At 63.2% G+C, this 54,987-nt stretch carries 55 protein-coding genes, 2 tRNA genes and 2 pseudogenes (1 of these 59 only partly in view); 35 read left to right on the top strand and 24 right to left on the bottom strand.

From position 1 onward, the window contains the following. Nucleotides 1-679, bottom strand: partial view of a zinc-binding dehydrogenase gene (locus tag HZR14_RS08995; RefSeq protein WP_181692533.1) — the 5' portion only. It extends 377 nt beyond the left edge of the window; only the first 679 of its 1,056 coding nucleotides appear in the window; it begins with the start codon at nt 677-679; its stop codon lies beyond the left edge, outside the window. Between the two features lie 222 nt (nt 680-901). Here HZR14_RS08995 and HZR14_RS08990 point away from each other — a divergent pair, with 222 nt between their 5' ends. Further along, complete coding sequence (locus HZR14_RS08990; protein ID WP_181692532.1) at nt 902-1,486, top strand: MogA/MoaB family molybdenum cofactor biosynthesis protein; 585 nt, start codon at nt 902-904, stop codon at nt 1,484-1,486. A 95-nt stretch (nt 1,487-1,581) separates the two neighbouring features. Here HZR14_RS08990 and HZR14_RS08985 read toward each other — a convergent pair whose 3' ends face one another. Beyond that, nucleotides 1,582-1,896 (bottom strand): cupin domain-containing protein, encoded by a 315-nt coding sequence (locus HZR14_RS08985; RefSeq protein ID WP_181692531.1) that lies wholly within the window; start codon nt 1,894-1,896, stop codon nt 1,582-1,584. A gap of 94 nt (nt 1,897-1,990) precedes the next feature. On the opposite strand from HZR14_RS08985, the gene HZR14_RS08980 reads away from it, so the two are divergent. Beyond that, on the top strand, nt 1,991-2,185 hold the full coding sequence (locus HZR14_RS08980) for a cold-shock protein (protein WP_015408520.1): 195 nt from the start codon (nt 1,991-1,993) through the stop codon (nt 2,183-2,185). Between the two features lie 89 nt (nt 2,186-2,274). On the opposite strand, the gene HZR14_RS08975 is transcribed toward HZR14_RS08980, so the two are convergent. Next, nucleotides 2,275-2,979 carry a carbonic anhydrase gene (locus HZR14_RS08975; protein ID WP_181692530.1) on the bottom strand — a complete coding sequence of 235 codons (705 nt, stop codon included), beginning with the start codon at nt 2,977-2,979 and terminating at the stop codon, nt 2,275-2,277. A gap of 124 nt (nt 2,980-3,103) precedes the next feature. Then, the gene (locus HZR14_RS08970; RefSeq protein ID WP_181692529.1) at nt 3,104-3,304 is read right to left on the bottom strand and encodes a hypothetical protein; all 201 of its coding nucleotides are present in this window, start codon (nt 3,302-3,304) and stop codon (nt 3,104-3,106) included. A gap of 120 nt (nt 3,305-3,424) precedes the next feature. Here HZR14_RS08970 and HZR14_RS08965 point away from each other — a divergent pair, with 120 nt between their 5' ends. After that, nucleotides 3,425-4,105, top strand: coding sequence for an HAD hydrolase family protein (locus HZR14_RS08965; protein WP_181692528.1), 681 nt, complete (start codon nt 3,425-3,427; stop codon nt 4,103-4,105). A 179-nt stretch (nt 4,106-4,284) separates the two neighbouring features. After that, nucleotides 4,285-5,910 carry a GTPBP1 family GTP-binding protein gene (locus HZR14_RS08960; RefSeq protein WP_181692527.1) on the top strand — a complete coding sequence of 542 codons (1,626 nt, stop codon included), beginning with the start codon at nt 4,285-4,287 and terminating at the stop codon, nt 5,908-5,910. 135 nt (nt 5,911-6,045) lie between these two features. On the opposite strand, the gene HZR14_RS08955 is transcribed toward HZR14_RS08960, so the two are convergent. After that, the gene (locus HZR14_RS08955; RefSeq protein ID WP_181692526.1) at nt 6,046-6,645 is read right to left on the bottom strand and encodes an NUDIX hydrolase; all 600 of its coding nucleotides are present in this window, start codon (nt 6,643-6,645) and stop codon (nt 6,046-6,048) included. A gap of 50 nt (nt 6,646-6,695) precedes the next feature. Then, a complete protein-coding gene (locus tag HZR14_RS08950) occupies nt 6,696-7,109 on the bottom strand; it encodes an Lrp/AsnC family transcriptional regulator (protein ID WP_181692525.1) in 414 nt (137 codons plus the stop codon). Nucleotides 7,110-7,211: 102 nt separating this feature from the next. Between HZR14_RS08950 and carA the strand changes: the two genes are divergently transcribed. Beyond that, nucleotides 7,212-8,273: a glutamine-hydrolyzing carbamoyl-phosphate synthase small subunit gene (gene carA, locus HZR14_RS08945; RefSeq protein ID WP_181692524.1), complete on the top strand. Its 1,062-nt coding sequence runs from the start codon at nt 7,212-7,214 to the stop codon at nt 8,271-8,273. Between the two features lie 277 nt (nt 8,274-8,550). Beyond that, entirely contained in the window at nt 8,551-8,997 is a 447-nt protein-coding gene (locus HZR14_RS08940; RefSeq protein ID WP_181692523.1) for a ferritin-like domain-containing protein, read from the top strand. A gap of 188 nt (nt 8,998-9,185) precedes the next feature. Here the strand turns inward: HZR14_RS08940 and HZR14_RS08935 are convergent. The 4 genes from HZR14_RS08935 to HZR14_RS08920 all read right to left on the bottom strand — a co-directional run bounded on the left by HZR14_RS08935 (nt 9,186) and on the right by HZR14_RS08920 (nt 13,938). Continuing rightward, nucleotides 9,186-9,256: transfer RNA gene (locus tag HZR14_RS08935), tRNA-Gly, on the bottom strand. A 250-nt stretch (nt 9,257-9,506) separates the two neighbouring features. Further along, a complete protein-coding gene (locus tag HZR14_RS08930; protein ID WP_181692522.1) occupies nt 9,507-10,139 on the bottom strand; it encodes a class I SAM-dependent methyltransferase in 633 nt (210 codons plus the stop codon). A gap of 109 nt (nt 10,140-10,248) precedes the next feature. Then, nucleotides 10,249-12,258 (bottom strand): type II secretion system F family protein, encoded by a 2,010-nt coding sequence (locus HZR14_RS08925; RefSeq protein ID WP_181692521.1) that lies wholly within the window; start codon nt 12,256-12,258, stop codon nt 10,249-10,251. Beyond that, entirely contained in the window at nt 12,259-13,938 is a 1,680-nt protein-coding gene (locus HZR14_RS08920) for a type II/IV secretion system ATPase subunit (protein WP_181692520.1), read from the bottom strand. It lies immediately after the preceding gene. Between the two features lie 211 nt (nt 13,939-14,149). Between HZR14_RS08920 and HZR14_RS08915 the strand changes: the two genes are divergently transcribed. Continuing rightward, nucleotides 14,150-14,596, top strand: coding sequence for a DUF5793 family protein (locus HZR14_RS08915; RefSeq protein ID WP_181692519.1), 447 nt, complete (start codon nt 14,150-14,152; stop codon nt 14,594-14,596). 62 nt (nt 14,597-14,658) lie between these two features. Here the strand turns inward: HZR14_RS08915 and HZR14_RS08910 are convergent, their stop codons facing one another. The 3 genes from HZR14_RS08910 to cyaB all read right to left on the bottom strand — a co-directional run bounded on the left by HZR14_RS08910 (nt 14,659) and on the right by cyaB (nt 17,028). Beyond that, nucleotides 14,659-15,111, bottom strand: a complete 453-nt coding sequence (locus HZR14_RS08910) for a DUF5804 family protein (RefSeq protein ID WP_181692518.1) — start codon at nt 15,109-15,111, stop codon at nt 14,659-14,661. A 102-nt stretch (nt 15,112-15,213) separates the two neighbouring features. Next, nucleotides 15,214-16,419 carry a methionine adenosyltransferase gene (locus tag HZR14_RS08905; RefSeq protein ID WP_181692517.1) on the bottom strand — a complete coding sequence of 402 codons (1,206 nt, stop codon included), beginning with the start codon at nt 16,417-16,419 and terminating at the stop codon, nt 15,214-15,216. A gap of 75 nt (nt 16,420-16,494) precedes the next feature. Continuing rightward, a complete protein-coding gene (cyaB, locus tag HZR14_RS08900) occupies nt 16,495-17,028 on the bottom strand; it encodes a class IV adenylate cyclase (protein WP_181692516.1) in 534 nt (177 codons plus the stop codon). A 138-nt stretch (nt 17,029-17,166) separates the two neighbouring features. Between cyaB and HZR14_RS08895 the strand changes: the two genes are divergently transcribed. The 6 genes from HZR14_RS08895 (at nt 17,167) to HZR14_RS08870 (ending at nt 21,943) form a co-directional block, all read left to right on the top strand. Further along, nucleotides 17,167-18,144 carry an FKBP-type peptidyl-prolyl cis-trans isomerase gene (locus HZR14_RS08895; protein WP_181692515.1) on the top strand — a complete coding sequence of 326 codons (978 nt, stop codon included), beginning with the start codon at nt 17,167-17,169 and terminating at the stop codon, nt 18,142-18,144. A 92-nt stretch (nt 18,145-18,236) separates the two neighbouring features. Further along, the gene (locus HZR14_RS08890) at nt 18,237-18,749 is read left to right on the top strand and encodes a gamma carbonic anhydrase family protein (RefSeq protein ID WP_181692514.1); all 513 of its coding nucleotides are present in this window, start codon (nt 18,237-18,239) and stop codon (nt 18,747-18,749) included. Between the two features lie 148 nt (nt 18,750-18,897). Next, entirely contained in the window at nt 18,898-19,887 is a 990-nt protein-coding gene (locus HZR14_RS08885) for a PLP-dependent cysteine synthase family protein (protein WP_181692513.1), read from the top strand. A gap of 238 nt (nt 19,888-20,125) precedes the next feature. Continuing rightward, nucleotides 20,126-21,298: a chemotaxis protein CheC gene (locus HZR14_RS08880; RefSeq protein WP_181692512.1), complete on the top strand. Its 1,173-nt coding sequence runs from the start codon at nt 20,126-20,128 to the stop codon at nt 21,296-21,298. A gap of 54 nt (nt 21,299-21,352) precedes the next feature. Beyond that, nucleotides 21,353-21,562, top strand: a complete 210-nt coding sequence (locus tag HZR14_RS08875) for a DUF8149 family protein (protein ID WP_181692511.1) — start codon at nt 21,353-21,355, stop codon at nt 21,560-21,562. A gap of 120 nt (nt 21,563-21,682) precedes the next feature. Continuing rightward, nucleotides 21,683-21,943 carry a winged helix-turn-helix transcriptional regulator gene (locus HZR14_RS08870; protein ID WP_181692510.1) on the top strand — a complete coding sequence of 87 codons (261 nt, stop codon included), beginning with the start codon at nt 21,683-21,685 and terminating at the stop codon, nt 21,941-21,943. 100 nt (nt 21,944-22,043) lie between these two features. On the opposite strand, the gene HZR14_RS08865 is transcribed toward HZR14_RS08870, so the two are convergent. The 3 genes from HZR14_RS08865 to HZR14_RS08855 form a co-directional block, all read right to left on the bottom strand. Next, a tRNA-Arg gene (locus HZR14_RS08865) sits at nt 22,044-22,117 on the bottom strand. 47 nt (nt 22,118-22,164) lie between these two features. Beyond that, nucleotides 22,165-22,548: a twin-arginine translocase TatA/TatE family subunit gene (tatA, locus tag HZR14_RS08860; protein WP_181692509.1), complete on the bottom strand. Its 384-nt coding sequence runs from the start codon at nt 22,546-22,548 to the stop codon at nt 22,165-22,167. Between the two features lie 256 nt (nt 22,549-22,804). Then, nucleotides 22,805-23,098, bottom strand: coding sequence for a twin-arginine translocase TatA/TatE family subunit (locus HZR14_RS08855; protein WP_181692508.1), 294 nt, complete (start codon nt 23,096-23,098; stop codon nt 22,805-22,807). Nucleotides 23,099-23,337: 239 nt separating this feature from the next. Here HZR14_RS08855 and HZR14_RS08850 point away from each other — a divergent pair, with 239 nt between their 5' ends. Together HZR14_RS08850 and HZR14_RS08845 are read left to right on the top strand one after the other, a co-directional pair. Beyond that, nucleotides 23,338-23,817, top strand: coding sequence for a redoxin domain-containing protein (locus HZR14_RS08850; protein ID WP_181692507.1), 480 nt, complete (start codon nt 23,338-23,340; stop codon nt 23,815-23,817). A gap of 41 nt (nt 23,818-23,858) precedes the next feature. Further along, nucleotides 23,859-24,674 carry an HD domain-containing protein gene (locus tag HZR14_RS08845; RefSeq protein WP_181692506.1) on the top strand — a complete coding sequence of 272 codons (816 nt, stop codon included), beginning with the start codon at nt 23,859-23,861 and terminating at the stop codon, nt 24,672-24,674. A gap of 22 nt (nt 24,675-24,696) precedes the next feature. Here HZR14_RS08845 and HZR14_RS08840 read toward each other — a convergent pair whose 3' ends face one another. From HZR14_RS08840 to HZR14_RS08830, 3 genes are all read right to left on the bottom strand, one after another. Then, nucleotides 24,697-25,284 carry a DUF7504 family protein gene (locus HZR14_RS08840; protein WP_181692505.1) on the bottom strand — a complete coding sequence of 196 codons (588 nt, stop codon included), beginning with the start codon at nt 25,282-25,284 and terminating at the stop codon, nt 24,697-24,699. Continuing rightward, nucleotides 25,281-25,898 (bottom strand): response regulator transcription factor, encoded by a 618-nt coding sequence (locus tag HZR14_RS08835; protein WP_181692504.1) that lies wholly within the window; start codon nt 25,896-25,898, stop codon nt 25,281-25,283. Before HZR14_RS08835 ends, HZR14_RS08840 begins: the two co-directional genes overlap by 4 nt. Nucleotides 25,899-25,972: 74 nt before the next feature. Beyond that, nucleotides 25,973-26,209, bottom strand: a complete 237-nt coding sequence (locus tag HZR14_RS08830; protein ID WP_181692503.1) for a DUF5816 domain-containing protein — start codon at nt 26,207-26,209, stop codon at nt 25,973-25,975. Nucleotides 26,210-26,329: 120 nt separating this feature from the next. Between HZR14_RS08830 and HZR14_RS08825 the strand changes: the two genes are divergently transcribed. The 3 genes from HZR14_RS08825 (at nt 26,330) to HZR14_RS08815 (ending at nt 29,077) form a co-directional block, all read left to right on the top strand. Beyond that, nucleotides 26,330-27,694, top strand: coding sequence for a bifunctional metallophosphatase/5'-nucleotidase (locus HZR14_RS08825; RefSeq protein ID WP_181692595.1), 1,365 nt, complete (start codon nt 26,330-26,332; stop codon nt 27,692-27,694). A gap of 77 nt (nt 27,695-27,771) precedes the next feature. Next, entirely contained in the window at nt 27,772-28,173 is a 402-nt protein-coding gene (locus tag HZR14_RS08820; RefSeq protein WP_181692502.1) for a universal stress protein, read from the top strand. A 730-nt stretch (nt 28,174-28,903) separates the two neighbouring features. Further along, entirely contained in the window at nt 28,904-29,077 is a 174-nt protein-coding gene (locus HZR14_RS08815) for a hypothetical protein (protein WP_181692501.1), read from the top strand. Here the strand turns inward: HZR14_RS08815 and HZR14_RS08810 are convergent. After that, complete coding sequence (locus HZR14_RS08810) at nt 29,046-30,056, bottom strand: deoxyhypusine synthase (RefSeq protein WP_181692500.1); 1,011 nt, start codon at nt 30,054-30,056, stop codon at nt 29,046-29,048. The genes HZR14_RS08815 and HZR14_RS08810 overlap by 32 nt on opposite strands. Before the next feature lie 688 nt (nt 30,057-30,744). Here HZR14_RS08810 and HZR14_RS14400 point away from each other — a divergent pair. The 6 genes from HZR14_RS14400 to HZR14_RS08780 all read left to right on the top strand — a co-directional run bounded on the left by HZR14_RS14400 (nt 30,745) and on the right by HZR14_RS08780 (nt 37,429). Further along, nucleotides 30,745-32,199 carry a 4Fe-4S ferredoxin N-terminal domain-containing protein gene (locus HZR14_RS14400; protein WP_181692499.1) on the top strand — a complete coding sequence of 485 codons (1,455 nt, stop codon included), beginning with the start codon at nt 30,745-30,747 and terminating at the stop codon, nt 32,197-32,199. Then, nucleotides 32,199-33,536: an NrfD/PsrC family molybdoenzyme membrane anchor subunit gene (gene nrfD / locus HZR14_RS08800; protein WP_181692498.1), complete on the top strand. Its 1,338-nt coding sequence runs from the start codon at nt 32,199-32,201 to the stop codon at nt 33,534-33,536. The genes HZR14_RS14400 and nrfD overlap by 1 nt, the downstream gene beginning before the upstream one ends. Then, nucleotides 33,536-33,766, top strand: a complete 231-nt coding sequence (locus HZR14_RS08795) for a hypothetical protein (RefSeq protein WP_181692497.1) — start codon at nt 33,536-33,538, stop codon at nt 33,764-33,766. Before nrfD ends, HZR14_RS08795 begins: the two co-directional genes overlap by 1 nt. A gap of 251 nt (nt 33,767-34,017) precedes the next feature. Next, nucleotides 34,018-35,139, top strand: coding sequence for an Mrp/NBP35 family ATP-binding protein (locus HZR14_RS08790; RefSeq protein WP_181692496.1), 1,122 nt, complete (start codon nt 34,018-34,020; stop codon nt 35,137-35,139). 194 nt (nt 35,140-35,333) lie between these two features. Further along, entirely contained in the window at nt 35,334-36,107 is a 774-nt protein-coding gene (locus tag HZR14_RS08785; RefSeq protein WP_181692495.1) for a phytanoyl-CoA dioxygenase family protein, read from the top strand. Continuing rightward, nucleotides 36,107-37,429, top strand: a complete 1,323-nt coding sequence (locus HZR14_RS08780; protein WP_181692494.1) for a divalent metal cation transporter — start codon at nt 36,107-36,109, stop codon at nt 37,427-37,429. Before HZR14_RS08785 ends, HZR14_RS08780 begins: the two co-directional genes overlap by 1 nt. Before the next feature lie 151 nt (nt 37,430-37,580). On the opposite strand, the gene HZR14_RS08775 is transcribed toward HZR14_RS08780, so the two are convergent. Beyond that, on the bottom strand, nt 37,581-38,504 hold the full coding sequence (locus HZR14_RS08775; protein WP_181692493.1) for a thiamine-phosphate synthase family protein: 924 nt from the start codon (nt 38,502-38,504) through the stop codon (nt 37,581-37,583). A 549-nt stretch (nt 38,505-39,053) separates the two neighbouring features. On the opposite strand from HZR14_RS08775, the gene HZR14_RS08770 reads away from it, so the two are divergent. From HZR14_RS08770 to HZR14_RS08760, 3 genes are read left to right on the top strand one after another with little or no spacing between them, the layout of a single operon-like run. Then, a complete protein-coding gene (locus HZR14_RS08770) occupies nt 39,054-41,111 on the top strand; it encodes a PD-(D/E)XK nuclease family protein (RefSeq protein WP_181692492.1) in 2,058 nt (685 codons plus the stop codon). Next, the gene (locus tag HZR14_RS08765) at nt 41,108-42,013 is read left to right on the top strand and encodes a RecB family exonuclease (protein ID WP_181692491.1); all 906 of its coding nucleotides are present in this window, start codon (nt 41,108-41,110) and stop codon (nt 42,011-42,013) included. The genes HZR14_RS08770 and HZR14_RS08765 overlap by 4 nt, the downstream gene beginning before the upstream one ends. Beyond that, on the top strand, nt 42,010-45,462 hold the full coding sequence (locus HZR14_RS08760) for an ATP-dependent helicase (RefSeq protein ID WP_181692490.1): 3,453 nt from the start codon (nt 42,010-42,012) through the stop codon (nt 45,460-45,462). The genes HZR14_RS08765 and HZR14_RS08760 overlap by 4 nt, the downstream gene beginning before the upstream one ends. A gap of 253 nt (nt 45,463-45,715) precedes the next feature. Here HZR14_RS08760 and HZR14_RS08755 read toward each other — a convergent pair whose 3' ends face one another. Continuing rightward, nucleotides 45,716-46,927 (bottom strand): glycosyltransferase family 2 protein, encoded by a 1,212-nt coding sequence (locus tag HZR14_RS08755; RefSeq protein ID WP_181692489.1) that lies wholly within the window; start codon nt 46,925-46,927, stop codon nt 45,716-45,718. A 486-nt stretch (nt 46,928-47,413) separates the two neighbouring features. On the opposite strand from HZR14_RS08755, the gene HZR14_RS08750 reads away from it, so the two are divergent. Beyond that, nucleotides 47,414-48,805 carry an ATP-binding protein gene (locus HZR14_RS08750; RefSeq protein ID WP_181692488.1) on the top strand — a complete coding sequence of 464 codons (1,392 nt, stop codon included), beginning with the start codon at nt 47,414-47,416 and terminating at the stop codon, nt 48,803-48,805. A 21-nt stretch (nt 48,806-48,826) separates the two neighbouring features. Here the strand turns inward: HZR14_RS08750 and HZR14_RS08745 are convergent, their stop codons facing one another. Continuing rightward, nucleotides 48,827-50,119: an RNA-guided endonuclease InsQ/TnpB family protein gene (locus HZR14_RS08745; protein WP_181692487.1), complete on the bottom strand. Its 1,293-nt coding sequence runs from the start codon at nt 50,117-50,119 to the stop codon at nt 48,827-48,829. 457 nt (nt 50,120-50,576) lie between these two features. Between HZR14_RS08745 and HZR14_RS08740 the strand changes: the two genes are divergently transcribed. From HZR14_RS08740 to HZR14_RS08715, 6 genes and pseudogenes are all read left to right on the top strand, one after another. Further along, nucleotides 50,577-51,941, top strand: coding sequence for a restriction endonuclease (locus HZR14_RS08740; protein WP_181692486.1), 1,365 nt, complete (start codon nt 50,577-50,579; stop codon nt 51,939-51,941). A gap of 128 nt (nt 51,942-52,069) precedes the next feature. Next, nucleotides 52,070-52,306: pseudogene (locus HZR14_RS08735) on the top strand (hypothetical protein); the annotation flags it as partial. Beyond that, nucleotides 52,284-52,547 carry a DUF8150 family protein gene (locus HZR14_RS08730; protein ID WP_181692485.1) on the top strand — a complete coding sequence of 88 codons (264 nt, stop codon included), beginning with the start codon at nt 52,284-52,286 and terminating at the stop codon, nt 52,545-52,547. The pseudogene HZR14_RS08735 and the gene HZR14_RS08730, both read left to right, overlap by 23 nt. A gap of 205 nt (nt 52,548-52,752) precedes the next feature. Next, nucleotides 52,753-52,983, top strand: a complete 231-nt coding sequence (locus HZR14_RS08725) for a hypothetical protein (RefSeq protein ID WP_181692484.1) — start codon at nt 52,753-52,755, stop codon at nt 52,981-52,983. Nucleotides 52,984-52,992: 9 nt separating this feature from the next. Further along, nucleotides 52,993-53,133, top strand: a pseudogene (locus HZR14_RS08720) (PIN domain-containing protein); the annotation flags it as partial. Nucleotides 53,134-53,279: 146 nt separating this feature from the next. Then, nucleotides 53,280-53,627 (top strand): DUF8158 family protein, encoded by a 348-nt coding sequence (locus tag HZR14_RS08715; protein ID WP_181692483.1) that lies wholly within the window; start codon nt 53,280-53,282, stop codon nt 53,625-53,627. A gap of 2 nt (nt 53,628-53,629) precedes the next feature. Here HZR14_RS08715 and HZR14_RS08710 read toward each other — a convergent pair whose 3' ends face one another. Beyond that, a complete protein-coding gene (locus tag HZR14_RS08710; RefSeq protein ID WP_255479214.1) occupies nt 53,630-53,935 on the bottom strand; it encodes a helix-turn-helix domain-containing protein in 306 nt (101 codons plus the stop codon). A 141-nt stretch (nt 53,936-54,076) separates the two neighbouring features. On the opposite strand from HZR14_RS08710, the gene HZR14_RS08705 reads away from it, so the two are divergent. Further along, the gene (locus tag HZR14_RS08705) at nt 54,077-54,901 is read left to right on the top strand and encodes an IS5 family transposase (RefSeq protein ID WP_181692482.1); all 825 of its coding nucleotides are present in this window, start codon (nt 54,077-54,079) and stop codon (nt 54,899-54,901) included. The last annotated feature ends 86 nt before the right edge of the window (nt 54,902-54,987 follow it).

Genomic DNA, 54,987 nt, shown 5'->3' with positions numbered 1-54,987 from the left:
TGACCGCGTCGGCGAAGTCGTCCTCCTCGTAGTTTATGAGGTGATCCGCGCCGCACTCGCGTGCGAGATCGAGTTTCGCCTCGGAGGAAGCCGTCGCGAAGACCTCACAGCCCTCGTTGGCCGCGATCTGAACGCAGGCGTGGCCGACGCCGCCGGAAGCCCCCAACACGAGGACGCTGTCGGCCTGGTCGATCCCGACGCGGGTCATCAACATTCGCCAGGCGGTCTGGAAGACGAGCGGGGCCGAGGCGGCCGTCGCGAAGTCGATCCCCTCGGGGAGTTCGAGGAGGTTGTCCTCGGGAACCGCGGCGAGTTCGCTGTGGACGCCACGGACGTGCTCGCCGATCATCTTGTAATCGACACACATCGACTGTTCGCCCTTTCGGCAGAACTCACACTCACCGCAGTAGAGCCCGGGGTCGACGAGGACGCGGTCGCCCGCCTCGAAGCGGGTGACGCGCTCGCCGACTTCGCTTACGACTCCCGCGCCGTCGCTGCCCGGGATGTGCGGCATTTCCTCGGGACTCGGCATCCCCTTGCGGGTCCAGACGTCGAGGTGGTTTAATCCGCCGGCCTCGATCTCGACGAGGACTTCCTCGGGGCCGATCTCCGGGTCCGGGAATTCGCCGTATTCGAGAACGTCCGCCGAGCCGTGTTCTTCATAATAGATGGCTTTCATGTACGCTGTTGCGTACCGAGGATGCAAAACACTAGCGGAGTCCGAGCGGGGACCGACGCGTACGTGGCCGGGCGGGATCCAGCAGTATGCGGGGCCAGGTGGGGTCCGACGTGTGTATGCGGGCCGGGTGGGGTCCGACGTGTGTATGCGGGCCGGGTGGGGTCCGACGTGTACGGCCGCGCCGAACCGGCCTTTTTTGCTCCGCATCGCCGTGACGTCTGTATGGACGAACCGATAGCCACCGACGGTGGCCACGACCACGACCACGACCACGACCACGACCACGACCACGACCACGGGCACCACCGCCACGACCTCGCCGAACTCGGCGTCGGGATCGTGACGGTCTCGTCGAGTCGCGGCGTCGACGAGGACGCCTCGGGGAACGCGATCGCCGACATCGTCGCCGATGCCGGCCACACAGTCTCGATTCGGGAGGTCATACGCGACTCCTTCGATACGGTACAGGAGACCGTCGACCGGCTCACGACACGCGAGGATACCGACTGCGTCGTCACGACCGGCGGGACCGGCGTCACCCCCGACGACGTGACGGTCGAGGCAGTCGAGCCGCTCTTCGGGAAGCGTCTTCCGGGCTTCGGCGAGCTGTTTCGGAGCCTCTCGAGGGAGGAGATCGGAACCAAAGTCGTCGGGACACGCGCGACGGCGGGCATCACGAACGGGGCACCGGTCTTTTGTCTCCCCGGCAGCGAGAACGCGGTTCGGCTCGGGACCGAGGCGATCATCGTCGAGGAAGCGCCCCATCTCGCCGGCCTCGCCCGGCGGGGGGAGACGACGGAGGAGTGAGATCCCCGCCGAAGCGGCGTCTCAGCCGGAAGGGACGGACAGCCGACGGTCCCGTCGGAGCGGTCGGAACACGTTGCCGACGGCAGCGGTCCGTCTCAGGGCAGCGGACAGAGGCTCGCGGTCAAGAGCGCCCGCCCGTCGCCCTCGTTTTCGGCGCCGTGTTCGACGCCTCGGGGGTTGTGGACGACGGCCGGCGCGGTGACGGTCTCGGTTGCCCCCGCCTGTGTGATCTCGACCTCGCCTTCGAGCAAATGAAAGACGTTCTCGCAGTCGTCGTGAACGTGGGGGTCGAACGATCCGCCGGGGCCGAGGGCGAACAGCTTCACGAGCACGTCGTCCTCGACGACGAGTTCCGCGGTTTCGACGGCGTCCGGGTCGGGGTCGAGCTCCGGGAGTTCGTTCAGGGACATACGACGGATCTCGGTCGGACCGACAATAGGTATACCGCCCCGTTCCGGACGCGTCTCGAAAGGATTATATACATGGCTGTACTTCGTTCACGAGATGGCAACCGGAACGGTTGATTTCTTCAACGACACTGGCGGTTACGGCTTTATTGACACTGAGGACGCGGACGAGGACGTCTTCTTCCACATGGAGGATGTCGGCGGCCCGGACCTCGAAGAAGGACAGGAAGTCGAGTTCGACATCGAGGAGGCCGACAAAGGCCCCCGCGCGACGAACCTGACCCGCCTGTAAACGCCGACTACACGAATCGCTTTCGAACAATCTTATTTTTCCGCCCCGTAGCGACGGCACCGTCACCGAACGGGGGACCGGACTGTGCGCTACTGACTATATTTCAACAGCCGCCGGACGTGTTCTTCGAACCGCTTCGGGACGGTGGCACGGAGCGATTCGATCCCGGTATCACCGTCGCGGTTGACGAGGTAACACCGACCGTACGTATCGCCGTAGACGCCCTGAAAGTCGTAGACGAACCCGGCGACGGTCACCGAGTCGGGGACGGCACCGTCGGTACGGAGGAACTCCACCTGTCTGTCGACGTTGTACTCGACGAGCTGGTCGACGAGGCCGGCGTCGCCGTCCGCCGTAACCCGGTCGTCGTCGAGTCCCGCCTCGACGACCGGCATCAGCGACTCGACGCGCTTTTCGATGCCGGGGGAAAGCGAGCCCGAGTCCCCGGACTGGGCCCGCTGGAGCGCCGCGGTGACGGCTCCACACCCCGTGTGTCCGACGACCGCGGCGACGTCCGTTTCGGTACACTGGATGGGATAGAGCACGTCCCCACAGAGGACGTCGCCACCCTCGTATCGGTCCCGAACCTGGTTGCCGATGTTGGCCACAGTAAAGAGCCACCCCGGTTCGTCGACGTCCCACATCCCCTCCTGGGGGACACGGGAGTCCGAACAGGAGACGGAGACGACGGCGGGGCGTTGCTCGGCCTGGACGGTATCGAAGTGGCTGTCCGGGAGCGATTCGACGTGTCGTACGTTGCGTTCGAGGAGTTCTACGACCGTCGTATTCGACATACGCACGGTTTTATCCCCCTATGACAAAAGCGGTGTGAATCCGTCGGTCGGCGGCGCTGAAGCCGGGAACCGACGCCGGAGACGGTCGCCAGCCCGTCGATCCCGCCGGGGGGCGAGACCCCGCTCAAAAGCGGTACTCGTCGACGCCGTCGGGGCGTCGCTGGCCGTCCCCGACCGACGGGTCCTCGCCGAACTCCGCGAGACAGGCCGTACAGAGGCCGGTCCGTTCGTCGAAGTGGTCGGGACAGACGAGTCGTCCACAGCGATCGCAGCCGTCCTCGACTGGGCTGGAGCCGCAGATCTCACAGTTGCTTGCGACGTTCACACGGGGGGTTGAATCCGAACCGACCTGAAAGTACCCCCGAGAGGCGTGATCGTGCCGGGGGTCCGGCGTGGCCATACGGGAGTCGCGGGGTTGATGTTCTCGACGGCCGAAACGATCCCAATGGTTCCACCGCTCGCCGTCGACATCGACGGTACGCTGACGCGCCCCGACGAGTCGGTCGATCCCCGCGTGTTCGATGCGATCCGTGGCTGGGAGGCCCCGGTCGTCATCGCGACGGGCAAGTCCTTTCCCTATCCCGTCGGCCTGTGTGCGTTCATCGGGATCCCGACAAACGTCATCGCCGAGAACGGCGGCGCAGTCTACGTCGAGGAGGCCGAAACGGTGCGCTACAACGGTGATCCCGAGGGGGCAAAGGCCGTCGGCACCGCGTACGTGGAGGCCGGCTACGAACTGGGCTGGGGACCGATCGATATGGTCAACCGCTGGCGCGAGACGGAACTCGCCGTCGCCCGCGAGCAGCCCCTCGAACCGCTCGTCGACATCGCCGACGACCACGGGATGGTCGTTGTCGATACCGGCTACGCCTACCACGTCAAGACACCGGAGGTGGACAAAGGCCGGGGTCTCGAAACCGTCGCCGCGGCGCTGGGAATGACACCGGACGCGTTCGTCGCGGTCGGGGACTCCGAAAACGACGCCGAGCTGTTCGGACGCGTCGGCCGTGCGTTCGCGGTCGAAAACGCCGACGAAACCGCCAAGCAGGCCGCCGACGAACTGGTCGACGCCGGGTTTGCCGATGGGTTTTTCGAGGCGCTCGATCGGATCCGAGCGTCTCGATAGGTCTCCATACGCCCCCGGTGTAAGCTAAAGGGGTCTGTTGCACACGGGAGCCGGACAGAGGACTCGATCGCACACGGGAGCCAAACGAGCGAAATATAGCTGCCAAAGGGCCGACAGACGGGTGTTTTCGGCGGTATTCGGGGAAAGCTTTTGACGGTGTGGTCGTTACTCACTCGCGTATGAGCGCCGACCGGGTCGCACTCCGACGAGCCCTCGAACGGGGCGAACGGGAGGGCGGCAGCGTCGAATTCAAAGAACGGCTCACTCGGACAACCCACCTCGCGGACGGTCGCCTCGAATCGCTCGTCGCCCAGTTGCGACACCGCGTCCTCTCGGGGGACGGGGAGGCGACCTACGTCGTCGGCGTCACCGACGACGGCGGGATCGCCGGGATCTCCCCGGACGCGTTCTCGGAGTCGATGGACGTCCTCTCGCTTCTGGCCGACGAGGCGGGTACCCACATCGACGACGTAGAGACCTGGGGCGTCGACGGCGGCGAGACGGCCGCCCACGATGAGGGGCTGGTCGGCGTCGCTACGCTCCGGGAGGGGTCCGTCCTCGAAGCCGACGACGATCACATCGTCGTCGGAACCGCAGGCCACGTCGACCACGGCAAGTCGACGCTCGTCGGCTCGCTCGTGACCGGGTCGGCCGACGACGGCCAGGGCGGTACCCGGGGGTTCCTCGACGTTCGCCCCCACGAGATGGAGCGGGGGCTGTCGGCGGATCTCTCCTACGGCGTCTACGGCTTCGACGACGACGGCGCGGTTCGGATGGACAACCCCCACCGCAAGTCCGACCGGGCGCGCATCGTCGAGGAGGCCGACCGGCTGGTTTCGTTCGTCGACACCGTCGGCCACGAGCCGTGGCTGCGGACGACGATCCGGGGGCTCGTCGGTCAGAAGCTCGATTACGGCCTGCTCGTCGTCGCGGCCGACGACGGTCCGACGAAGACGACGCGCGAACACCTCGGCATCCTGCTCGCGACCGAACTGCCGACGGTCGTCGCTATTACGAAGACGGACATGGTCTCGGAGGACCGCGTCCAGGGGGTCGAACGCGACGTCGAACGGCTGCTCAGAAACGCCGAGCGGACGCCGCTGTCGGTCGACCGACACGGCGTCTCGGCCGCGATCGACGAGATCGGCGAGCAGGTCGTCCCGATCGTGGCGACGAGCGCGGTGACGAAAGCCGGCCTCGACGTCCTCGACGAGTTGTTCGAACACCTCCCGAAGACGGGTGCGGAGGCGGGCGAGTTCTCGATGTACATCGACCGGACGTACAACGTGACCGGCGTCGGCGCGGTCGCCTCCGGGACGATCCGCTCGGGCAGCGTCGAAGTCGGCGACGAGTTGCTCGTCGGCCCGCTCTCCGACGGCTCCTTCCGGCCGGTCGAGGTCCGGTCGATCGAGATGCACTACCACCGGGTCGACGAGGCCGCGGCGGGACGGATCGTCGGGATCGCGCTCAAAGGGATCACCGAGGCGGACCTCGAACGCGGGATGGTGCTTTTGCCCCGCGGATCGGAGCCGACCGCAGCCCGGGAGTTCGAAGCCGACGTGATGGTGTTGAACCACCCGACCCGGATCCACGACGGCTACGAGCCGGTCGTCCACCTCGAAACCGTGAGCGAGACGGTCTCGATCCACCCCGAAGGGGGCCAACTGCTTCCCGGCGATACCGGGACCGCGCGGGTCCGGTTCAAGTTCCACCCCTACGCGATCGAGGAGGGACAGCGGTTCGTCTTCCGGGAGGGGCGCTCGAAGGGCGTCGGCACGGTGCGAGCGATAACCGAAACCGAATGACCGCGCGCCGGGTCGCCGGTGGGGACGACAGCGCGTCGGTTCGATTGCTCTCGACGTATCCGCCCTCCGGGGGGCGAACCGAGCGGTCGAAAGACGCGCCCGAGAACAGTGCGGTCGGCCCGCACCGCCGGCCGGTCAGTCGTCGGCGAAATCGCGGCGCATGGCGATTTCGAACCACGGGCAGAGCCGAAGTTGGCGGTACCACCGCGGGTGCTCGTAGAGCCGCTCGTACGGAACCCACATCACGCCCGCGACCTCGCGTTCGTCCGGATCGAGCGTTCGATCGTCGAGCGTACACTGGAGCACCGAGCAGACCTCCCACTCGAGGCCGTCGTTCAGGTAGTAGCGTTTGTACTCGAATTTATCAGTCACCCGGAGGTCGTCGTACTGGCCGGGCGTCACGCCGAGTTCCTCCTCGAGGCGCTCTCTGGTCGCTTCGAGTTGCGTCTGGCCCTCGACGGGATGGGAGGCAACGGTCCCGTCCCAGTGGGTGTCCCAGAGGCGCTTGTTCGGGGCCCGCTGTGCGAGGAGGATGTTCCCCTCGCCGTCGAAGACCAAGACGGTGAACGCGCGGTGGCGGATTCCGTCCCCGGTGTGGGCATCGAGGCGGTTGATGAGTCCCTCGGACGTGTCGTCGGCGTCGACTGCGATCACGTCCTGTCCGGCGTTTCGGTGTTCGGTCGTGTCCTCGGAGTCCGACCCCGATCCGGCGGGGTCAGCGTCGTCCGTACTCATGCGCTTTCCAACGAACGACGTCGTTAAGGAGGCTTCGACTCGGTCGGGGGTCACCCGCGTTTTTCGTCGAGGATGAGCCGCGTCTTCGTCGAGACGACGTCATCGAGTTCCCGTGCGCGGGTGATGAGGTCGTTGAGCGTCCCCGTGTCGGTCGTATCTGCGACGACGACGACGTCCTGTTCGCCCGAGACCTGCCAGACGAAATCGACCTCGGTCCACTCGGCCATCCGCTCGGACATCGAGCCGGTATCGACGTCGACCGCGACGCCGATCTCGATCATCGCCTTGACGTTCCCGGTCCGCGTGGCGACCGTAAATCGTTCGATGACGCCCCGTTCGAGGAGCTGTTCGACGCGGTTTCGGATGGTCCCCTCGGAGGTCCCGACCCGATCGGCGATCTCCGTGTAGGGCGTCCGGGAGTCACGACGGAGGATGGCGAGAATGCGGCGGTCGAGGTCGTCCATCGAGATGTGTCGCTTCCGGCTGCCGGTACTTACCGATTACGAATTTCGTAACGATCCTTCGAACAAAAGCGTTAATGGCGGGTGAGTCGTACGGATCTCGTAATGACGAAGGCCTACGTGGCGCTGGAGGACGGGCGGGTCATCGAAGCACGCACCCGCGCTCCCGGCCGCACCCGCGGTGAGTTGGTATTCACCACAGCCTACACCGGCTACGAGGAATCGCTCACGGATCCGAGCTACGAAGAGCAGATACTCACCTTCTCGTATCCACTGATCGGCAACTACGGCGTCCGGGAGGACCGCTTCGAGTCGGAACGAGTCCACCCCCGAGGCGTCGTCGCCCGGGAGCTTACCGAGGACGTCGCCGAGTGGCTCGAGGCGGAGGACGTCCCCGCGGTCGACGAGCTGGATACCCGGGATCTCGTCACCGGTATCCGCGAGCAGGGTGCGATGCGGTGTGGGATCGCCGCCGGCCCCGACGCGAGCGCCGCCGACGCGGAGGCAGAGCTCGACGCCTGCAAGGGGATGAGCGAACACACCGACATCGGATCGCGGGTGTCAGTCACGGAGTCGGTCACGTACAACCCCGACGGCGACGGCCCCACGGTCGCACTCGTCGACTGCGGTGCGAAGGGGTCGATCGCGAGCTCGCTCGTCGAGCGCGGCGCGGTCGTCGAGAAGCTCCCCTACGATGCGACCGTCGCGGACGTCGAGTCGGTCGGTCCCGACGTGCTGTTCGTCTCGAACGGCCCCGGCGACCCGGAGAACTTCGAGGCCGCAGCGGCGCTCGTCGAGGAGTACGTCGGTGACATCCCGCTGGCGGGGATCTGCCTCGGCCAGCAGGTCATCGCAAACGCCCTCGGCGGCGAGACCGAAAAGATGGAGTTCGGCCACCGGGGTGTCAACCAGCCGGTCCGGGATCTCCGCTCCAACAAGGTCGTCATGACGACACAGAACCACGGCTACACGGTCTCGGAGCCCGGTGACCTCGACGTGACGCAGGTCAACGTCAACGACGAGACCCCCGAAGGCCTCGAAAGCGACGAGCTGGACGTCATCACCCGCCAGTACCACCCCGAGGCCAACCCCGGTCCTCACGACACGCTCGGGTTTTTCGACGACGTGATCGGGATGGTCGAGACCCCGCCGACGGCCGAACGGTGAATACGGGCGGAGAAGGCGGACGCCCCGGTCCCCGATGCCATGCCATGCTTTCGTGACGATCGCCGACATCGATAGTGACGATCGCCGACATCGATAGTGACGACCGTGACACGGTCTCGCGTCACCGGAACGGGACTATAGTAGCGATCGGAAGGCAAGACACACTCGACCGCACGGCGGCAGTGCGATCGATGTGTACGTAGTTGCGATGTTTATTATAGAGACCGTTGGAATCTGCGCAAGAACCTTTAGTGGAACCGACGTATGCCGACCTGCTATGACAAGCGATCGTGTCGTCGACATCCTCCGGAAGGCGTACAGCGACGAAATCGAGACGGTCATGAACTACCAGACGAACGCGATCGTCCTCGACGGCGTGCGGGCCGAAGAGATCAAACAGAGCCTCCAGACGGATATCCAAGAGGAGCTGACCCACGCCCAACAGCTCGGCGAACGACTCAAGCAACTCGACGCCCGCCCGCCGGGTTCCGAGGAGTTCGTCGCCCGACAGGGCTCTCTCCAACCGCCGGAGGATTCGACGGACGTCCTCGCGGTCATTCGGGGCGTCCTCGATGCCGAGGAGGACGCGATCGATACCTACCGGGAGCTCATAACGGTCGCCGAAGCGGCGAACGACCCCGTCACCGAGGACCTCGCCGTGACGATCCTCGCCGACGAGGAAGCACACCGTACCGAGTTCCGCGGGTTCGAAAAGGAGTACTGATACTGTCGGCTCGACTTCAAGCTACAGCCGGCAGTATCGCTCGCCGCCGTCGCTTCTCGTTCGGAGGTACGGGGAATGCGCCGGCCGGGGTTTGAACCCGATGCCAGACGGTCACTCGCTTCGCTCGTGTTGCTCTGCCGTGATTCAAATCCCGTGATGATTTTCGCCTCACTTCGTTCGACAGAAAATGCGCCGGCCGGGATTTGAACCCGGGCCATGAGCTTGGAAGGCTCAGGTCCTGCCACTAGACCACCGGCGCTCGTCCACACCGAGGTTTGCGGCTCCGTCTGACCCGCTCACCGCCGGCGTTCACTCCTCCGTAACACCACGCCGTATAAGGGTCTTTTTGTTTTTTATCGGCTGTCACGGCGAATACCCGGAGGCGTACGGAAATCGGAGATTTCCGTGATGACGAGACGCTCCGCGTCTCGAAGCACTTGCTCCCCGAGGCGATTCACCAGCGTACGCGAATCGGCATCCGGCGTGTCCCCTCGCATCAGTGCCGCCGATCACGCCGGCTCGACGACGGCGTAGCAGTTTCCGCTGGAGAGAAACGACTCGACGACCGCGAGGTCGCTCGCTCCGAGGTCCGCGTCGAACTCCGCGGGCGCGTAGATGTGGTAGTACCGCGGCACGGTCTCGCCGCCCGGAAGCGTCCAGTCGACCTCGGTATCGAACCCGGAATCGGCGTCGATACCGGCCTCGAAGCGGTCGTGGGCGGTGCTCCAGGCGCTGACGAGCCCCACGCCGTCGGCAGTGAGAACGCGGGCGAGTTCGTCGAGGCTTCGGCGGCGAAGTCCACGCGAGGGGAGGTGATGAAGCGTCGCGACGTACACCGCGAGACCGACGGTATCGCCGGCGATCGGTAGCGAGGACGCATCGCCTTCGAGGAGGTCGGCGTCCGGGACCCGCCTGCGGGCGGCCGACAGCAAGGCGCGGCTCGCGTCGAGACCGACGACCCTCTCCGCGTGCCCGGCGAGTACGTCCGCGTGCCGGCCGTTCCCACAGCCGACGTCGAGTGCGGTGTCGGCGCGTCGCCCCGCACAGAACGATTCGACCTCGGGCCAGGCGTACTCCCGCGTCGTCGAAAAGTGGGCGGCGATGCGCTCGTACGTGGCGCGGACGCCGGATCGGTCGTCCATATCCGGCGTTTCTCGGGAACCGACAAGAGGGCGGCGATGCGGGACGAGACGGGATGTCGAGGCGAAACGAGACGGGATGTCGAGGCGAAACGGAGAGACGGCGAACCGATCAGATGACGAACACCAACACGACGTAGGTAATCGAGAGCATGATCGTCGTGTGTTTCATCCCGTCCTCGAGGGAGCCGTTGCCCATGACGCCGGCAGCGATCCCCGACAGCACCGACTGGATCACCGCAGTGTGAAAGAAGACGAGCCGGTAGGCGTCTCTGTCCCCGCCGCTGACCCCGCTGATCGGGCCCGCCCCGCCGCCCCCGCTGAAGGCGCTCGCGTCCGGCAGACTCGGTATCAAGACGTTCTCGAGGGCGGCGATGACGACGAGGAAGACGAGAAACGAGATGTACACCACGACGATGTAGGTGAACATCTCCTGTCTTCGTTTTCTCCGGAGTTGGAGGTCCGATCGGGCCTGTTCGGCCGCGATCCGAAGGACGGGGGCGATCTCGTTCGAGGCGTGCATCGCGTTCGTGATGAGCGTGACGACGCGGGTAACGGAGGGGGTTCGGACGCGTGTTTCGAACCTCGACAGCGCCTCCTCGGTGGTTGCTCCCCACTTGACGTCCCGCCAGATCCGGTCGACCTCGCCGTCGAGCGCGCCGATGTCGTTCCGGCGAACCCGGTCGAACGAGGAGACGATCGAGATCCCGGCCTCATTGAGGCTGGCGAGACGCTCCAGGAGGTCCGGTACGGCCGCCTCGAGCCGCTTCAGACGACGGCGGCTGTACTCGTAGACGACCGCGAACGTTCCCGTCAGGAGGATCGTCGCCTGGATGAGCAGATCGTCGAGGGCCCGGACGTCGACGCCACCGGAAACGACCGTCGGAAGCCGAATCGCGGTCACGATCACGGCGACGGGGACGGTGACGTACAACACGAGCCGCGGCCGGTCGATCGCGGATCTGACCGGTGAGGCGAGCGTCTCCCTGACCGATCGGAGTCGCCGGTAGGCGGACAGCCGCTCGTGGTTGGCCGCCGACTCGGATCGTTCGTAGCCGCCGTTGCTCTCCGGGCCCCGTCCGTCGGCTGTGGCCGTTCCGTCCCCGTATCCGCGCTTCTCGCTCGTCGCTCGAAGCGGCCGGGTGACATCGAGGAGGTACGCCAAGAACAACACGTTGGCAGCCGGAACAACCACGTACGTCAGTACTCGCATCAAAAAGAGCGTATCGCCGGCGGTGAGCCCGATGATCAACAGGATCGTGATGAGAAACAGCATCCCGGCGACGATGACGGTCACGTACACCTCCGCCGTCGTCGCGAGGACGTTGAGTATCTCCGCTTGCTGTTCTTCGGCCTCGTCGCGGTATCGCTCGTACTGTTCGCGGAGGAACTCCGAGACGTCGCCGCCGCTTTGGAGCACACTCGAGAGGTTTTCGGTGAACGTGCCGAACTGTTCTGAGGGCGTGTTCTCCGAGAGGTCCTGGACTGCGGTCACGAGGTCGACGTTGAACAGGTCGATGTTCTGGACGGCGATGTCGACTTCGGCGGCCCCCTCGCCGAACACCCGTTCGTTGGCCGAGAGGGTGCGAAGCACGTCCGGAAACGACATGCCGCCACGCGTGAGCGCGTAGACGAACGCGACCATGCGGGGAAGTCCGGCATCGATCTGCCTGGCGCGTCCGTCGGCCCGGATAGATGGCAGTTGCCACCGGGCGGCGTGGGTCGTCGCGGCGGACGCCGCGCCGACGACCCCGCCGGTAGTCAAAAACAACGCGAACAGGACGGGATCGGGGAGTTCGGCGATCGTCCCCGATTCGATGCCGATCCCGACGGTCGAGGCGAGCAACAGTCCCCCGGCACCCGCGTAGACGCCGACTACGGCACCGGCGATGCCGGCCCCTCCGACGTAGACGTACGTCTTTGCGGCGTACTCACGGTACGGGATGCCGATCGACGCCGACCGGAGTAGCTGCTCCCGTTCGAGGTCGTGTTCGATCCCGCGGCGGCCAAAAAACCGAAACGCGATCCGCGAGGTTACCCTGTCGATCAGGGGGCTGAACGGCGCGGACGCGAGCGCTCCGAGCATGGCGAGCGCGGCGAGAAGCGGGAGCGACCAGAGCATCTACCCGCTCCGCAGGTCCGCACCGGAAGTACCCCCGGACGTCGACCCCGCTCCAGGGTCGTCCCGTTCGTCCGCTTCGGCCGCGTCGATCCGTGCCATGACCTCCTCGGGGGTGGCGTAATATCGGTTCACCATCGCCGTGAACTGCTGGTATTGGGTGATCCCTCGATCCTTGAGGAACCCGAGGAACTGCCGGCGATGCTGTAGTTCGCGAAGCAGTTCCGATTTCGACCAGCCGCGCTCCTCGCGGATCTCCTCGGTCAGGTTCTTCGTCCCCTGCTCGAAGCTGTCCGTCGCCGAGTCCCAGCGATACGCGCCCGTGTAATCGAGCTCGCCGGTTCGCTGGTCGATCCCCTCGATCTCGGCGATCGTCCCCGCGCGCCGGACCCGTTCGCTGCCGAACCGCGCGAGCCGCTGGACACAGAGGATATCGAGCGATTGGACCATCGGTCGCGGGACGTTGATCGGCTCGTTTTCGAGTCTGTTGATGACCGTCTGGACCGAGTCGGCGTGCATCGTCGACAGCGTCGTGTGACCCGTATTCATCGCCTGAAACAGGGTGATCGCCTCCTCGCCACGGACCTCGCCGACGATGATGTACTCGGGGCGGTGTCGCAACGCCGACCGAAGGAGATCGTACATCGTCACGTTTGCCGCCTCGTCCAGCCGCTCTCGCGTCACACACGAGAGCCAGTTGTCGTGATGCAGCGATAGCTCGCGGGTATCCTCGATCGTGATCAGCTTCGATTGCGGCGGGAGGAACATCGAGATGGCGTTCAACGACGTCGTCTTGCCCGATGCGGTCCCGCCGGCAAAGACGATGTTTTTGTTGTGCTCGATCGCCAACCAGAGGTACGCCATCTGATCGAGCGAGTACGTCCCGAACTCCAACAGGTCGATGGGTGTGAACGGCTCGTCGCTGTATTTCCGGATCGTGAAGGCGGATCCGTGCGGTGTCACCTCCTCGCCGAGCGCCAACTCGGCGCGCGACCCGTCCGGAAGTGTCGTCTCGACGATGGGGTTGCCGACCGAAATGTGTCTTCCGGCCTGTTGGGCCATCCGGACGACGTAACTGTCGAGGTCGGCCTCGCCGAAGGAGACGTTCGTCTCGATGTCCTGGTATCGATCGTGGTAGGCGTACAGCGGGACCTCGTATCCGTCACACGAGATGTCCTCGATGTCGGGGTCGTGCATGAGCGGGTCGATCTTGCCGAACCCCCGGAACGTCCGATATAGATAATAATACAGCCGGTAGAACCCGGTGGCGTCGACGTCGACCCCGTACCGTTCGAGCCGCTTTCGGAGCTCTACTCGGAGGACCTCGTGAGGTTCGCCGTCGTGTTCGGTGTACAACAGCGGGACCCGAACGTCGTCATAAAGCGTCTCGAGGACGTCCCGTTCGAACCGATCGAGGTCGGGTTCGACGGCGTGATACAGGTGTTGGTTGTCCGTCTCGTCGTAGGTGATGACGGCGTAGGAGAACGGCGCGTTGAGCCAGTATCGCTCGACGCGGGTCCCCTCGAAGGTGCGCTCTTCGACGATCCGGTCGTGCTCGTCGGGGCGGTACGGAACGTCCGGAACCGCCGACCCGCGGAACGATTCGATCGTCCGAGCGAGTCGCTGTCGGAGGGATTGGGCGCTACGCTCCCGCGACCGAGCGGACGGATCGTCTCGTTCCATGGCCTCGTCTACCGGTAGATGGAGGAGCCGACAGAATAAAGCTCCGGCGCGTTCGTCCGGTGTGGCGACCGAGGGACCCGTACCGTCGGGCGGGCCTCAAAAAGCGAGGGCCGGGACGACCGAACGGCCCGACAGGACGAGAACACCCGGACGGCTTGGACAGGGGCGTTACGTTCATGCGTACGGCGCACGTACATGACACCAAACAGGGATGCGGCGTGACTACTTCACTCTAGAGGCGGCAGGCGTGACGGCCGACGAACCGGACCAGCCAGTCATATCGGTCGCATACGAGGGGCCGACCGAGGAGTTCGAAGAGCGACTCCAGCGGGGCGGTGGCCGCCTCGACGGCGAGGCGGTCGACGTAACCTACCGGCTGCGTGATCCACTCGAAGCCGAGACGCCGATGGGCGTCTTCGCGGTGTCGGATCGGGTCACGGGCGAATACGTCCTCGAGCTCAACGCCGAGGCCGAACCGATTATCGCGGTCACCGACGCCGCGGGGGGCGAAGCGGAGAGCGGTCAGTATCGGCTCGTGATCGAGACCGACGACGGGACCCGGCTGGCGGCCTACGACAAATCGACGCTTCTCGTCTACGACGGCGACGGCGAGTTACTCCGCGAGCGGAGTCTCATCCCGAGCGGCGTCGAAATCTGAGCGCGGGGCGGTTCCGCTTCGTTTTTTCGATCACCGCCCGATCCGAGCGCGGCCTCCGGACGTCAGGCACCGAATTCGGATTCGGTCACCCGAACGACGAGGGTCTCGTCGACGTCTCGGAGGTCGTACGCCGGGATGTCCGGCCCGGTACGCGTCACGAACATCGGTTCGAGAAGCTCGCCCTCGTCGACGCCGAACACCTTCAGAAACCGGCCCGAATCGGCGTGGTCCAGGCCGTCGTCGCGGATCGCGGTCGCGAGCGCACGCGAGAGCCACTCCTCGCCGCTCACGGAGGACTCGAAAACGAATGCCTCGCGGGCGAACCGGACGAGATACCAGTTGAGATCGTTCAACAGCGCAACGGCAGCGCCCAACGAAACCGTCTCGAGGGCGACCGTGTTCTCGTAGGGGGCAACGAGGTCGTACGTCGCGAGCGCCTCCCGCGACGTCTCGTGGCTGACGAGTTCGTACCGCAACTCGACGTCGTCGTCGCCGACGAGACACACTCGCGTCATGACTCGACATACGGACCGACGGAAAAAGCGGTTTCGCTCGGCCGGTCCAAGGTGGTGGAGGGGGAATACGGCTCCGCGAGCGAGTGCGGGCCGGCGCGCCGATCAGAACGTCGTCAGTTCGCCGTCGATCACACGCTCTGTGATGTCGGTCACGTTTTCGAGTTCGGCGTCGATGATCGCTCGCACCTCCGCTTCGATGTCGCCGACGTCGACACCCTCGACCGTGACGAGGTTCGCGTCGGCGACGTGGGGCTGGTCGATGGGCTGACCGATCTGTGAAAGCAGGCGGATCCGGATCTCTCGGATGTCGTCGACCTCCGCGACGACGGTTCGGGCGATCTCCGTCGAGAGCAGGTTGTAGATCTTCCCGATGTGGTTGACCGGGTTCTTTCCGGAGGTCGCCTCCATCGACATCGAGCGGTTGGGCGTGATGAGGCCGTTCGAGCGGTTGCCGCGGCCGACGGAGCCGTCGTCGCCCTGCTCTGCGCTCGTCCCCGTCGTCGTCAGATAGATAGAGCCCGCATCGTAGTCGTCGGCGGTATTGACGTGTACCCGAACCGAACGGTCCGTGTACCCGGCCGCGAGGTCCGTAACGAACGCCTGAACGCCTTCCATGACCGCCTCGTACTCGTCGAGATCGGCGACGAATCGGTCGACGGCTGCGACGGCGACGGTCACGTCGATCGTGTCGGACTCGCGTTTGCCCATCACCTTGATGTCCTGTCCGACAGCCGGGTTGTCGTCGCTGTATCGGCCGTTGAGCTGTCGTTCGGTCTCCAGGACGATCCGTTCGGTTTCGGTCAGCGGCGCGTGGCCGACCCCGAAGGACGTATCGTTCGACATCGGGATCTGCGTGCCGTCTTCGCCGAAGACGTTCTGGAGGTCTCCCGAGCCCTCACCGAGTTTCACGTCGACGACGACCTCCGTGCCGAAGTCGATGAACGGGAACTGCTCTTGGATGTACTCGCGGGCGGCCCGGAGCGCGATCGTCTCCGCGGGGATGTTCGTCCCCTCGTATTCTTTCGTCGCCCGGCCCGTGATGAGCAGATAGATCGGATCGACGACCTCGCCGCCGCCGAAGGCGGGCACCGAGCGGCCGGCGACTAACTGGGTCTCGTCGGTGTTGTAATGGAGTACCTTGCCGACGCGGTCGAGATACTCGCGTGCGAGCGCCTGTGAGACGTGTTCTGCGATTCCATCACAGAGCGAGTCGGGGTGGCCGAGCCCCTTTCGCTCGACGATCTCGACGTCTTGGGCCTCGACCGCGCGACCGTCGACCGGTTCGACGCGGATATTTCGGTCGGTCATTACTCACGGGTACCGTTGGGCCGGTTCTATAACTTACGGAAACCAAATAGAAAAAATTGATTACCGCTAAGCATATCATCCGTCATCGAGCAGGAGACCGAGATACGACGTACGGATCCCCTCGTCCGGATCGAGTCCGAGCCGTTCGAGTACGTCGACCGCCCCCGCTCGCGCGGGATCGATCTCCTCGGCTTCGGTTTCGACCTCGACGAACTCGCCGAGCCCCTCGACGGTATCCAGCGTGACGACGTACTCGCCGTAGCCGAAGCGCTCGCGCGTCTTCTCGACGGTTGCCGCGGGGTCGAAGCCGACCGATTCGAGCACCGACGCCATCGTCTCCCCGTCGTTGACGCCCGTCTCGAGTTCCTCGCGGGTCTTGGAGTCGGCGTCGACGAGCGGGCCCTTGTACGTTATTTTCGTGTGTTCGTCCGAACCGTCCGTCTCCCGGCGAATTCGAAGCGCCTCGTCCGTCTCGGCGAACGCCCGGACGGGATGGTCGTAATACGTATCCACCTGTGTCACCGTACCCATCGACTCCGCGTCGATTCCGTCGAGCCGCTCTCGGACCCGGTCGTGTCCGGCGCGGACCTTCAGTTCGACTTCGTACATACCGGAGTGAACCCCGCGAGCGGGGAAAAACGCCGTGGCTTCCGAGCACGGCGTGCGTTCGGCGCCCGTCCGAACGCGTCCCGACGCTTGCGGCAGCGAAACGTGATTGTTAAGGGTGAGACGGCTGTCGTGAGGAGTATGAGCGATGAATCCGATGAGGTCGAGGAGACCGAGACGGTCGACGAAGACGTAACCGAGCCCGAGACCGAGGACGAAGCGGCCGAAGCCGAAGAGGAAGCCGAAGGGCTCCAGGACGGCGATTTCGTTCGTATCGCCTACACCGCCCGAACCGTCGACGACGGCCAGCTCGTCGATACGACGGACGAGTCGGTCGCCGAGGAGGAAGGCGTCGCCGACCAGGGCGAGTTCGAACCCCGAACCATCGTCCTCGGTGAGGGCCACCTCTTCCCGGCCGTCGAGGACGACATCCGGGGCAAGGCGGTCGGCGACGAGGGCACCGTCGTCGTCTCCGCCGAGGAGGCCTTCGGGACCTACGATGAGGAGGAACTCAAGACGGTCTCCGCCGACAAGATCGACGAGGACGACCGCTACCCCGGCGCACGCATCCAGGTCGACGGCCAACAGGGCGTCCTCGAGACGATCATCGGTGGCCGCGCCCGCGTGGACTTCAATCACCCCCTCGCCGGCGAGGACATCGAGTACGAGTACGAGCTGCTCGACACCGTCGAGGGCGACCTCGAACAGGCCCGCGGCCTTCTAAACATGTTCCTCGATCTCGACCTCGAGATGTGGGTCGAGACCGACGAGGTCGAAGAGACCCGAATTGAGGAGCCCGAGGAGGACGACGAGGAGGAGGAGGCCGAGCCGGAGACGGTCACCGAGACCGTCGAGAAGCGTACCCTCTACGTCGAATCGACGCCGGAGCTTTCGATGAACCAACAGTGGATGATGCAGAAACAACAGATCGCACAGCAGCTCATCGATCTCACGGACATCGACCGTATCCTGATCCAGGAGATCCTCGATGGCGGCGGCATGGGAATGGGCATGGGCGGCATGATGGGCGGCATGGGCGGCGGCGCGGGCGACGTCGACATCGAGGAGGCCCTCGAAGAAGCCGACATCGACGCCGACGAGATCGCCGACGAACTGTAAACGGAGCCGCTATCCCGGGGTATCGACCACCGCAGTCCGCGGACCTCACCGGCAGGTAGGGTTTTTATTTCCGGCGGACACCGTGAGAACGTATGATACGGAGCTTCGAGGGGCAGGAGCCGGAGATCCACGAGGACGCCTACGTCGATCCGAGCGCGGTCGTCATCGGCGCGGTGACGGTCGAAGCCGACGCGAGCGTCTGGCCGAACGTGACGTTGCGGGGCGATCACGGACGGATCCGGCTCGCGGAGGGGGCAAACGTCCAGGACAACGCGGTGGTTCACGAGGGCGTCGAGATCGGCCCCTACGCGACCGTCGGCCACACCGCGATCGTTCACGCCGCCGAGGTACGAGAACGGGCGCTCGTCGGGATGGGCGCGACCGTACTCGATCGGTCGGTCGTCGGCGAGCGGGCGATGGTCGGGGCGAACAGTCTCCTCACGGAGGACACGGAAGTCGAAGCGAACGCGCTGTACGCGGGCGTCCCCGCCGAGTTCATAACGGAGGTCGAGGACTCACGGTGGGCCAGTGCGGGCGATCGGTACGTCGAGCTATCACGACGCCATCTGGAGCGTTCCGTGCGTCTCGATGGCCGGGATCGATAGCCATCCCGTGACCGCGTTGCTGGCGGTGGGGGGGAGGAGTCCACCCGACGACAGGGCACCGAATCGAGGGGGACGACGGGGCACCGAATCGAGGAGGTCGACGGCGGGATCCATCGGGGTTTTATATCAGCGCGCCAAAACCCGGACGATGAAACGGGGTATCCTCGATACGATCGGATCACCGCTGGTACAGGTCGAGTCGCCACCGGGATCCGCCATCGCCGCGAAGATCGAGTCGAAGAACCCCGGTGGATCGGCGAAGGATCGCCCGGCGCTGGCGATGGTCGAAGCGGCCGAAGCGGCCGGCGAACTCGATGCGGGCGATCGGATCGTCGAGCCGAGTTCCGGAAACACCGGAATCGGCCTGTCGGTCGTCGCTGCCGCGAAGGGATACGACGTCACCATCGTGATGCCGGCGTCGAAGTCACCCGAACGGAGACGGCTGATGTCGGCCTACGGGGCCGACATCGAACTCGTCGACGGGACGATCTCGGACGCGAAAGCCCGGGCGGATGAACTCGAATCCGAGGCCGGGACGGTCCAGCTCGGGCAGTTCGAGAACCCGGCAAACCCCGAAGCCCACTACCGGACGACCGGGGCGGAGATCCTCGAACAGGTCGGCGACCGGCGGGTCGACGCCCTCGTCGCCGGAATCGGTACGGGCGGGACGGTCACCGGGACCGCGAGGCGGCTCACCGAGGCGTTCCCCGGGATGGACGTCGTCGGCGTCGAGCCCGAGGCGAACGCCGTCCTCTCCGGCGGCGAGCCGAACGACGACGAGTTTCAGGGGATGGGCCCCGGGTTCGTCTCGCCGAACCTCGACCGGGAGCGTTTGACCGACGTCGAGACGGTCGGCATCGACGCCGCCGAGGCGGAGTGTCGGCGGCTCGCCCGCGAGGAGGGGATCCTCGTCGGGCAGTCCTCCGGCGGATCGTTGGTCGCCGCAAAGCGCGTTGCCCGGCGGCTGGCCGACGAGCGCGGAATCGATCCCGGTCGCTGTCCGGGGCCGAACAACGACGTCGGTATCCTCGACGACGGTCCGAGCGATCGGGAGCCGATCAACGAGGCGTGCCCCCTGATCGTCACCGTGTTTTGGGACTCCGGGGAACGGTATATGTCGACCGGCCTCTTCGAGTGAGTGCCTCCCCGGCTGTTGGCTCGGTTCGGCGAAAACGTGCGTCTTTCGAGCGCTGTATCGAGCCGGGGATTACTACGGGGGCGCGTCGACGCTCGCGTATGACCGTACTGGATTCATCGAAACATTCCCGCCCCGACGTGGCGCTCTGGAACGGTCGGCCCGTCCCGGATGGACCGACTCCGGGGCGACCGTCCCCGAACCGATCGTCCCCGAACCGGCCGAACGCAATCCACGCCCGATGAGAATCGCGATCAGCCAACTGGAGGAGTACAACCATCTCGCTGCCGACGGAGCCAGACAGGCCTCGCGGGCGCTCTCACAGATGATCGGCATCCGAACCCGCCAGAACGTGACCGGGGTCAGTCTCGTCTCGGATGGGACGCTCGACGACATCTTCACCGAGGGTCGCTACGTCGGGGTCCAGGTCGGCCTCTCCGGCGGCCTCTCCGGCGAGACCGTGTTGATATTCGACCCCGACGCGGCCGGGCAACTACGGAAACGGTTCGACTCGCGAGGGAACACCAACGCCCTCGCGGGCGGGGCGTTCGCCGAACTCGGGAACATCATGATCGGTGGGTTCGTCGACGGCTGGGCGAACCACGTCGGAACACAGATCGATATGACGCCCCCGACGTACATCGAGGCGGCGGGAACACGGATCCTCCCACGGATGACCCGGCAAGAGGCGTCCAACACCGGCGTCTTCCTCTTCGAGAGTACGCTCGAAGCGGTCGATCACGATCTCTCCGTCCCGATCTACCTGATCCCGGAGTACGAGGAGTTTCTCACGCTGCTCGAAGCACAGCCGAACCGTCTCGCGGTACCGGCCGAAAAGCTCGCCGTTTTCAACGGGTTCGCGGCTCGAAGCGCCGGGCGAGCCTCCGAACAGATCTCGCAGTTGACCGGGCTTCGGACCGACGTCTCCGTGAGCCAGCTCCGATTTCTCTCGTTTTCGGATATGTCCGCGGCGGTCGGCTCCGGGCAGTGCGTCAGCGTCGTCTTCGAGTTGACCGGGCTGCCGAGCGGATTCTTCATCGCGATGTTCAGCGAGGCGTCGGCCGACCGCGTCGCGGCCGCGATGTTGCCGAACGGGATCGATCCGGACGAAAGCAACATGACCGGCGAGGCGATCAAAGAACTCGGAAACATCGTCACGAGCGGGTTCATCGACGGCTGGGCGAACACGCTCCAGAGCAGTATCGAACACACCCCGCCGGAACTCGTCCGGGATTCCGGAACGGAGGTGATCCGGACCGTCCGACGCCGCCTTCCCGGGAACCAAGAGTACGCGTTTACCATCGATACGACGATCGAGATTGACGACCGTGAGGCCGAGGTACAGCTGTACGTCCTCCCGAACACGAAAGAACTCACGGAGGCCCTGGCCGCGCTTCCGGCACGACACGCGTAGCAGACACGACACGGCAACCGGGGCGGTTTTATCTTCGGGCGCGATATCGGGGGTATGAGCGACGAATCCGACCTTCCGGAGATACCGATCGTCTGTCCGGAGTGTGAAACCCGATCTCGAATCCCGTTTTCGGACGTCGAGGACGCGGTCGCCGGGCACAACGAACGGCTCCACGACGGCGAGGCGGTCGCCTCGGTCGATCCCGACGTCTTCGATCACCTCGCGGACCACGTCGCGGCGGATCTGGGTCTCCTGGAGAGATGAACCCCGCTTTTCCGGAGGTTTCAGCCCAAACATAGCGGTAGTATAAATATATATGGTGGTAATGTGTCGGTCACACCTGACCGACCGACAATTAATCCGATGGGAAGCGTCGAGTGATGTATGCCGGATACCGAATCAGCAGTCGCGTCGCTCCCACCGAGCGCCAAGCTCGTGTATAAGACGCTTCAATACGAGGGAGCGATGACACAGGCCCAACTCGCGGACGCGTCGCTGCTCCCACAGCGAACCGTCAGACACGCGCTGAAAAAGCTCGAATCCGTGGACGTCGTCGAGGAGTCCGTCTACCTCATGGACGCACGGAAGTCGAACTACCACCTCGCCGACGGCGAAGACACGCCGAGTGACCCGCTGGCTGTCTGATCGGCCCGATTCGAACCACGGTCGGACGTGCTCGCTCCGCTGCGCGCGACCTCTCTGATTAGAATCCCGCCATGCCAGTTCGCTCCCTTCGGTCGCTGTACGGGCGTGGCGGGATTCGAACCCACGATCTAGAGGTTAGGAACCTCTCGCCCTGATCCGCTAGGCCACACGCCCTGTGAGTCGCCTCGGGATATTCGCCTTGACCGCTGATAAAAACGCGCTCAGTTCGCTTCGTCGTCCGTCTCGGCGTCGGCGATCTCGAGCTCCTCCTCGTCCGCCGCTTCGTCGTCCGTCTCGCCATCGCCCGTCCCGGCGTCACCGTCTACCGCAGCGTCGGATGCGTCGGCGTCGCCGGCCGTCTCGACCTCGGGGCCATCCTCGACCGTTTCGGACTCGCTCTCGACCTCCGTGGCCCCCTCGCGCATCTCTTGGAGTTCCTGTTCGACTTCCTCACGGCCTTTCTGGAACTCGCCCATCGCTTCGCCGGTCGAGCGTGCGAGCTTCGGAATCTTGTTTGCGCCGAACAACAGGACGGCGATCAACAGAATGACGAGCAGTTCCGGTCCGCCGGGGATCCCGAACTGTAGCGGAAATGTGGATACCATCGCTGTTTGGTGGTAGTTTAGTGGAGATTATAGGCTTTTTCCTCGGGGCCGCCGAGCGCTCCGAAAACGGTACACACGTGACTATCCGACGACGGGCCGACGTCTCCACAGCCGTAATGGACCCGATCTTCGACGTATACTGTCGGCGGTGGTTACGTACGCGCTGCAGAAACTACCACGTCTCGGGAAACTACCACGTCTCGGGATATCCCTCCCCCGTGGGACCCTGCCCGTCGCGGACGGACGGCCGCCAGTCTCAAGCGCCCGACTGTTCGGGGTCGTGCTCGGGGTCGGCGGTATCGGCCTCCGATTCGAACTCCGAGTCGGCTTCGACGGTCGGTTCGTCGCCGGTCTCGGCGGTACCGTCGTCTCTGAGCTCTTCGAGTTCCTCTTCGACCTCCTCGCGGCCCTTCTTGAATTCGCCGGTGGCTGTTCCCATCGAACGCGCCAGTTTCGGCAGCTTGCTCGCCCCGAACAGCAGGATCAACACGCCGGCAATCAACAGCAGTTCGGGTGGGCCCAACCCACCGATGAACAGGGGGAGTGTCATATATGCCGATTCGCGCCGGTACATGTAGGCCTTTCGCCGCGTAGTGGTAACCCGTGGGGCGTTCGCCGTTCGGACCGCGTCCGTTCGCCGTTCGGACCGCGTCCGTGTGCTGTCAGCGCGCGACTACCGTGTCGGGCGTCGACGTGTCCCGTCCGCCGGGGGACCGGTCGTCTCTCATCGACGTACGTAGTTCGCTCGGAACCGAAACGCCCAGGGTGGCTCCGGACCTCCGAGCGGGTATGGTACGAGAAGGCGACGCCGCCCCCGATTTCACCGCACCGATGCGAACACCCGACGGCAACATCACCGAGTTCACGCTCTCGTCGGCCCTCGACGACGGGCCGATCGTGCTGGCGTTCTTCCCGGGCGCGTTCACGAGCGTCTGTACCGGCGAGATGACCACGTTGCGCGACCGCCTCGACGCGCTGGCCGACGCGGGCGCATCGCTGTACGGTGTCAGCATCGATTCGCCGTTCTCGCTCGGCGAGTTCGCGGAGCAAAACGAGCTCAATTTCCCCCTCGTCAGCGACACGAACAAGGACGTCATCGACGCCTACGACGTCGTCATGGACTTCGCCGATCTCGGAATCTCCGGTGTCGCAAAACGCTCGGTGTTCGTCGTCGACGAGGACGGCACGGTCACGTACTCGTGGGTCTCCGATGACCCCGGCGTCGAACCCGACTACGACGAACTCGAAACCGCCGCCGCCGACGCGTAATCGCCGGACAGTTTTTGCGCGATCCCGTCTTTCGTTCGCGTATGAACGACCCCACCGACGACGCGAACGGGAACCGATACGATCCAGCCACCGACCACGCGTTCCCGGACGGCCCGGTCAACGACGTCCTCGACGTGCTTCGCACCGACGAAGAGGTCCTCGCGTACCTCGACGCACAGAACGTCAACCCCGTCTCGCGGCTGGGGTACAACGATCACGGCCGGAAACACGTCGAGATCGTCCGGAACGCCGCCCTCCGGCTCTACGATCTCTTAAAGGCCAGCGACGTCCAGTTCGACGGCGCTCTCGGACAGGGCCTCGAAGAGGCTGACGAAGCCGTTATCATAGCGCTCGCGGCCACGCTTCACGATATCGGCCACGTCGTCCACCGTCACGATCACCCCTACTACTCCATCCCGCTCGCGGCGGACGCCATCGACCGGATCCTCGGGGAGCTGGGCCGATACGATACCGCTTCGGCCGTCCGGATCAAAGGCGAGGTTCTCCACGCGATCCTCTGTCACCACACCGAGGAGACGCCGTTGACGCGGGAAGCCGGCGTCGTCCGAGTCGCCGACGGGCTCGATATGGAGCGCGGACGGTCCCGGATCCCCTACGAGGAGGGTGGACGCGGGATCAACACCGTTTCGAGCCGCGCGATCCGGCGCGTGTCGCTACAGGCCGGTGAGGACACCCCAATACTGGTCGAGATCGAGATGACCGACGCCGCCGGCGTCTATCAGGTCGACGAGCTGTTGAAACACAAACTCCAGGACTCGGGAATCGAAGCGTGTGTCCGGATCGTCGCGGTCAACACTCACAGCGACGAGGGACTGGTCGAGCGAATCGAGATGTAGCCGGCCCGGAGGTATGTCCGGCTCACTCGTAGCCGGTCCCCGACAGCGAGACGTCGTCGGCGGTCATCTCCGCCTCGCAGTCGAAGACCGACCGGATCGTATTGTACGCCTTCTCGTCGTGCATCGTCGGATCGAGCGAGAAGACCCCGAACATCTCGCCCGACCTGATCCGGGCGGTAAAGACGTGCAGGAACCGAAACATCGTCCGGGGTTCGGTGTACATGAGCGCGGTCGATACCGACGCGACGCCGACGCGGGCCCGGACCGACTCGTCGTCGTTCTGCCCGAGCAGCTTCGCGAATTCGAGGCTGATCCCGGTCAGATCTCCCGGCGAGTTCAGGCGACGGACCGGAACGCCTTCGACGTCGGTCTCGGCGTTCGTACAGTCGATGATACCGATCTGGTCGCGGTCGGCCCCGCGCCGTTCGAGTTCCTTGACGATCGTCTTCGGCCCGGTATTCATCGTGATGAGTACGGCCCGTTCGCCATCATCGGGCGCGACGGCGTCGAGTAAGCCCTCGGTGGTCACCGTCGAGGGTCCCGTTATCAACAGGCTCACGCCATCGTCGAAGGCCGACGCACCATCGAAGTCGCCGGTCCGGTAGCTCACTGATCTCCACCCTCCGAATCCGGCGACTCGCCCCCGGAGTCGTCGGCCTCGATGTCCCGGACCATCGCGACGAACTCGTCGTCGCCCATCTCGGGAAGCGTCGTGTCGAGGTCCGCCTGAAGCTCGTCGATCCGGGCTTGAAGCTCGGCGAACTCCTCGTTCTCGTCGAGTTCCTCTTTCGGCTTCGAGGCGCGTAAGGCCGCCTGCTTCGAGGAGAGAGCATATAGCTCCTGTTCGATCGAGTCGAACTCAGATCGCGACAGCAGTCGGTCGATCGTCTCGAGGAGCTCTTCGCGTTCGATCGGCTTCGTCAGGTAGTCGTCGAACCCCATGTCGATGACGTCGAAATCCGGTTCGACAGCCGTCACCATCGCGACCTTGCAGTCCGACGTTTGCGCCCGGATGGCTTCTAAGACCTCGTCGCCGCTCATGCCCGGCATCAGCCGGTCGAGCAACACGACGTCGACGTCCTCGCCGAACTGCTCCAGCGCCGCTTCACCGCCCTCGGCAGTCAATACCTCGAAGTCGTTCTCCAGCCACCGTACGTAGAGTTCTATGAGTGCGCGTTCGTCCTCAACGACAAGAACCGTCGGCTGGTCATCTCCATCGGCCATTCTTTGCGTCCCCATTTGTGGGACGACGTGATATGTATTCCGGCGTCAGGCCGACCGCTCGTCCGGACCGGCCGTCACTCGTGGGCGGCGTCCCACTCCTCGGCCTTGTGGAAGTTCGAACAGCGGTTACACTGAATGCGCCCCATCGAGTCGACGGCGGTGTCGAAGGATTCACAGTTCGTACAGAAGAACCCCCAGCGGCGTTCGCCGTCGGTATCGGCGTAGACGACGCGGAAGGGACCTTTGTTGCCCTTTTCGGTCTCCGAGGAGAGATACAGCGTCTTCTCGTCGGGACCGACTCGTTCGTCCATACGCACGGTGGGGCGTGGGAAGCCAAAACGCTCACGGTCGCCGCCCCGCCGGGACGGGAGTCCGTCGAAAGGGAGTCTGGTCGGTGCGACGACACGGTTTTGCCGCCGCACACCCTATCGATCGGTGTGCGTCTGCTGCATTACTCGGACGTCGAGAACGCCCACGACGACCCAGCCACGATCGCCCGCCTCGCCGGGACGATCGAGTCGATCCGTGACGATCGGACACTCGTCTGCGGGACCGGCGATAACGTCGCTCCGGGCGTCCTCCCGCTCGTCTCGGAGGGACAGGTCGCACTGGCGTTCTTCGAGGCCATCTCGCCGGACGTCGAAACGTTCGGAAACCACGATTTCGATTTCGGCCCCGAGCGGACCGCCGAGATCGTCCGGCGCTCGCCGCAGCGGTGGCTCTCGGCGAACGTCCGCCAGTCCGACGAACCGTTCGCAGGGGTCGATCCGTGGTGTATCGAACGCGTCGGAGGCGATAGCGTCGGCTTCTTCGGAGTGACGGATCCGACGACCCCGTCGATCGGCGACGGCGGGGGCCTCGAATTCGAGGATCCGATCGCTGCGGCCCGCGAGGCGGTCGGGTCGCTCCGCGAGCGGGATGTCGACTACGTGGTCGCGCTGTCGCATCTGGGCCGGGAGGACGACCGACTCGCCGCGGTCTGTGACGTCGACGTCGTCCTCGGTGGACACGTCCACTCCGAGCGGATCGGACGCATTCACGAGACCGTTCTCACCCGGCCGGGAAGCGGTGGCCGGACGCTACTCGAGGTCGATCTCCCGAGCGGGGAGGTGACCCGCCACGACGTCGCGGAGGGTCCTTTCGACGCCGAACTGGCGGCTCGATACCGCGATCGGATCGCCGATACCGGTCTCGACACCGTCGTGGGTCACGTCCCGGAGCCGATCGCCCGAACCGACACGGAAGCGTTCCGGGGCGAAAGCCGCGTCGGGAATTTCGTCGCCGACGCCTACCGGTGGGCGGCGGCCCGCGAATTCGGGACGGACCGGCCCGTGGTCGGCCTCCAGAACAGCGGCGGGATCAGGACCGGCCCGCCGCTGTCCGGCGCGGTGACGGCCGCCGACCTCGTGAGCCTCGTCCCGTTCGACGAACCGCTCGTGGTCGCGGAGCTCACGGGGCGTGAACTCCGGTCGGTCTTCGCCGAGGCGGCCGACACACCCGGGTTCGGGGAGGCCGACTGGTGGCATGCACACGTCTCGGGGGCCCGGTTGCGGTATGATCACGACGACGACCGGCTATGTGAAGCGACCGTCGGCGGCGATCCGATCGTGGACGACGAGCCGTACCGACTGGCGGTCTCGGCATTTCTGCTCTGTACCGACGTCGAGTTCCCGACGCTAACGGAGGAGCACGTGGTCGAACGGCTCGACACCCAATACGAGATCCTCATCGAGTACGCCGACGCCGTCGGGATCGACCCAACCGTCGAGGGCCGGATCGTCCGGAGCGGCGTATGAACGGACGCCGCAGCGGGACGGAGGGGGTCGGCCGACCGACCGGAAGCTTCAGGCAGGGGGCGTACTTTCGTCCGACAATGACGCTCGTCGTCGTACCCGTCCGGTACCCGCTCTCACGGCACTCGCGGGCGACGCTCGAACGCGCGATGGAGGTCGCAGCGGAGCACGACGCCGATCTCACCGTACTACACGTCAACGTATATCAAGGCGACGAGAGGGTGACTCGAAGGGAGCTCAAATCGGCGGTCGAGGCGGCGTTCGGCCGTCTCAATCGGGCCAGATACGTCGTTCGTCCCGGCTTCCTGGTCGAGGAGACGATTCTCGACGAGGTCGCGGCCGAGGACGCCGACTACGTCGTGATCGGTCAAAAACAGGCCGGACGGTGGCGGCGGATGGTTCGCCGGCTGATCGACGACCCCGACATCGAAGGGTTTCTGCGGCGCGAACTCGACTGTGAAATCATCACCGCGACGTCTTGAGGTCCCCACCGCGGTCAGACCACGAACGCGGCCGTCCCCTCCAGATCGAGAGCGGAAGCCGTCTATATGATCGTCGTAGGCGAGTACACGGTGGACGTCACCCAACGAGCGGTCCGGATACGGCTGCGTGATTTCGGCGGGTCCGTATCCGCTGTGCTCGTAGGCGATCGCGACGTCTTTCGGCGTCAACAATGGCGGCCTCGGCACTCATAGAGTTCGTCACCGCCGGCTGCCTATACCGGCTCGGGGGGAGTGCTCGTCATCGGCCGGTTCGATACCCGACCACGACCGACGATAGACGCTCTTTGACGCGCGAACGATGCCGAGCGCGTGGCGGGTCTCCAACTGTTTCGTTTGATCGGTGGGGTCCTAATACTGCCGGACGTACCGACTCGAATCGCGGGGCAGTCGACACGCACGTTCGATCGGCGGTTCGGACATGTACCGAGTCGGATGTTCACGAACGTACGTCCGTGACGCGGTCTCGGCACCGGCGAACGAACCGCGTGACGTCGGGGCCGCCGGCAGTCTGACTGCACCGGAAACCGGATGAAACGCCCATACGGACGGTGCATCCCCTCTCGGCTCCGTTCTGGCATCCCCTCTCGGCTCCGTTCAGTTCACTCGCGCGAACGGGACAACTGCGCCCCGTCGACGCCGCGAGCGTCGGAGTTCTCCTCATCGAAACACATCGCCCAGATTTATATACTATGGCGAGTGAGTGTCACACATGGCTGCCGACGCTATTCACCGCTGCCGGCAGTGTGGGTTCGAGGCACCGCCGAACGACGACGTCTGGGAATCGGTCCAGCATCCGCCGCTCGGGGAGTTGACGCAGTGTCCCGGGTGCGGGAGTACCGATACGACGACGATCACTCGATCGCATCGAGCGCGCCGGCGATAACCAGAGGAAGCGTGATCGTCGCGTCGGCGTACACCGAGACGTTTCTGGCGTCCTTCTTTAATTTCCCCCACGAGCGGGCCTCGTCGAGTGTCGCCCCCGACAGCCCACCGGTCTGTGGCGGATCCATGGTCAACTGGACCGCGTAATCGTAGGCTCCGGGCGTCACGAGCATCGTCTGGAGGACGTAGTTCTTCGGGACGCCGCCGCCGACGACCATCGCCGCGGTCGAGTCGGCTTCGTAGGCCAGATCGTTCAGCGGCGACATATCGGCGAGCGCGTCGAGCGAGAAGCCGCTGACCTGCGAGTGGAGCCACGCCTGCAGGCCGAGTACGGAGTCCTGAATGGCGGGAGCGTGGATCGGGACGTCGTGCTCGTAGGCCGCCGCCGCGATCCCCGGATCCTCCCCGACGTTCTCCCGGTCGTTGACCTCGGCGTTCGCCCGCCCGAGTTCGGCGGTGAACTCGGCGATCGAGACGACGTCCTCACCGATCGAATCGAAGACCTCCGCCCGGAGGTGTTCTTCGAACAGCGTGAAGTGCTCCTGTGGGAGATAGACGTTGTAGATGCGGTCGACACCCTCGTCTCTGAGCCGTTCGTCGAACGCCCGCTCGTCGTAGTCGGGGTGGTCATGGCTGCCGTGGTGGTGTTTACCGCCGATGGCTTCGATCGAGTCGTGCGTGAGGTTCGCACCGGTCGTCACCAACGCGTCGACGTGGCCCGCACGGATGAGATCGGCGACGATCGCCCGCATTCCGGCGGGGACCATCGCGCCGGCCAGTCCGAGAAAGACGGTCGTCTCCTCGCGGCCGAAGGCCTCCGATGTCACGTCGATCGCCTCGGCGACGTCGGCCGCGCCGATGCCGGCGTTTCCGTACTCGGCGGCCAGTTCGGCGACGCTCATACCCGCGGAGATCCCTACGTGGTCGATCGGGTCGTGGTCGAACGCCTCCCGTTCCGGGTGGCTGTCCTCGTCGGTCATCGTCGTCGTCTGTGTGTCGGGGGCGGTTAAACCCGCCGTTCGACGGGGTCGGCCCCCGTCCAGCGGCGATCCAGTCGGGGGATCGGCTGCGCCCGTATGTAGCACAGAATAATAAGCCTGCCGAAGCCCAAAACGGCGGACTCCAGCCTCCTATCACGGGTAATGGGGAGTCTTTATTACCGTTCGGTCAAAGGCTCATCTTGATGGCAGTGCCCGGTGCCGACAGACGAAAATCCACTGACGGACGCCGGACGGTTACGGCCGATTCGAGCGCCCGACGCCGTCGGGACGTCTGCGGTGTCTCCCCGGCGTTCCGCTCGACGGCTCCGAGGAGAGCCGATGGGGTCGGAGCGGCCGGCACGGGACCGTTCGCCGGCGACACGGGCAAACGCAACGTTCGGATACTGAACGAAACCGCCGAAACGGACGACCGGTCCGTCCCCGAACCTCCAGCCATCGAGGTTGCCAGGGGGTTGACCGTCGTTGCAGGGCGATCCGGTAGCGGCTCCGGAGTGGGACCCACTGCGGGATCACGTCCTCGGCGCGAGCGGTATCTATTTGCACTATCCGGGACCTCATCCGTACGCTCGTCGACGTACGGCTGTCGTCGAACGACGGGGGACCAGCGTCCGGACGAGGGCGCGGCCGTGGCGAACCCACGGGTTCGGATTTCAACGGTGATTATCAAATGAGTAGAGACGACGATTCCTGTGACCACGACAGTTGTGGCTGCGGGGACAACGACAACACAGCGGACGAATCGTTCCACCCGATGGGGGCCGATCACGAGTCCGAGATGCGGGAAATGCTCGATGAGACCGAGTATGACACCGAACTCGGGATGGACATGGCGGAGGACGCCATGCGGCTCATCCAAGGTGAGATCTCCGAGGCGGAGTTCCACGAGAAGTACAACGAAGCGGTCGTAGAGGAGTTCGAAGTCGACGACCGGCCGACGGTCGAAGCCTTCGAGGAGATGCAAGCGAAACAGGAGGATGACGAACACGACGGCATCTTCGAGCGGCTGACCGGCGACGAAAGCCTCGTCGACCAGCTCTCGGGAATCGACACCGAGATGAATCAGAGCCGCCGCGACACGATGAAGAAGATGGGTGCCGGGGCTGCGGCGCTCGGTCTCGGCGGCGTGGCGTCGGCACAGAGTTCGAGCGACCCCAAAGACGATGGGTACGGCGCGGAACCGGTCGGCGATACCGCCGACGAGGGGCCGCAGTTGGGGATGGTCATCGACCTCAACCGGTGTGATGGCTGTCTCGAGTGTGTCACGGGTTGCATCGAGGAGAACCAGACGTCCACCGGGGCGAACTGGATGTACGTCCTCACCTACGAGGACGAACAGTCCGAACAGGAGAACTTCCTCGTCCGGCCGTGTCAACACTGTACCAACGCCCCGTGTGAGAAGGTCTGTCCGGTCCGTGCGCGACACACGCGGGACAAAGACGGCATCGTTCTCACGAACTACGAGGTCTGTATCGGCTGTCGGTACTGTCAGGTCGCGTGCCCGTACGGTGTCAACTACTTCCAGTGGGGCGAACCGGAGGTACCGCGCGAGGAGCTTATGGGCTCCGACGTCGACTACGACCACGAGTCACTCAAGGAGATGGACTACGAGGAGCGAAACCAGCTCCTCACCGAAAACAACGACCACATCCACGACGAGCGCGGCCAGTGGAACGACAGCCGGCCGCCCCAGGGTGTCATGGGCAAATGTACGTACTGCCCCTCCCGCCAGGACGGCCACAACGGCGAGGAGAAGGTCGGCACCGTCGCCTGTATGGACGCGTGTGACGCGGCCGGGATGAGTGCGATCCACTTCGGCGACGTCAACGACCCCGAGAGCCGTCCCCGACAGTATCTCCGCCAGCGCGCCGAACAGGAGTTCGAACGCGACACCGAACTCGACAACGGCGAGCAGTGGGGCGAGACGGTCACGCCGTGGGGGAAGCTCTCGGCGTTCAAACTGCTCGAGGACCTCGGTACCCAGCCGAACGTTACCTACCTCGGCAACGAACCCGGACCTGAGGCCGAACAGATCGACGGACCGGTCACGTACGAACAGATCGGCGTCGAGGACAATCGCAAACACCACCTCGACCAGTTCACGTTTGGAGCGGGTGACGACTAATGAGTTCGAGAACACCTTCCGCAGAAGACATCGTCCGTCCGATGCAGAGTACCTCGGCGGGGTATTACATCGTCTTCGGTATCGCGAGCCTGCTTTCGGTCGTCTGGCTCGGCCTCTGGGCGCTTCAACTGGATCGCGGACTGGCGGTCACGAACCTCGCCGACTGGGGGTCAGCCGGCGGCGTCACCTGGGGCCTTTATATCGGCGCGTTCATCTGGTGGGTCGGTATCGCCCACGGCGGGATCATCCTCTCTGCCGCGGTTCGGCTGTTCGGGATGAAACGGTATCTGCCGGTCGCCCGCCTCGCCGAACTGCTGACGATCGGCGCGTTGAGTATGGCCGGGTTCTACATCGTTATCCACGCCGGGCGACCCGACCGGCTCGTTACGAGCGTCGTGCAGGCGTACCCCGTGACGGTTCATCAGTCGCCGCTGGTATGGGACGTGACCGTCATCACGATGTACATGGTGATGACACTCACGTACCTCGGCTTGACCGTCAGATACGACCTCGCCCGACTCCGAGATGACCTTCCGAACATCCTGGAGCCGGTGTACAAGGTCGCGACGATCGGCTACTCCGAGGCCGAAGACGAGGTCATAGAGCGGATCGTCTGGTGGCTCGCACTGGGCGTCATCGTGATGGCCCCGCTGTTGCTGCACGGCGGTGTCATTCCGTGGCTCTTCGCGCTCTTGCCGTCGATGCCCGGCTGGCAGGGCGCGATCCAGGGTCCGCAGTTCCTCACGATCGCGCTCACCTCGGCGATCGCGGGCGTGATCATCCTCGCGCTCACGGTGCGTCGCGCGTACGATTGGTATCACATCCTCACGGACGACGTGATCCGCGGACTGACGCTGTGGCTCGGGCTGTTCAGCCTGCTGTTCCTCTGGCTGCAGCTCCAACAGGTCATCACGGGCGTGTACGCGGCCCCGCTGGACCAGCGGACCCTCGCAGCGGCGAAGGTCACCAACCCCTACTACCAGTTCGCGATCGGCGTCGTCCTGATCGCGCTTGCGTACATCTTCGCACAGTCGGTCAAACCGCACATCTTCAGCGTCCGCCGCTCGCTCGCGGCGTCGGTGATGGTGCTCGCCGGCACGCTGACCGAAAAGGTGTTGTTCGTCGTCGAGGGGCTCGAATACCCCACGTTCTCGATGTACTACAACACCCCGGGTCACTACTTCCCGAGCCCGGTCGAACTGGCCTCGCTGGCCGGAACTATCGGCCTGTGTACGCTTTTCTTCCTCGTGATCTTGAAGGTCATCCCGGTGATCGAGTTACACGCGATCGAGGAGCTGCGTGGCGAGGGCCACGCCCCCGTGGAGGGTGATGACTGATGGTGGAGTTCGATGCGTGGAACTTCCTGTACCCAGGGACATGGGTCATCTTCATCATTATCGGGACCCCGGTGTACACCGCGATTCTCGGATGGTTCCTCGGGAAACCCCGTGACATGGAGAAGGCGCTGATGGCGCTTACGTATCTGATCGGCTTCATCGTCTCGATGTGGGTCGGATTCTACATCCTCACCGTGCTGATCGGCGTGATCTTCCCGGCCGCGATGTAGGCGGTCGGCGGTCACGGTTTTGCGGTTCTGTTTTATAAAAATGCAGGAGAAAACCAACCGGTAGGTAGCTCGAGTGAAGTACCTCGGGGTCAAGTGGTTCGAGAGACGCCGTCTCTCGTCATCACGGAAGACGTCGTCTTCCGTCCGACCCCGAGGCACTCGGCCTGCTCTTTTTGTAGACCGCCACACCGGCAGCCGGTCGTGGGAAAATAAAGCCTCATACGTTCGCCCGCCGTAACCTCGCCGATCAGATGACCGAACACGAAGCGGAACTCGAAACGCGGCTCCGGGAGATCGAAGATCCCCTCGTCGGCGAGGACGTCGTGACGATGGAGTTGATAAACGACGTGGAGATCGAGGACGGAACGGCCTCGATCTCGCTCGCGTTTAACACCCCCTTCGCGCCCGCAGAACTCGAATTAGGCAACGCGATCCGTGAGGCGGTCAGGGACGTCGGTCTCGAACCGGACCTCTATGCCGAGGCCGGCGCGGAACACGGCTTCGACGAGGAAGTCATGCCCAACGTCCGCAACGTCGTCGCCGTCGCCTCCGGGAAAGGCGGCGTCGGGAAGACGACGGTCGCGGCCAACCTCGCGGCCGGGTTAGAGCAGATGGGCGCACGCGTCGGTCTGCTGGACGCCGACATCCACGGTCCGAACGCCCCCCGTGTCCTCCCCGTCGAAGAGGAGCCGGGCGTGACGCCACAGGAGAAGATCGTCCCGCCGACCGCCGACGGCGTGAAGGTCATGAGCATGAGCTTCTTGATGGGCGAAAAGGACGACCCGGCGATCCTCCGTGGACCGATGGTCAACAACGTGATGACGCACTTCTTCGAGAACGTCGAGTGGGGCGCACTCGACTACCTCGTCGTCGATCTGCCGCCGGGAACCGGTGACGCCTCCCTGGACCTCGTCCAGACGCTGCCCGTCGCCGGCGTCGTCATCGTGACGACGCCCCAGCAGATGGCCGTCGACGATGCCCGCAAGGGGCTTCGGCTCTTCGAGAAACACGACACGCCCGTCCTGGGCATCGTCGAGAACATGAGCCTCTATCACTGCCCGAGCTGTGAGGAGACCCACGACCCGTTCGGCCGTGGTGGTGCCGAAGAGATCGCCGACTCGTACGACGTCGATCTGCTCGGTCAGATCCCGATTCACGAGGACTTCGGGGCCGACGGCACCGACGACCCGGCCGTCAAACTCGAGGGCAGCCCCGTCCGGGAGCCGATCGTGGAACTGGTCGATTCGATCGCCGACCGCGTCGGCGAGGTCAACCGCCGGAAGGTGGCCGACATGCTCGAACTCGGCGGGCGCAAAGAGGACAAGAGCCCGGTCGAGGAGTCCCCGCAAGGCGGCCCCGGGCCGAAACTATAGTAGAGATCGGAAGACAAGACACACTCGATCGCACGGCCGCCGTGCGATCGATGTGTATATAGTTGCGATTTTTACTATATAGTCCGTATATTTTTCCCGCCTCCGGAAACGTCACCGCCCCCGTAGCGGCCCGTTGGTGTCACCGATATCCCCGGAACACGGCGATTTATTACGACTGAATAGTACTAGGTGGTATGTCGCTAACGGACGAGCAGTTCGAACAGTATCAGAGGGACGGCTACGTCGTCGTCGAGGACGTCCTCTCGGAGGACGAGGTGGCGGCGATACGAACACGCCTCCGGGAGTACGTCCGCGGCGACCGCGAGGCGAGCGGGTTCGAGCGAATGCTCGAGCCGTCCGTCGACCCGGCGGACTTCGAGGGCGAGGGCCAACCGGTCCGCAAGTTCGAAGGGGTCGGGATGGCCCGCGAGGACGACGTCTTCGGCGACCTTGCGACCCACGAAGGGATCGTCGATGCGGTCTCTCGACTGCAGGGACCAAACCTGAAGCTGCTACGGTGTGCGGGGATGCTCAAGCCGCCAGGCGTCGGCAGCGCCAAGAAGTTCCACCAGGACGCGGCCTACTACCCGATCCATCCGATGGATCACGTGACCGTCTGGGTCGCACTCGACGAGGCGACGGCCGGGAACGGCTGCATGCAGGTCGTCCCCGGGGCGCATACCGACGGCCTGCTCGAACACGAGGCCCTGGAATACGACACCGATATCACGGTCGCCGAACGCGACTACGACGAAAGCGACACCGTTGCGCTGCCGATGGAACCGGGCGACGCGTTGTTCCAACACTGTCTGTTGCCGCACTACACCGCCCCCAACGGGAGCGACCGATGGCGGCGAGCGATGATCGTCGCCTACATGCGCTCTCGATCGCGGTTCAGCACCGACGATCGGCCGGCGTGGGTCGACAGTCTGTCGATCGCCGGCGAGGCGTTTCCGGGGTGTGTGTGATGGCCGACCTCGGGCGTATCCGTGGCTACGCCGGTGAGATGGGCCCGTCGTGGGTCGCGGGTGCCATCGCGGCCGGCCCGGCGACGATGGCCAGTCTCGTCACCGGCGGCGCGGCCTACGGCTACGACCTGCTGTGGGTCGTGGTCCTCTCGGCGTTCGCCGGAGCGCTTGCTCAGTATCTCGCAATGCGACTCGGGTTGCTCACGGAGCGCGGGATCGTCTCCGTGGTCGAGGAGTATCTCGGCGAGTGGTGGGCGTGGCTCCTCGTCGCCGACGTCGTCCTCGCCTCGGGGGTCGCCCAGCTGGTAATCATGAACACGCTCGCGAGCGTCTCCGCGACTATTACGGGCGTCGACGCCTGGCTTTGGGGGCTGCTCTGGGCCGTCGTCCTCGCACTCGGGCTCGCCGGACGGGGGTACGGGCTCCTGGAAGCGGCGGCGAAACTTCTCGTTGCCGGGGTCGTCCTCGCGTTCGTCGCGTCACTGTTCGTCGTTCCGGTCGATCCCGGTGCGGCCGCGATCGGGCTCGTCCCGACGCTTCCCGGTGGGAGCGCGCTCGTCGCCGCGGGCATCCTCGGTGGTGCGGTCCACATCACGCTCATCACGATGCACTCGTATACGATGCGCGCGAAGGGATGGACCGAACGCGAATACGGGCTTGCGACGTTCGACGTCGGCGCGTCGATGCTCGTCGCCTTCGGCGTTTACAGTGTCGCCATCTTCCTCGTTGCGGCGAGCGTCCTCTCGGATCCCGATCTCAGCACCGTCGGGGCCGCACAGGCACTCGGCCCGCTCGTCGGCGAGAACGCCCGGTGGCTCTTTTTGTTCGGACTCGGCGGGGCGGCAGTCTCGACGCTCGGCGGGAACACCATCGTCACGCCGTTCGTCCTCGCGGACAAACTCGGCTGGGGAACGACGGTCGAGGACCCGCGTTATCGGGGGCTGCTGGCGGCGGTCGCGCTCCTGTCGGCCCCCGGCGCCGTCATCGGCGGCCAAGTCATCGGCCAGCTCGTTCTCGTGCTCGCGTTGGGGACGGTGGGAACACCGTTCGCCATCGCCATCGTGGTGTATCTCTTGAACTCCCCCGCGGTCTCGCGCCCGACGTCCGCGTTCACGAACGTCGGCGGCCTCGCGTTGCTCTCCGTCTCGGGGGTGCTCGCGGCGAACTTCCTCCGCGGGCAGGCCGCAGGCGGCCTCGGCCCGCTCTCTGGAGCCGTTCTGGCGTTCGCCGTTCTCCTCGCGCTCGCGATGATCGGACTGTTCGTGAAATACGTCCTCGAACGGCTCGGGTCGGACAGCGCCGCCCCCGAACCGGCGGACTGATGAGTATCCGTGGGCGGTCGCGCTCCCGTCCGCCGCCACGCGGAACCGCAGCGTCGACGGCGGCTGGGAGGGACCGTCCTACCGCGCTCGCGGCGAACGGCCGACCGGGTCGGCGAGCGCCGAGAGCCGACGACGGCAGTCCGTCCGAGCGTCACTCCGCGGCCGCCGCGGCGAGATCCGTCGCCAACTCGGCGGCCGCGAGTGCCGACTCGCCGAGGACGTACGTGATCGGCTCGACGCCGAAGTCGCCCCGATGATAACAGATCCGCGGGACCGGTCCGTCCTCCCGAAACCGAGATTCGAGGCGTTCGCGGCGGGTTTCGTAACTCGGCTCGAACTCGAGGAGGGAGAGACCCGCCGTCCGAGCCGCTTCGAGAAACGGTTCGCTCGTCGCGAGGTTGATCGCACCGCGGACCTCGGGGTCTGCGGCCGTCGCGGCCAAAAGCGCCGTCGCGACGTGTTCGGATGCACCGAACTCGGGGTTCGACGGGACGTGGACGCGCCCACGCATCGCGTGAACGCGACCAGGAACCGCCGCGACGTCCGTCGCGTCCACCGGGTCGGGCAGCGCCATCCCGAGATTCGTTCCGACGTTCGGGACGAGCGGGACGAACGCGGGTTCGGCCTCGATCGTTCTGAGCGCGCGCCGGACGTTCGAGAGGACGGTGCGTTCGGCTTCGAGTTGGGCGTCGGTGCCGCGGACACAGAGATCACAGCCCAACCCCTCCAGCGCGGGGACGGCCGCCTCGTGGGCGGCACAGATCGGTCCCCGGTCCTCGAACGCCCGGACGAGAGAAAGCAACTCCGCCAGCGCCTCGTACTCGTCCATCCCGCCGGAGGCGAAGCCGTCGGCGATGTGATCGACGGTCGTCCGCATACGCTCGTCGTCGGCGAATCGCTCCTCGATAGGGACGTCGCCTCCGACGTAGCGGCTCACCTGTGCCTGGGTGACGCCGAGTCGGTCGGCGACCTCCCGTTGGGTGAACCCCCGTTCGACGAGCGCCGTCGCCAGCATCGCCCGCGCCGTCGGCAAGAACTGTTCGACGACGATCTCGCTCGGCAATCGGAGCGTCATACCCCTCGTCCGCCCCCGATCGATATAGTTCCGGCGCGACCGGAACGCCCCCTCGGGCCGCCCCCGGCAGTAGACGCCGGGATCGGAGCGTGCCGGAGACCGGCGTTCGTGGACGGACCACCGTCTTCCGAGGCGGCGGCCCCGCCCGCAGTCGCCAAATCGAGTGCGTCTCTCCGGGTGCCGTCCGGGAGCGAATATGTTCCACTATTGCTGTCGGCGTCCCTGTATGCGGCGTCTCCGTCGTTGTTGCGGGAGTGTCAGTGCGCTGTCCGACGGGCTGTGTGAACTCGATTTCAAGGACGACGGGCGGATCGTCGCTGATTTCTCGGCACATCTGGACCAACAGCAGTGCTGGGAGTTCCAGAAGGCCACGCCACCCCATCGGGTGGGTATTTACGCGCCGGCGGTTCAGTTTGAAAGCACGAACAGGTTCCAGCATTGGATCGATGAGCCCAGTGTCATTGAAGATGCACGACGCGATACCGAGACAGCCGCTGACGACACCGGTGTGCTGTCTCGGGTCACGCGGCTCGTCCGAGGATAATAGACATGTCTGATCACTCATCTCACCGGCGGTTCGACGGGACGTTAGTCACGGTACCGTTCGGGGGCGAAAACGTCGAACGAACAGCGCGAAACGAATACCGAATGCTTCTCGACGAGCACGATTCAGAGGATGTGCTCGTCATCACCGGTGCGCCGACGAGTGCGGACACGTTCCGTGAAGCGTTAGGTGAGGAACTGCCGGGCGCAGCGACGCCGTACGTGACGTCGTCGGTGGTCCACGCGACCGATGTCCTCAACCAGACCGATGACCGCGTCATTCTCTCCGACGCCCTGCGGCGGGAACTCCTATACCGGTTCCTCGAAGACTACGAGTGGGACACGGAGTACCTCCAACGGGCGTCTGCGCAACCGTCGTTCATTGAGGACGTGGATGCCGTGATGGGCACGATCTCCTGGCAGATGGTCACGCCTGACGATACTCCGGAACTCCGTGACATCACGGCTGCGCTTGACGCGTTCTACGGCTGGCTCGCGGCGCACGGGCACATGGAGCGCGGGCAACTCATCTCGGAAGCGCTCGATGTTCTCACCGGGGATGCCCGCGGCGACGTCGTTGATTTCGACGCGGTGCTCGCAGTCGAGTTTGAGGAGTTCTTCCCGCTTGATCGCGCGTATCTCGACGCGCTCGCGGGAGACTGCGAGCTCGTCTGTGTCGCCGAAGAGAACGCGAGTGTGCGCCGGACGTGGGTCGAGACAGGGCCAGTCACGGACTACGTCTCGTTCAGCGAATCCCGACGTGGGGCATCGGGGACGCCGTCGACGCGACCAGCTGCAACGGCAGCCTATTTCGCCGAAGAAACGGTCAAGGAAGATCCGGATGCCGGGTCGGTGTCCGTCCTCGCCACAGACTCCGGTGACGAACAACTCGCCGAGATTGCGAACGAGATCGAAGCGCTCGTCGCGCAGCCGGACTGGGGGTACGACGACATCGCTGTCGCCACGAAGCAAAGCGGGAGTGCTGTGACGGACGCTATCGAAGCGTTCGAAGGCACCGGGATTCCGACGGAATCGACAACCGTCACCGGGTTCGGTGACGATCCTGCGATTCGGGAACTCCTCGCGGCCGTCCGGTACTTCGCCGACGAGGAAGATGATGGGCCCGACCACGGTCCGGAACTCGATACGGACCGCTTGGACCGAGTCAGCGAGACGGACAGCCTCGAAGACGCGATTCACTGGTGGGCGACGGACGCTGGGTTGAAAGAGCGGATCGCGGAACGGGCGGTCCCGTTGGATGCACGGGCGCAGTTCGGGAACGTCCGACGGGCGTTCCGGATGGCCGGGTTCCTCGAAGAGACCGAGTTCGTGGATGCGACGTGGAAGTCGTTCAAGCAGATGCTCGAACGCGCTCACGAGTACGCACCACAGCAGAATCAGACGAGTGCGACGGACCTCGACGGCGGGGTCCGCGTCGATCACTTGCAAGCGATTAAGAACGAGTCGTTCCGCGCGGTGTTCCTCGTGAATCTCGTCGACAGCGAGTACCCGGGCGACCCGTTCCTGACACGGTTGTTCCCGAGCGAGCGAGTCGCGTCGATGCTGGACTACCCCGGTGTTACGGAACTGGATGGAGCGGACGTGGATACGACGTTCCCGACGACGTCGACGGCGTCAGGACGACCGTTCGCGCAGTACCACGCGGAGCACGCGCGGCGACGGTTGGCTGTCGGTTCGGGTGCGGCGGCGGAGCGGCTCTACTGTTGTCTCTATGAGTACGAAGACACGGCGCTCGAAGAGCGTGCACAGGCGTCGCGGTTCCTCACAGCAGCGTATGCGGATCTTCCGTGGGTAACCGAGGCCGATGAGCCACAGGTTACGAGCGAGCAAGCGGCGGAGCAGTACCTGCTGTCGCGGGTCGACGACGCGCTTGCGGAGGTGCGGCGCGCGAACAGTCAGGACGTGACGGTGTCGCTCGACGAGGTCGAAGCGGAACTCGGAGAGATTCAGGACGTGCTCGATAAGAGCGGGGCGCGTGGGGAGGAGCTCCGCAAGGCATTGCGTGCACGTGTCGAGTTCGCTACCGGGGAGGTGCAGCGATGAGCTCGGAATCGCTCTCTCCGTCGCGGTTGGCGAACTACGCGACGTGTCCGCGGTTATACGATTACCGGTACGTACAGGGCGTGAACGCGCCGGACCGTACAGAACTGTATCTCAACCAAGGGACGATCTACCACGAGACTATCGAGGACGTGTGTGATGCGACTGACCGCGATGACGACCCGGAGACGATACACAACCGGGCGATGCAGGTCTTCGATGCGAAGTGGGACGAACACAGTACCCCGGATGACTACGAATCCGCTGCGCATCAGGAGTACCAACGAGCTGAGAACCGCGCTGCCATCGCGTCGTTCTTCGATCCGGACGGCGGTGATGGGATCGAGCACGCTCGCTACTCGGTCGCTACGGAATGTTGGGTGGAGTGCGAAGTGGATGGTCGAGAACTCCACGGGAGAGCTGACAACGTCGTCCGGACTGATGACGGGCTGCACATTTTCGACTACAAGCGGAACACGGACGGGGTTCTTTCGTCGGGGACGGCCGAGTACCTTGGCGACCATTTCGACGGAGAGGCCCACGAACCGAAGCGGGTTCGGAACGCGTTCCAGACGGCGACATACGTCGAAGGCGTGAAGAACGAACCGTTCTACGAGGACGGGATGGAGGTTCGGTTCAGTTTCTACGGGATCCTCAACAGCACGTCGTTCGAGAGCACCCCGAGCGGATACGACGTGTCCGCGCGTGGCTGGCCTCGGGAAACCACGGAAATATATGAGAACCACTACGACACGATTTGGGCGCTCATCCGGGAGGCCCACGATGGTATCACGGGTGAGACGTACGAGCCGGAACCGCTCGACCTTATTACTGAGGAGGCGTGCCCGGACTGCGACTATCGAGAGATGTGTGCTGACCGACTGTCCACGGAGGTGCACCGATGAGCGACGAGTCCGAGTACCCGTCGTGGTTCCCGGTGCCGGAAGAAGACGTGTCCCCAGAGCCTCAACAGCGGACAATCATCAACTCCGACGCGTACCCGATGCGTGTCCTCGCCGGTGCAGGGACGGGAAAGACGTTCACGATGGTGCGGAAGATTGAGCATCTCATCGACGAGGAAGACGTCTCGCCGGACCGGATTCTCGCGTTGACGTTCACGAACAACGCGGCGGACTCGATGCGGGAGAAACTCAACGCGAAACTCGGGACAGCAGGGTACGACATCGACGCGTACACGTACCACTCGATCTGTAACGAGATCCTCACCGACTACGCCTACGAAGCCGGGATCGACCCGGACTTCGAGGTTGCCACGGACGCCGAGAAGTACGCTATCGTACTGGACGTTCTTGACGACATCGAGTACCGGTCGGTCAAACCGAACGTGTACGGCAGCGACGGGTACGCGTCCGGAGCCGCGTCGAAGCTGCTCAACTTCATCGGGTCGATGAAGCGCAGCGGCATCTCGCCGGACGACATCGACGCGTTCCTCGGGCCCGCCGACCGCGTCTATGACCTCGCCGACCTGCCGGAGCGCATCGAAGCAATCGCCAGCGACCATCTCGGTGGCCGGTCCGTGGCAAGCGTGCTGGACTCACTTCCCGAGGTGCGCGATGAACTCGCCGCGGAACGCGACGGGTTGGGAACGGACGGGATCGAGGCCAGCACCCGTGATTTCCTCGACCGGCTCGTCGACCTGTGTGACGCGCTTGAAACCGCGTTCGAGGCCCACGAGGCTGGCGAGCGTGACCTGCCAGACAACGTGTACAAACTCCCGAAGTACCTGTTCGGCGGGTACGCAAGCGGTGCGCCGAAAGGAATCCCGGACGATCTTGGCCTCGAACTCACGGACCACCTCGACTCGTTCGTGTCCGACTGTCTTGCTGCCCGAGATCTCACCGCCGGGTACGCTGCGTACGAGCGAGAACTGGACGAGCGAAATCTCATCGACTTCGACGGCCTGGTGGTCGAGACGGCTGCGCTGATGGACTCGTCGGTCGGCGAGGAGATCGCCGAGCGGTGGGACTACGTGTTCTGTGACGAGTTCCAGGACACCGACCGGCTGCAGTTCGATCTCGTCACGTCCCTCGTCACCGACGATAATCTGTTCGTCGTCGGCGACGACGATCAGGCGATCTACGAATGGCGCGGCGCGAACGTCGCCAACATCACCGACGAACTCGACCGCGCATTCGCCGCACTCGAAGATGAACCGTTAGAAGAGAACTTCCGGTCCCGACAGCCGATCCTCAACCTGGCGAACGAAGCAATTCAGAAGCTCGATCACCGCGAACGACACAAGACACTGAAACGCGTCGACGAACCTGCGTACGACGGCGACACCGTCGCAACCGTCGAACTGCCGGACGAGGACGATGCGGACGGCGCGACCCAGCTTCGCACCGTCGTCCAGAATCTTCTGAGCGGCGCAGCAGACAACCTCGACGAGGCGTACGACCCGGGCGACATCGCCCTGCTTGTCCGGAAGAACGACCACGCGACGCCGGTCATCGAGGAGTTCGAGGATGCCGGCATCCCGTACCAGGTTGCTGGTGATCTGGCGACGGAATCAGTCGGCGTCGGCACCGTGACTGCCTACCTGAAGGCGCTCGCGCGGCCCGAAGACGAGGTGAGTTGGAATCGCGTCCTCCTGATGCGGTACCGGCTCTGCGACGCGGATCTCCGTACGCTCAACGCGGGCGACGACTCGCTCGTGGACACGCTGCGCGAGACGCCGCTCGACGAGTTCGAGGAACCCGACCGCGTCGCAGAAGCCCACGAACACGTCACAGAGCTCCTCGCCATCCGTGACTCGGCGTCGCTCAGTCACCTGTACCGCGAACTCACGGACATCACGAACATCGAGTGGTACCTCAGCGAACAGGAGCGCCGGGATCTCGCCCAGCTGGAGGACGTCATCGAACAATACGGTGACAGTGCTGTCCAACCACCGCTCACCCCAGAGTTCATCAACTCGCTCGAACACTACGACTCCCTGTTCGACGAGAGCGGCTCGACACCGACGAGTCAGCCGGACGTCGCCGACGACGCGGTCAACGTAATGACCATCCACAAGAGCAAAGGCCTGGACTTCCCGGTCGTCCTCACCCCACAAGTTACAGCCGACGAGTGGGCACCGAGCTCACGTACCTACGACGCACTCGAAACGGGGCTCTCGGATGGCGCGGAGGCGGCGTTCGCCGAGGACTTCGTCGAGCGTGACGCGCGTGAAACCCGGCGCGTGTTCCACGTCGGAATCACGCGCGCCGAAGACGTCCTTGTCCTCCAGGGCGGTACCGAGGACGACGACGATGCTACGGACGTGCACCCGGTTTCAGAGGCCGTCGACGAGATTCTTCCACCCCAAATCCCGTGGCAGCCAGCGCGCGGGCAGCTCCCACTCTGGACCGACGTTCAGGAGTGTCTCCCGGATGATGCGGCAGATTGGACTGACACGCTGGCGAACGAGACTGTCGGGCGCGTTGGTGGGACCGTCCAGCACGACGGCGACGAACTCGCAGTCGAAGCTGCGCGCGACCGCGTGCTAGACCTCGCAACAGCCACCCTCGACGGGGATCTCTCACCGAGAGCCGAACGAGAGACACTCCAAGTGACGTCGCTAACCGGCCCGTCGACGCCCTCGCCGCCGCTCTCGCACAGTTACACGTCGCTGGCAGCCTACGAGGAATGCCCGCGGAGCCACTACCTGGACTACGTGGTCAACGCATTCCCCGACTATCAGGACGCGACGAATGAAGCCCGGGATGGTGTTTCGCAACGTGAGATCGGGTTGCTGTTCCACGACACTGCAGAGCAAGCCGCGAACCAAGCTGTGGAACGGCGTGAGGAGTGGTACGAAATCTGTGAGCGCCTGGCCAGTCAACGCCGAGCCGAGGACGCACTCCCGGCGGCGAAACAGTGTATCGACCGGTACTTCGAGTTAGACCTCCCCAGCTACGAGCTCATCGATGCGGAACGGGAGTTCGAACTCGACATCGATGGGCACGAACTCGTCGGCTACATTGACGCCGTCTACCGGACGCCTGACGACGAACTGGTCGTCATCGACTACAAGGCGACCGAACGTCACCGCGACTTGGAGGACGATAAGCAACTCCCGATCTACCTGTTAGCGTGCCGTGACCTGTACGATGAGCCTGTCGCACGCGCGGGATATGCCTATGTTGGAAACATTGGGCCAAAAGTCGAATCCCGAACATTCAGCGATAGTGATCTGGAAGCAGTCAGAGATGACGTGACGTCGTCGATGAACGATATTGCTGCGTTCTCGTTCAGTCGGTACACTTCGGGTGAGCACTGCCGGTGGTGTCAGCACAACCAACTCCCCTGCGCGCCGGCCTCCGTTACCGTCGGTCCCGGGCTCGAGGAGTGAATCGTCGGCACCACGCGAAAACAGTTTCCCGGCTCTGTTGAAATTCTCTGCCGGTGATATATTTCACCTCGATTACGGCCAGTACAGAGGGCTCACGTATCGATCAGATCGTCGAATCACTCATTATCTGTTAAGACTGCGGTGCGAGATACAGAGCTTACAGTCAGCAGATACGAACCGTTCTTTGAATAATCCTCGGCTGAACCAACCGCTCAGTGAGTGTGCGTATTGGCCATCTACAGTAGGATGGGTACTATGGCTGACGGGGTTCGACGGGCTCGGTTTCCTCAGTAGTCTGTTCGGAATCGGTATGCTTCTCAGTGACGGCGATCTCGGCAGTCCTACTATCCTCAACTTCGGCAGGTGGCACCTTTTGGGTAACACGGAACTCAGTCGTCGGTTGAAAGATCGCCCAAAATGCACCTGCTGCGTGGATGATTGCTACCAGTGGGATAGTCACGAGCAGGGCCACTAAAACGGATGGGCGTTCGCCATAGTACCAGTATCCGAGGATAGCCCATCCGAACAGTCCCACTAACTGAAACAGAATGCCATAGCCGTAGACGACAGGGAACAGCACGACAGTCACCGGCGTCACCAGCGGCAGCGCGAGCAGTGGTGACACGAAAACCAGTCCCCAGGCGGCATTACGCATTAACGACAACAGTTGATACCGCCGGGGCAAGAGATGGGAATCACGGGCCGCCCCGGAGATCCAACGACGACGCTGGTAGATCATCTCTCGAACTGATGGCGGGGCTTGGTTCATAGCGCGGATGTTGAGAAACTGCAAGTCACACTCACCAGCTTGGAAGGCCCGCCAGACGAAGTTCGTGTCTTCAGTGACGGTGTTCACGTCCCAAGTAATCTGATCTTCAAGTTCCTTCCTGACAGCGATTCCCCCTCCCCATGCATACAATGGATAACGAAACTTCGGGAACACGGCTTGTTCCAACTGGAAACCCATCCTGAATATCTCCGCAAAGTACGTGAGCCACGAGTCGCTCCGGATCGGCTGTTCGGAAAGTTGGACAATGTCGGCATCTGGCAGCCCATAGAATTCTCGCAAGAGCGTATCCTCGTCTAAATACAGGATATACGATGCATTGCAGTTCAACTCTCGTCTAGCCCACTCCAGCGCCCGACCCTTCCGTGTGGCCTCACACTCGAACTCGGAAGGGACGACACACACCTCTGCACCATCGATGGTAATCGGTCGTTCGGCAATGACCCGAATAGTGTCCAACTCTGTGGGTAGTTGGTCGACGGTGGCTTGGACGACACGTTCAGCCGCTACGGTCATCACTCGAACCTCAACCTCTGCCGGTTCGTGCTCTATCTCCCCACGGCGAGCACGGCCAATAATCACAATCTCAATGAGCCAGAAAACCGTAGCAACAAAGAAGATCGTCAGCACTGTCCAAGCGAACAGTGTGAAAAGCAAATTCGCCAGCTGATAGTCCATTACCGTCCTTTAGGTCGCTTGTTAATAATATATTGCTCCTCATATCTTTACCAGCAGATCCAGCAAGTCGGCCACAGGATCGGTCGAGCACCAGTTTGTCGTTACGGGTCTGTGCCGGTTTTGTAACGGTCAGTAGCCTTGGGCTAACCGATCTCTGCTGGATCAGTCTCTACCAATCCAAGTACTCGCGGAATGCCAATCATCCGGTGACCGATACGCGTGCTGCATTCAGCACGACTTTCTGAAGATCTACGCAAACTGGCAGATTCCATGATAGTCAATACGTAGTTTTCAGCGACTGGCTGTTTCATCCTGTATTATGTCTGAAGAAAGGGTTTCAGCAGAGCCAGTTTCCCGTACATCCAGTTCCCATCTCGCCTGCATCCCTCGTCAGATTCGGTGTCTTGGTTGCAGTGCGAGAAACACTCCGGTGGGGGATGCCACCCGAATTCTTAAGTCATTATCGCAGTAATCATTATCCTACGTATGACCTTCTACGACCGGGAGGAAGAACTCGATACACTCACGGGTGCGGTGGAGTCCCCCGGTTCGGACTTCGTTGTCGTCTATGGCCGGCGTCGGGTCGGGAAAACGGAACTCCTCAAAGCATTCTGTGCTGACCGTCCCCACATGTACTTCCTTGCCGCGCAGGAAGCCGAGCATCGACAGCGCGAGAAGTTCCTCGAGCAAGTTGCGGACTACTTCGACGAGCGCGTCCCTCGAATCGACAGGTGGGACGAAGCGTTCGAATACCTCGGCGAGAGCCTCCAGCGGGAGGACCTTGTCGTCGTCATCGACGAGTTCCCGCACCTCGTCGACGAGAACGACTCGCTTCCATCGTACCTGCAAGCATTCGTCGACCAGGCGCTCGATGGAACGGACTCGATGCTGGTGCTCTGTGGGTCGAGCGTGAGCACGATGGAGTCAGAGATCCTGGGGCACGAAAGCCCACTGTACGGGCGACAAACGGCCCAACTCGACGTAACGCCGTTCTCGTTTCAACAGGCCCGAGAGGTCATCTCGTACGACTTCAGGGACGCGGTTCGCTCGTATGCCGTCACGGGTGGTACCCCGATGTACCTCACGCTGTTCGACTACGACCAGTCGCTCGCGGCGAACATTCGATCACACGTCCTGTCACCATCTGCGGTACTGTATAACGAACCCGAGTTTCTCCTGCGCACCGAGCTCCGAAACCCAGCCCGGTATATGAGCATCCTCGAAGCAGTCGCATTGGGCCATACGACACCGAACGAGATCTCCGGCGCAACAGGGATCGATCCGGGACCGCTCTCGAAGTACCTACAGACACTTCGCCGACTCCGCCTCATCGAACGGGATGTCCCAGTCACGGCCTCGGGGAAGAAATCGAAGCGGTCACGGTACCGGGTTGCGGACGAGTTCCTTCGGTTCTGGTTTCGGTATGTCGAGCCGCATCGATCCAGTATCGAGGAAGCACCGAAGATCGTGTACGACGGGACGATCCAACCGGACCTCCCAACGCACGTCGCAACCACATTCGAGGACATGTGTCAAGAAGCCGTCTGGGAAGGAATTCGACGCGGTGCATTCGAACCGTACTCCGAAGTCGGTCGCTGGTGGTACGGAGAAGCGGAAATCGATATCGTCGGGCTGGCACCGAACGACGACCGAGTCCTCCTCGCCGAATGTAAGTGGACGACGGATTCGGTTGGGGAAGACCTCGTCGAGAGTCTGCGAGCAAAGGCGGAGAACGTCCGATGGGGACCGTCGGATCGAGACGAGCAGTTCGCCCTGTTCTCGAAAAACGGGTTCGTCGACGGACTCGAAGCACAACTCGACGACTCGTGGTCCCTGTTCAGCGTAGCGGACATCGACGACCTACTCACGCCGTCCTGAGTGCTTCGCTACTATAGTGAACTACCCCACCCTACCGCTCGGGCTGACGCCCTCGCGCTTGAGGGTGGGGCTTCCTGTTTCCACGACGCGCTTTGCATCCACAACCAAGGACACAGGGAACGCAGTCTCCACAGGCGTTAACGAATCGCCCTGCGATTCGTTCGCACACCAGAAATCGAAGATTTCTGGGGACGTTGATTCGGAGCGTCCCGCTCCTAACTGCTTCTTCACACCGCGAGAAAGAATATTCCACGCTGCGTTCGCGTCTCTGTCCGCCTCGAACCCACACGCCGGGCAGGAGTGTTCGCGCACCCACAACGGTTTCTCGGTCGAAACGCCGCAGGACGCACACTCTTTCGTCGTTCCGCGCGGATTCACAGCAACGAAGTGCGTTCCTTCGCGTTCGCACTTGTATTTGAGCATCCGCAGGAACGTCCCCCACGCCGCACCTGCCCGGTTCCGCGAGTTGCCCGGTAGTTCGACCAACCCCTTCGCGTCCAAGTCCTCGACGGCCACGAAGTCGTACTCCCGAGCGTAGTAGTTCGAGAGCTTGTGAAGGAAGTCGCGGCGCTTGTTCTTCAACTCGGCGTGGCGTTCTGCCACGACCCGACGCTGTTTCTCCCAATTGTCCGACCCGTGCTGTTTCCGCGAGAGGTCGCGCTGTGCGCGTTCCAAACGTTCGCGTTCGTCGGACAGGTCGAGGGATTCGACGGCGGTTCCGTCGGTATCGTGGGCGTACTTGAGAATCCCCACGTCGATACCGACGCAGTTCTCGGGATTCTCCGGCTTCTCCGGCGGGTCGTCGGGCGTCTCGATGCCGAGAATGGCGTACCACTTCCCGGTAGGTTCTTGCTTGACCGTGACGGTCTTAATGTCGGCGTCGTCGGGGAGGTCGCGGTGGAAGGTGAGCGGGATTTCTCCGAGTTTTGAGAGCCACAGTCGCGTCCGACCGCCCGTGTTCTTGAGCTTGAAGCCGGATTGACTGTAGGTGAAACTGCGGTACTCGCCCGGTGCCTTCCACTTGAGCGTCCCGACGCGGTAGCCGTTCTCTTTGCGCTCTCGTAGTGTCGAGAGGTTGTCGTACAGCCGTTGCACGACCTTCTGTAGTACCTTCGAGTGAACGCCTTCCAGGTCGCTCCACCACTTCTTGAGACTCGGCAGGAGCTTCTGCTCGGAGTATGCCGAGGTGTCGTCGGTGCGGTTGAGTCGGTGGAGAAAGTGGTTGTAGACCTGTCTACAGGTATCGACAGTCCACGCTAACTGTTCTTCGAGAGCGTCGGACGGTCGGAGTCGATACCTGTAGTTGTAGTTCACGAGCGTTCTTCGATGAGTTCGTCAAGTTGTCCGCGAACGAACGACGAGAGGTTAAGATGGTTATCCTCGACCCACTCGGCTTGGTCTTCGCGGATGGTGATGTTCTTCCGCCTCACTACATACGCACTATGCGTATTTATGCGCATAGTTGTTTCGATTGCGTGGGCCTGTGGGCCGAGCGTCGAACGCGTTTGAGAACCGTGCGGCGTTGACGAGACGCGGCGTCTCGTCCGCACACAAGAGCTTCGCTCTTGTGAACGCTGTATCCCCTCCCTACTCACTCGCTTCGCTCGTTCGTTGAGGAAGGGGCCTTAGCGCCTCAATTCAGGTAAACATCGCAATTATTACACATCGATCGCACTGCCGCCGTGCGATCGAGTGTGTATTGTCTTCCGATCTCTACCATAATCCAAGGGAACGTATATACGACGAACAACCAACAAATAAAAACATCAAAATGGCTGTTCTGGACGATCTCTCCGGATTCGAGTTTGAGGACGTTATCGAGGATGTGTTCCGGAATCTTGGCTACGAGAACGTTCGACAAGCAGAACGGACGGCTGACGAAGGACGCGACATCCTCATGGAAGAGGTCGTGGACGGGACTCGCCGAGCCATCGTTGTCGAGTGTAAGCATACAGGAACTGTCGGGCGACCGGTGGTGCAGAAACTTCACTCGGCGATTGCGACCTTCGAGTTCGACGGACCGAAGCGTGGGATGGTGGTCACGACTGGTCGATTCACTAATCCGGCTATCGAGTATGCTCAGCGACTCCAGCGCAATGATGACCCGTATCCGATTGAACTCATTGACGGTGAAGACCTCCGTGAGATCGCTGACGACATCGGACTCGACCTCTACAACGGTCGAATCGAGATCCTGTGCGACGAAACGCTCCGACCGTATGACCCAGCGACGTCGGTGACTGCGCCTGTCAAAGAAGCGTTCCAAGACATCGAAAACATCCAGTCATCGAATCTTCCCGCGTCGTATTCCACCGTCACGTTCCGACCAGTCGTCGCCGTGACTGCGGATACGAACGCAGTCTTTGAAACGTCGGTTGGCGTGATTCACCGGATCAACGAACGGTCCCGGTTCGTCGTCCACGCCGAACGCGGACGCCCCCAAACTGCGTCAGATGATGTTTCGACCCTCGTGTTGGAGAACCTCCACGCGACTGTTGATCTCGACGCAGACCAGTTCGAGAGTTCGTTCGATGCAGTTGAAGATCGGCGGTTCGGGCAAACCCAGACCGAATACAAAGACTGGACCGTTGAACGACTCCGAGACCATCACACGACGACCGTCTCCTACACCGGAGACAACAACGTCACGTACACGAAAACGTGTGAACCGAATCGAGCCGACATCTCAGTACAGTCAATCGAACCGGTGTACCTGCCGCAGGTTCGTCACACGACTGACCTACAGGAGTACTCGTATCCGTACGAGTATTTCGCAGCAGGACCATCACGCGTAGCGAGCGAAGACGGAATCCACCAGTGCGTCCACTGCGACACAACAGGCACCGACAACACCTACACGTACTGTGCGAACTGCGGAAGTATCAACTGTGACTCGCACATCAAAACCGAGCGATTAGAGGACACACCGGTCTGTACCGGGTGCGCGGTGACCGAGCGCTTCGCATTCAAAACGAAGTACTTCTACGACGAGGCGAACCGAGACGCGTTCCGCGAACAGTACGAAGCCATGCCATTCTACGAGAAAGCGATGGAAAACACGCCACTCACCGTCGGCACAGTCGTTATCATCGTACTCGCCTTGCTCGGGATACTCGTCAGCATCGGTGGCCTCTAACAAGTCCTCGTGGCCGGTTCGCTACCGCTCCTCAATTTCGTCGATTGCGACCGACGCAGCGTGTCGTACCTCCTCGTTTGGATCTGTTTCCTCGATGTCTCGTAACCGCTCTAGTGCGTCTTCGGCTGTTCGACCGCGCATCCCTCGAAAACGCGATCACAGCCAGGATCGGTGATGAGGCGATCCCGATTGGGCCGTTAGAACTCCAGATCGCATACAAGCTCCACCTCAACGCACAGAAGGACATCGAGGACGCGGTTCACCTCTACACGCTCTTCGAGGAAAGTCTTAGTGTACCCCGTCTCGAAGAGTGGGTAACGCGACTCGACATCGAAGACGAATATGAGCGACTCAAACACGCGTGAGCACCTCGACGCGAAGCATAAACGCAACCGTCAGCAGCGCATCGAGGGCATCAAACGCTGGGCCGAGTACATCAAATCAGAGCCACCAGAGACGTGGGGACCGCGGCAGAACGCGGTCGTCGACGACCAACTCGATGCGACCCAAAGCGTACAGACCTCGGCGGCACATCAGCAACACGTGAAAGATGTAGCGGCCGAGATCCTCGAAGCGAGCGGCAAGTCCGACGTTGATTCGGAGTAGACTGGTGTCTGCAGAACTGCCTGAATAGTGGACTTGCACTACGTAGGTTCTCTCATGTACCCACGTATGTACGTGAGTACGTACATAGGAGTGTACCACGAGGCGAAGGTCGAACGAATCGACCGTTCAGGCGTGAGGGGGCCAAATTCGACAGTTCTGAGGTATACCGAAAGATACAGTATTCTGTGTTCGCATAGCCTTCTGTATGCCAACTATCACCGTCAACGTGGACGACGATCTCAAGAAGCGCATGGAGAGGCACCCAGAAATCAACTGGAGTGAGGTCACGCGGCAGGCCATCCAGGAGAAAATCGGGACGCTCGAAGTGATGGATGAGCTCACCAGCGAGAGCGAACTCACCGAGAGTGACGTGCAGGAGATTGCAGACAAAATCAACGAAAGTGGACGAACGCGCGTTGATGAGGAATCGGGGTAAGTTCGACGAATGAAGCTGGTCATCGACGCTAACGTCGTCATCTCTGGACTCATCGCTGATTCGAAAACGCGGGAACTCATCGTCACGCCCGAACCCGACCTTTTGACACCCGCGTTCGTCCATGGCGAAATAGAGAACTACGAGGATCTAAAGTCGCCAAAGAGAACGCTGCAGACCTCATCGAGGCTGTAAGGTTAGCGTACGAACGTCCCGCCGTCTTCATCGCCCGCCATCAGGGTATCTGAGGAGAGAATGTATCCTTACCAGTTTTAGACAACGCACTCGTACGTGTCGGTATGGATTCTGACGAGGAGTATCGTGTTCGAGAGAATACGGAGGTTCCAGCACACCCATCGGTTGATACGGTCATCAGTCGGGCGTTAGAACGAGCTGCTGATCCGCGACCAACCGATCATCCAAATGGTCATTTCGATCGGTACATCAGGGATGCTCTCGACCGATTCGGTGAAGATGACGTGGTCAACTGTATCCGTCTTACCCTTGTTGACGGCTATACGCACCGAATGGCAGGCACGGCTGCCTTCGGTGAGGAGGACTATGTCTGGGGAATCAACGTTGGTGTCGCAGCAACCGCCTACCTTCGAGAACTTCTCCAAGAGCGGGAAACAGCCCGTAATTCCTGAATTTATTCGTTAAACGCATCGCGCTTCCCCGTATCAACAAACCCTGAGTCGGTCTGTTCGACGTACCCGTACGTTTCGAGTTGCTCTAACTGCTCTACAACGTGACTCCGATCGAGACCGCGCTCTTCGGCAATCGCCTCGACCGACATCGGCTCATCCTCACTTAACACGAGTCTGACTTCCAACTCGTCCATATACTGCGCGTAGTACTCATCAACAACACCTTCGAGCGGTGTTTGTACCTCGTATTGGTCGTACAACGTATCGAGCGATTCGCGGATGTGCGTCGTGAATTGCTTTCCATCCAATAACTCGATTTGTGCTCCGATTTCACGCTCGATTGCTTCGAAGTTGCCTTGCCTTGTTTTGCCACCGACTGACGGCAGCTATAGCCGCTCTCACGGGAAGATTCCGTCAAGCTAACCGGGAAATGGACGCCGTCTGGCGATATGGTATCGCTGAGACGGCTTGCCTGGATGTGTCGAAAGCTAGCCAAACAGCACGTTGACGATCCGGACGTACCCGCCGCGCCGGACGGCGCGGGCGGGTACGCCAAGTGGGTGCAGATCGCGTTAATTCTGTATCGCGTCGAACTGGAGAAGAGCCTCCGCGAGACCGAGGACTACCTCAACGAGATGCCCGGGATCCTCGCAGTGTTCGGACTCAACGAGGCACCGCACTACAGCTCGTTCTGCCGGTGGGAACAAGAGTACCGGATGCGGGAACTGCGCCGCCTGCTCCGCGCTTCGGCGGAGCAGGCGGGCTGGAGTGGCGAAGCCGCGATTGACGCGAGTGGCTTCCAGCGTGATCAGACCAGCTACCACTACCGCGACCGCGCAAACTACTCGTTCCAGTCGATGAAGACAACGATTTTGATCGACGTGAATTCACTGGCGATCAAGGACGTTCATTTCACGACGCAGAAGGCGTGGGACGGCCACATCGGGATGCAGGTCTTCCGCCGCAACGCGGAAGACCTGCGTGTGTTGTCTGCTGACGCGAACTACTCGTGGGGAGAACTCCGTGAAGAGTGTCGCTCCGAGTCAACGCGCCCGTTGATCAAGCACAGAGAGCAAACGCCGTTGCAGAAGGCCCATAACGCCCGAATGAACGAAGACTACAACCAGCGGTGGATGAGTGAAACAGGTTTCTCGCAATTGAAGGAAGACGACGGCGAGAAGCTACGCTCCCGGAGCTGGCACGGCCAGTTCCGGGAGCTCACGCGGAAGTGCATCATCCATAACCTGACGCAGGCGGCGAGTTATAATGAGTGACGGAAGTTATGGGCATGGAATGAGACTGGAAGGTAATGAGTGGAGATCGTCGGATCGAGATTGTCCGGCATCTGGATGAAGGGGAA

The organism is Natronomonas salinimetallica (genome assembly GCF_013839515.1).
Classification (GTDB): domain Archaea; phylum Halobacteriota; class Halobacteria; order Halobacteriales; family Haloarculaceae; genus Natronomonas.
This window is presented reverse-complemented; position numbering and strand designations above follow the sequence as displayed.

What these genes read in the sequence shown, in the direction of transcription:
- HZR14_RS08990 (WP_181692532.1), top strand. Translation starts at nt 902, where the DNA reads ATGGACGAACCGATAGCCACCGACGGTGGCCACGACCACGACCACGAC.
- HZR14_RS08985 (WP_181692531.1), bottom strand. Translation starts at nt 1,896, where the DNA reads ATGTCCCTGAACGAACTCCCGGAGCTCGACCCCGACCCGGACGCCGTC.
- HZR14_RS08980 (WP_015408520.1), top strand. Translation starts at nt 1,991, where the DNA reads ATGGCAACCGGAACGGTTGATTTCTTCAACGACACTGGCGGTTACGGC.
- HZR14_RS08975 (WP_181692530.1), bottom strand. Translation starts at nt 2,979, where the DNA reads ATGTCGAATACGACGGTCGTAGAACTCCTCGAACGCAACGTACGACAC.
- HZR14_RS08965 (WP_181692528.1), top strand. Translation starts at nt 3,425, where the DNA reads ATGGTTCCACCGCTCGCCGTCGACATCGACGGTACGCTGACGCGCCCC.
- HZR14_RS08960 (WP_181692527.1), top strand. Translation starts at nt 4,285, where the DNA reads ATGAGCGCCGACCGGGTCGCACTCCGACGAGCCCTCGAACGGGGCGAA.
- HZR14_RS08955 (WP_181692526.1), bottom strand. Translation starts at nt 6,645, where the DNA reads ATGAGTACGGACGACGCTGACCCCGCCGGATCGGGGTCGGACTCCGAG.
- HZR14_RS08950 (WP_181692525.1), bottom strand. Translation starts at nt 7,109, where the DNA reads ATGGACGACCTCGACCGCCGCATTCTCGCCATCCTCCGTCGTGACTCC.
- carA (WP_181692524.1), top strand. Translation starts at nt 7,212, where the DNA reads ATGACGAAGGCCTACGTGGCGCTGGAGGACGGGCGGGTCATCGAAGCA.
- HZR14_RS08940 (WP_181692523.1), top strand. Translation starts at nt 8,551, where the DNA reads ATGACAAGCGATCGTGTCGTCGACATCCTCCGGAAGGCGTACAGCGAC.
- HZR14_RS08930 (WP_181692522.1), bottom strand. Translation starts at nt 10,139, where the DNA reads ATGGACGACCGATCCGGCGTCCGCGCCACGTACGAGCGCATCGCCGCC.
- HZR14_RS08925 (WP_181692521.1), bottom strand. Translation starts at nt 12,258, where the DNA reads ATGCTCTGGTCGCTCCCGCTTCTCGCCGCGCTCGCCATGCTCGGAGCG.
- HZR14_RS08920 (WP_181692520.1), bottom strand. Translation starts at nt 13,938, where the DNA reads ATGGAACGAGACGATCCGTCCGCTCGGTCGCGGGAGCGTAGCGCCCAA.
- HZR14_RS08915 (WP_181692519.1), top strand. Translation starts at nt 14,150, where the DNA reads ATGCGGCGTGACTACTTCACTCTAGAGGCGGCAGGCGTGACGGCCGAC.
- HZR14_RS08910 (WP_181692518.1), bottom strand. Translation starts at nt 15,111, where the DNA reads ATGACGCGAGTGTGTCTCGTCGGCGACGACGACGTCGAGTTGCGGTAC.
- HZR14_RS08905 (WP_181692517.1), bottom strand. Translation starts at nt 16,419, where the DNA reads ATGACCGACCGAAATATCCGCGTCGAACCGGTCGACGGTCGCGCGGTC.
- cyaB (WP_181692516.1), bottom strand. Translation starts at nt 17,028, where the DNA reads ATGTACGAAGTCGAACTGAAGGTCCGCGCCGGACACGACCGGGTCCGA.
- HZR14_RS08895 (WP_181692515.1), top strand. Translation starts at nt 17,167, where the DNA reads ATGAGCGATGAATCCGATGAGGTCGAGGAGACCGAGACGGTCGACGAA.
- HZR14_RS08890 (WP_181692514.1), top strand. Translation starts at nt 18,237, where the DNA reads ATGATACGGAGCTTCGAGGGGCAGGAGCCGGAGATCCACGAGGACGCC.
- HZR14_RS08885 (WP_181692513.1), top strand. Translation starts at nt 18,898, where the DNA reads ATGAAACGGGGTATCCTCGATACGATCGGATCACCGCTGGTACAGGTC.
- HZR14_RS08880 (WP_181692512.1), top strand. Translation starts at nt 20,126, where the DNA reads ATGAGAATCGCGATCAGCCAACTGGAGGAGTACAACCATCTCGCTGCC.
- HZR14_RS08875 (WP_181692511.1), top strand. Translation starts at nt 21,353, where the DNA reads ATGAGCGACGAATCCGACCTTCCGGAGATACCGATCGTCTGTCCGGAG.
- HZR14_RS08870 (WP_181692510.1), top strand. Translation starts at nt 21,683, where the DNA reads ATGCCGGATACCGAATCAGCAGTCGCGTCGCTCCCACCGAGCGCCAAG.
- tatA (WP_181692509.1), bottom strand. Translation starts at nt 22,548, where the DNA reads ATGGTATCCACATTTCCGCTACAGTTCGGGATCCCCGGCGGACCGGAA.
- HZR14_RS08855 (WP_181692508.1), bottom strand. Translation starts at nt 23,098, where the DNA reads ATGACACTCCCCCTGTTCATCGGTGGGTTGGGCCCACCCGAACTGCTG.
- HZR14_RS08850 (WP_181692507.1), top strand. Translation starts at nt 23,338, where the DNA reads ATGGTACGAGAAGGCGACGCCGCCCCCGATTTCACCGCACCGATGCGA.
- HZR14_RS08845 (WP_181692506.1), top strand. Translation starts at nt 23,859, where the DNA reads ATGAACGACCCCACCGACGACGCGAACGGGAACCGATACGATCCAGCC.
- HZR14_RS08835 (WP_181692504.1), bottom strand. Translation starts at nt 25,898, where the DNA reads ATGGCCGATGGAGATGACCAGCCGACGGTTCTTGTCGTTGAGGACGAA.
- HZR14_RS08830 (WP_181692503.1), bottom strand. Translation starts at nt 26,209, where the DNA reads ATGGACGAACGAGTCGGTCCCGACGAGAAGACGCTGTATCTCTCCTCG.
- HZR14_RS08820 (WP_181692502.1), top strand. Translation starts at nt 27,772, where the DNA reads ATGACGCTCGTCGTCGTACCCGTCCGGTACCCGCTCTCACGGCACTCG.
- HZR14_RS08815 (WP_181692501.1), top strand. Translation starts at nt 28,904, where the DNA reads ATGGCTGCCGACGCTATTCACCGCTGCCGGCAGTGTGGGTTCGAGGCA.
- HZR14_RS08810 (WP_181692500.1), bottom strand. Translation starts at nt 30,056, where the DNA reads ATGACCGACGAGGACAGCCACCCGGAACGGGAGGCGTTCGACCACGAC.
- HZR14_RS14400 (WP_181692499.1), top strand. Translation starts at nt 30,745, where the DNA reads ATGAGTAGAGACGACGATTCCTGTGACCACGACAGTTGTGGCTGCGGG.
- nrfD (WP_181692498.1), top strand. Translation starts at nt 32,199, where the DNA reads ATGAGTTCGAGAACACCTTCCGCAGAAGACATCGTCCGTCCGATGCAG.
- HZR14_RS08795 (WP_181692497.1), top strand. Translation starts at nt 33,536, where the DNA reads ATGGTGGAGTTCGATGCGTGGAACTTCCTGTACCCAGGGACATGGGTC.
- HZR14_RS08790 (WP_181692496.1), top strand. Translation starts at nt 34,018, where the DNA reads ATGACCGAACACGAAGCGGAACTCGAAACGCGGCTCCGGGAGATCGAA.
- HZR14_RS08785 (WP_181692495.1), top strand. Translation starts at nt 35,334, where the DNA reads ATGTCGCTAACGGACGAGCAGTTCGAACAGTATCAGAGGGACGGCTAC.
- HZR14_RS08780 (WP_181692494.1), top strand. Translation starts at nt 36,107, where the DNA reads ATGGCCGACCTCGGGCGTATCCGTGGCTACGCCGGTGAGATGGGCCCG.
- HZR14_RS08775 (WP_181692493.1), bottom strand. Translation starts at nt 38,504, where the DNA reads ATGACGCTCCGATTGCCGAGCGAGATCGTCGTCGAACAGTTCTTGCCG.
- HZR14_RS08770 (WP_181692492.1), top strand. Translation starts at nt 39,054, where the DNA reads ATGTCTGATCACTCATCTCACCGGCGGTTCGACGGGACGTTAGTCACG.
- HZR14_RS08765 (WP_181692491.1), top strand. Translation starts at nt 41,108, where the DNA reads ATGAGCTCGGAATCGCTCTCTCCGTCGCGGTTGGCGAACTACGCGACG.
- HZR14_RS08760 (WP_181692490.1), top strand. Translation starts at nt 42,010, where the DNA reads ATGAGCGACGAGTCCGAGTACCCGTCGTGGTTCCCGGTGCCGGAAGAA.
- HZR14_RS08755 (WP_181692489.1), bottom strand. Translation starts at nt 46,927, where the DNA reads ATGGACTATCAGCTGGCGAATTTGCTTTTCACACTGTTCGCTTGGACA.
- HZR14_RS08750 (WP_181692488.1), top strand. Translation starts at nt 47,414, where the DNA reads ATGACCTTCTACGACCGGGAGGAAGAACTCGATACACTCACGGGTGCG.
- HZR14_RS08740 (WP_181692486.1), top strand. Translation starts at nt 50,577, where the DNA reads ATGGCTGTTCTGGACGATCTCTCCGGATTCGAGTTTGAGGACGTTATC.
- HZR14_RS08730 (WP_181692485.1), top strand. Translation starts at nt 52,284, where the DNA reads ATGAGCGACTCAAACACGCGTGAGCACCTCGACGCGAAGCATAAACGC.
- HZR14_RS08725 (WP_181692484.1), top strand. Translation starts at nt 52,753, where the DNA reads ATGCCAACTATCACCGTCAACGTGGACGACGATCTCAAGAAGCGCATG.
- HZR14_RS08715 (WP_181692483.1), top strand. Translation starts at nt 53,280, where the DNA reads ATGGATTCTGACGAGGAGTATCGTGTTCGAGAGAATACGGAGGTTCCA.
- HZR14_RS08705 (WP_181692482.1), top strand. Translation starts at nt 54,077, where the DNA reads ATGGTATCGCTGAGACGGCTTGCCTGGATGTGTCGAAAGCTAGCCAAA.